The sequence below is a fragment of the Streptosporangium sp. NPDC049376 genome (genome assembly GCF_044466505.1).
In the GTDB taxonomy this organism is placed as follows: Bacteria; Actinomycetota; Actinomycetes; order Streptosporangiales; family Streptosporangiaceae; genus Streptosporangium.
This window is the reverse complement of record NZ_JBITMT010000026.1, coordinates 1-57,309: the sequence shown is the minus strand read 5'-3', so window position 1 is coordinate 57,309 and position 57,309 is coordinate 1. Positions and strand designations below refer to the sequence as shown.

Sequence of the window (57,309 nt, the reverse complement as noted above, 5' to 3'; positions counted from 1 at the left end):
ATGATGGCGCCGTTGAACGCGCCGCCGAAGTCGGTCTGCCCGGTCGCGGCGGCCTGGATGTCCTGCGGCCCCGAGATCGTGTTGCCGATCCACTTGAGCTTCACAGGGGCGAGGTAGCCGAGGTCCTCGGCGAGCTCGGGGAAGGTCACGGCGCCGACGTTGCCCTGGTAGCGCAGCTCCAGGGTCTCCGGTGCACCGGGTTTGGCCGCGGCCTCCGCGCCGCAGCCCGCGAGGCCGAGGGCGAGCAGCACAAGGAACGGGACGTTTCTGAACTTGATCACGAACGTTTCCTGAGGGATGAAGGAAGGGGGGACGGAGGTCGGTTCGTGATCACGGACACAGAGCACTGAACACGCGACAGAAGTCGACATGTGCACACCGGGTCAGATAGAGGCCCATACCGGAGAAGCTACGCACGACTCCACGCTTAGTCAATATTTCCTACTTGTTTTGCATGAAATCGTAGGTGAGAAGTATGTGACAGGGGACGACCTAGACTGAGGTCCGTGATTGAGGACATCCGGGTCGACCCCGCCGTCAGCGCGCTGCGGCCGGACTTCGCCGTCCTGGCCATGGCCGTGTACGGCCTGCGCAACGGCCCGACCGACGACAGGTCGAGGGCCTGGCTGGCGACGGCGGCCCAGGAGGCCGTCTCCGCGGACGACCCGAAGGTCGAGGCCTGGCGGGAGGCCTACCGGGCATTCGGCGCCAAACCCCAGCGGACCAGGCCGTCCGTCGACGCGTTGGTCAGGCGCATGCCGCTGCCGGAGATCAACCTGGTGGTCGACGCCTACAACACGGTCAGCGTCAGGCACGGGCTCCCCATCGGTGGAGAGGACCTCGGCCGTTACGCCGGGGCTGCCAGGCTGGTCAGGGCCGTGGGCGACGAGCCGTTCGAAGTGATCGACAAGGGCGAGACCGTGATCGACACCCCCGAGATCGGCGAGGTGGTCTGGCGCGACGACCTGGGTGTCACCTGCAGGCGGTGGAACTGGCGGCAGTGCGTGCGGACCCGGATCACCGAGGAGACGACCGACGCGCTGTTCCTGCTGGAGCGCCTGGCCCCCATGTCCCTCGACGAACTGCACGCCGCGGGCGAGGAACTGAAGGCCCTGCTTGAGGCCGTGACGCCGGGCGTCAAGATCGAGTCCAGGCTCGTCGAGCATGAATGACCAGACCGGTACCACCCAGATGGACCCCCCGGGGATGACCGTTTTGAGCTGTCCTGAGAGGATCAGGCGGAGAGCTGCGGTCAGACTGGCGCAGGTCCGGGTCAGGGCGAGTAGCCTTGGACAGGTTCTCTATCATCAACGCCGATCTGCGGAAGAGGGCGATTTCCGCCGTGTCGTCTGAGTCGTCGCGGACAAACCCGCTGGCAGCCTTTGGTCAAAACGAATGGCTGGTCGACGAGCTATATCAGAAGTACCTCCAGGATCCCGAGTCCGTGGACCGTGCCTGGTGGAACTTCTTCGCTGATTACAGCCCTGACTCCGGGGCGGGCAGAGCCGCGCCCCCCGGGACGGCCCAGGCCGCTCCCGTTCCCCCGACCTCCGCTGCGGCGCCGGTGACCCCGGCGGCCACTCCGGCACCCCCCGCGCCGAAGCCAACCTCGGCGCCGGCTGCCCGATCCAAGCAGGAGACCCCGTTGCCCGCCGGTACCGAGGAAGTCAGACTCCGTGGCGCGGCCGCCCGTACGGCCGCCAACATGGAGGCCAGCCTCGAAGTGCCGACGGCGACCAGCGTGCGTGCCGTACCGGCGAAGCTGCTGATCGACAACCGCATCGTGATCAACAATCACCTGTCGCGGGGTCGCGGCGGCAAGGTGTCGTTCACGCACCTGATCGGTTACGCGGTCATCAAGGCCCTCAAGGTCCTGCCGGAGATGAACCACTCCTACACGGAGGTGGACGGCAAGCCGGTGCTGGTCAAGCCCGAGCACGTCAACCTGGGCCTGGCCATCGACGTCGCCAAGAGCGACGGCACCCGCCAGCTCCTGGTGCCCTCGATCAAGGCGTCCGAGACCATGGACTTCCGCCAGTTCTGGGTCGCCTACGAGGACATCGTGCGCAAGGCCAGGTCCGGCAAGCTGGGCGTGGAGGACTTCGCGGGCACCACGATCTCGCTGACCAACCCGGGCACGATCGGCACCGTCCACTCGGTGCCGCGCCTGATGCCCGGCCAGGGCACGATCATCGGTGTCGGCGCGATGGAGTACCCCGCCGAGTACCAGGGCGCCTCCCCGGAGACGCTCTCCCGCCTGGCGGTGAGCAAGGTCATGACGCTCACCAGCACCTACGACCACCGGATCATCCAGGGCGCCCAGTCGGGTGACTTCCTGCGCCAGATCCACCGGCTGCTCCTCGGCGAGGACGGCTTCTACGACGAGATCTTCGAGGCCCTGCGGATCCCGTACGAGCCGATCCGCTGGGTCCAGGACATCTCGGCCACCCACGACGACGACGTCGCCAAGTCGGCCCGTGTCATAGAGCTGATCCACGCCTTCCGGGTCCGCGGTCACCTGATGGCCGACACCGACCCGCTTGAGTACAAGCAGCGCAAGCACCCCGACCTCGACATCAAGTCGCACGGGCTGACCCTGTGGGACCTGGAGCGCGAGTTCGCCACCGGCGGCTTCGGCGGCCGTCCCCTGATGAAGCTGCGCGAGATCCTCGGCGTGCTGCGTGACTCCTACTGCCGCACCATCGGCGTGGAGTACATGCACATGCAGAACCCCGAGGAGCGCGCCTGGATCCAGGCGCGGGTCGAGCGTCCGCACGCCAAGCCCGACCGCACCGAGCAGCTGCGCATCCTGGAGCGGCTCAACACCGCCGAGGCGTTCGAGACGTTCCTGCAGACGAAGTTCGTCGGCCAGAAGCGCTTCTCGCTGGAGGGCGGCGAGTCCCTGATCCCGCTGCTCGACTCGGTGCTGTCGGCCGCCGCCGAGGAGGACCTCGACGAGGCCGTCATCGGTATGGCCCACCGCGGCCGGCTGAACGTGCTGGCCAACATCGTCGGCAAGTCCTACGGCCAGATCTTCGGCGAGTTCGAGGGCAACATCGACCCGCGCAGCGCCCACGGCTCCGGCGACGTGAAGTACCACCTGGGCGCCAGCGGTGACTTCGTCTCACCCGACGGCTCCAAGCTCAAGGCCTCCGTCGTGGCCAACCCCTCCCACCTGGAGACGGTCGACCCGGTCCTTGAGGGCGTGGTCCGTGCCAAGCAGGACCTGCTCGAACGCGGCGAGGAGGGCTTCAGCGTCCTGCCCGTGCTCGTCCACGGCGACGCGGCCTTCGCGGGTCAGGGCGTGGTCGCGGAGACGCTGAACCTGTCGCAGCTGCGCGGCTACCGCACCGGCGGCACCGTGCACATCGTGGTCAACAACCAGGTCGGCTTCACCACGAGCCCGGCCAGCTCGCGTTCCAGCGTGTACGCGACCGACGTGGCCCGGATGATCCAGGCGCCGATCTTCCACGTCAACGGCGACGACCCCGAGGCCGTGGTCCGGGTCGGCAACCTGGCCTTCGAGTACCGCAAGGCGTTCCGCAAGGACGTCGTGATCGACCTGATCTGCTACCGCCGTCGCGGCCACAACGAGACCGACAACCCGGGCTTCACCCAGCCGCTGATGTACGACCTGATCGACGCCAAGCGTTCGACCCGAAAGCTCTACACCGAGGCGCTGATCGGCCGGGGCGACATCACGGTCGAGGAGGCCGAGAGCGCGCTGCGCGACTACCAGGCCAAGCTGGAGAACGCCTTCGCCGAGACCCGCGAGGCGGTCAAGCAGCCGACCGGTGAGTTCGCCCGTCCCGACACCATGGAGACCATCCCGTGGTCCCACGAGGACACCCCGACGGGCATCTCCGAGGAGACGGTCAAGCGGATCATCGACACGCAGCTCAACCTGCCGGAGGGCTTCACCGTCCACCCGCGTCTGCTGCCGGTGCTCCAGCGCCGGGGCCAGATGGTCGCCGAGGACCGCATCGACTGGAGCACGGGCGAGACCCTGGCCTTCGGCTCGCTGCTGATCGACGGCCACCCGGTCCGGCTCGTCGGCCAGGACTCCCGGCGTGGCACCTTCACCCAGCGCCACGCCGTGCTGGTCGACCGCATCACCGGTGCCGAGCACACGCCGCTCAAGACGTTCAACCAGGGCACCACGAAGTTCTACGTCTACGACTCGCTGCTCAGCGAGTACGCCGCGCTCGGCTTCGAGTACGGCTACAGCGTGGAGCGCCCCGAGGCCCTGGTCGCCTGGGAGGCCCAGTTCGGTGACTTCGTCAACGGCGCCCAGTCCGTCATCGACGAATACATCACCGCGGGCGAGCAGAAGTGGGGTCAGCGTTCCAGCGTCACCCTGCTGCTGCCGCACGGCTACGAGGGTCAGGGTCCCGACCACTCCTCGGCCCGCATCGAGCGCTTCCTGCTGATGTGCGCCCAGGACAACATGACCGTGGCCCAGCCGACGCTGCCGGCCAACTACTTCCACCTGCTGCGCTGGCAGACGATGTCGAACCGGCGCCGTCCGCTGGTGGTGTTCACGCCCAAGTCGCTGCTGCGCCACAAGGCCGCGGTCTCGGCGGTCAGCGAGTTCACCTCAGGGTCGTTCAGGCCCGTGCTCGGCGACACCACGGTCAACCCGGCGCAGGTCCGCAAGGTCGTCCTGTGCTCCGGCAAGATCTACTACGACCTGGCCGCGGCCAGGGAGAAGCAGGGCAGGAACGACGTGGCGATCGTCCGCCTGGAGCGGCTCTACCCGTTCCCGGCGAACCCGCTCCAGGCCGAGCTGGCCCGCTACGGCGACGACGTCGAGGTGGCCTGGGCGCAGGACGAGCCCGCCAACATGGGCCCGTGGCCGTTCCTGACCATGAAGATGGTCGAGCACCCCGACGCGTTCGGTGGTCGCAGGCTCAGGAGGATCTCCCGCAAGGCGAACTCCTCCCCGGCGACCGGCTCGCACTCCACGCACGAGACGGAGCTGCAGCAGATCCTGGACGAGGTCTTCGGCTAGACCGGGCACGAAGCGCACAGAGGAAGTCCCCCACAGGTGATCCTGTGGGGGACTTTCCCCTTTGAGACCTGCCGAGAGACCTGTTGAGAGAGGACGACGATGTACTTCACCGACCGGGGCATCGAGGAGCTCGTCACCCGCCGCGGCGAGGAGGAGGTCAGTCTGACCTGGCTCGCCGAGCGGCTGCGCGAGTTCGTCGACCTGAACCCCGAGTTCGAGACGCCGGTCGAGCGGCTGGCGACCTGGCTGGCCCGGCTGGACGACGAGGACGAGGAGTAAAACACGATATATCTTGACCATTGCCGATAACGCGACATATCGTGTCTCCATAAGGAGGTCACGAACATGCGGCAGTGGACGATCGAGAAACCCGAGCAGCTCACCTTTGACACCGTGCGCAAGCTCAACGTGCGGATAGTGGCGGGGAGGCTGGCGGTGCTGGCCAGCGAGGGGCCGCCCACCCTTGAGGTCACCGACATCGGCACCCCGCCGTTGATCGTCACCCACGACGACGACGGCACGCTCGTCGTCACCTACAAGGATCTGACGTGGGAGGGTGTGCTCGGCTGGCTGCAGCCGGGGCGCAGGGAGGCCACCCTGACCCTGACCGTGCCGAAGGACTGCCCGGTCAGCGCGGGAGTGGTCTCCGCCTCGGCCGTCGTCGCCGGTTTCGAGAACCGGACCTCGGTCAAGAGCGTGAACGGCGAGATCGTGCTCGACGGGGTGAGCGGCGAGATCACCGCCGACACCGTCTCCGGGACCGTGGAGAGCCGTGGCCTGGTCGGCGACCTGTCCTTCAAGAGTGTCTCGGGTGAGCTGACCGTGGCCCAGGGCACACCCCGCCGGTTGAGCGCGACCACCGTCTCCGGCCGGATCACCGCCGACCTGGAGCTTCCGCCGACCGGTCATGTGACGCTGAACAGCGTCTCCGGCGAGATCGTGCTCAGGCTTCCGTCCACGGTCGAGACCGACGTCACCATCCGTTCGACCTCGGGCAGGATCAACACCGCCTTCGCCGAGCTGCGCCACACCAGCCAGCCGGGTGCGAAGACGCTGAGCGGCCGCATCGGCGGGGGCATGGCCTCGCTGGCCGCGACCACCCTCTCCGCGGACGTCACCCTGCTGAAGGGAGCACTGGCATGAGCCCGGTCTTCGGCCACGGGCGGCTGCGTCTCTACCTCCTCAAGCTGCTCCAGGAGAGCCCGCGCCACGGTTACGAGGTGATCAGGCTGCTCCAGGACCGCTTCCTCGGCGTCTACTCGCCCTCCCCCGGCACGATCTACCCCCGCCTGGCCCGTCTGGAGGAGGAGGGTCTGGTCACTCACGAGGTGGTGAACGGCAAGAAGGTCTTCACCCTCACCGAGCAGGGTCAGGAGGAGCTGAAGGCCAGGGGTGACGAGCTCGCCGACCTTGAGCAGGAGATCTCCGAGTCGGTCCGTGACATCGCCCGCGAGGTCAAGGAGGACGTGCGCGACACGGTCAGGTCACTGCGCGACGAGCTGACCCAGATGGCGCGCGAGGTGCGTCAGGGGGTCAGGCACGAGGAGCAGCAGGTCAGGCAGGAGCAGCGCGAGTCCTGGCGGGAGCAGAAGGCCGAGTGGCGACGGCAGAAGCATGAGTGGAAGCGCCAGGCCCACGAGTGGAAACACGAGTGGAAGCGGCACTGGGCGGAGAGCTTCACCGGCCACGGCCCCGCCGAGGCCGACGACCAGCTCGGGCAGATGCTTGCCGAGTTCGTCCAGGAGGTCCGTCAGGACACGGCGGCGGGACGGGTGACCGAGGAGACACTGGCCACCGCGCAGGACGCGCTCTACGACGCGGCCCGTCGTATCCGCGACGCCCTACGCTGACCCGCGCGGCCCGACCGGGTACGGCTCAGCCGGGCGGGATTCGGTCCAGCGGTCCTCAGCCCGGCGGGCTTCGGCCTGAGCGGGCTTCAGCCCGGCAGGGTGAAGACGATCTTTCCGAAGACGTCCCCGTCCCGCAGGGCCGCGAACCCCGCGCGGGCCTCGGTCATCGGGAGCACCCGGTCGATCGTCGGCCGGACACCGGTCTGCTCCAGGAGGCGGGCCAGCCTGCCCAACTGGTCACGGGTGCCCATGGTGGAACCGACCACGGAAAGCTGCAGGAAGAAGACCCGGTTGAGGTCGGCGGGCGGTACGGCTCCGCTGGTGGCCCCCGAGACGACGATCCGGCCACCCGGGCGCAGCGCCTTGAGCGAGTGCGCCCAGGTGGCCTGGCCGACGGTCTCCATCACCGCGTCCACCCGCTCCGGCAGCCGGGCGCCGCTGTCGAAGACCTGGTCGGCGCCGAGAGCCAGGGCGTGCAGCCGCTTCTTCTCCGACCGGCTGGTGGCCCAGACCCGGTAGCCGCCCGCCCGGCCCAGGACGATCAGTGCGGTCGCGACACCGCCGCCGGCCCCCTGGACCAGCACCGTCGAACCGGGTTCCAGCCCCGCCTTCTCGAACAGCATCCGGTAGGCGGTCAGCCACGCGGTCGGCAGGCAGGCGGCCTCCTCGAAGCTGAGCGCGGCGGGTTTGGGCACCAGGTTCCGCCGGGGTACGGCCACCCGCTCGGCGAAGGTGCCGTCGTGGACCTCGGAGAGCAGCGACCTTCCTGGGTCGAGTGTCTCGTCGGCTCCCTTCCCGATCACCGCGTGCACGATGACCTCGTTGCCGTCCTCGTCGACACCCGCGGCGTCGCAGCCGAGGACGATCGGCAGCCTCTCCTGACGGATTCCCACGCCTTTGAGCGTCCACAGGTCGTGGTGGTTGAGCGCGGCAGCCCGCACCGTGACGACGGTCCAGCCGTCCGGCGTCTCGGGGTCGGGGCGCTGCCCGAGTGTGAGCCCGGCGAGCGGGTCCTCCGGGTCGATCCGGGTGGCGGTTACGGCGAACATGGCCGCACCCTACCGAACCGGTTTACCCCTGACTCCGGCGATCACCCGCTCCACGATGTCGCGTTCCCCGGAGGCCGCGACGTATATCCCGTTCTTACAGACGCTCTCCGAGACGCCCTGCCCCGCTTCGATCGGGCCGATCCCGGCGGTGTCGCAGCCCGGCATGGGCGCGACCACGACCAGTGGCCCGCCGAATCCGCCGAACCACAGCCGCGGCCCGGCGAGTCCGCCTCTGAAGATCTGCCCGGACTTGCCCAGCCGTACGGGGGAGGAGGCCTTCAGCACGAGGTAGCCGTCCTTCGTCACCTCACCGCGCAGGTTCTCGGCCCAGAGCTGCCGCTGTTCGAAGGTCATCCCGTTCCTCTGGTCGCGCAAGGTGACGTACCAGGGAGTGAAGTCGAACAGCATGATCTGCCCCTCGGTGGGGCTCGCCGACTGCCAGAGGGTGCTCTGGCCGGCCAGCTCACGGATCATGGGGCCGCCCTGGGCGATCTCGTCGCGCCCTCCCGGGGGAACGGTCAGCTCCCGGTACAGGCTGAAGTAGCCGTCGAGCCAGCCGCCGAGGGCGGGCCGTACACCCAGTTCGGCCAGGCCGAGCTCCGCGGGATAGCCGATCTCGGCCTTCGTGCCGTCGGGGAAGACGACGTCCAGGATCTCCTTGCCGCCCTTGCGGCGTGGCTTGGGGTGGAGCACGTTGGTGGGGGCCGACGCGGCCACCGGTGCCGAGACGGCGCCCGAGGTGGTGGCCCCCGTGTCGGGGACGGGCGGGAGCCCGGGATCCCTGCTGGCCAGCAGGCTGACGACCGGGACGACCACGAGCGCGGCCAGCACCGCGATCCCGACCCAGCGCCTGGGGCCCGCGGGCCCCTTGGACTCGATGACGTCGTTCGGATCCCCGGCCACGTTCAGACTGCCTTCACGAAATTACGGCTTTCGTCCATCTTCGGCGGCGTTTGACGCCCACGCCTAGATCATCTCGATCACGAATCGGAACCGATGTGTCACCGCTTCATGACACCGGGAGGTCCGTGATTCCGGCGGCCCATTGTTTCCACGGACACCGGAGAAGCAGGGGGAACCGGTGTTGCCGGAGTTTCCCATGATGTGATGGACAGGCCTCTCACCTGCGGATCCACCCACCGCACGGCCGTGCTGAACCGTTCCACGTCAACCGCCGGGTAAGGCCGCCCCTTTTCTTTTCAGGACAGCGGAACGGCCTTTTCCGAGTCAGGACTTTCCGTACGGGACCCGGCCGTGGAGACCGGACCCCGTTCAGGACTTGGAGCGCTCCCCGAAGGAGAAGACCGCACCGGTCGCGGCGTACAGCGAGCAGTCGTTGCCGTAGGTCTTAACGAATCGGACAAACCTTCCATCCCAGGTCCCGGTGGCGGTCACCGTGACCGGGTCGTACCGGGTCGTACAGACCACGCCGGACAGGGGCGTGAGCGCACCCGGGTCCCCCTTGGCCGCGACCAGTGCGCCGCACGCCGCCACCGGATCGGAGTGCGTGCCCTGCGGCGGGTCGCACATGAGCAGAACGTGCCGGAGGACCGGCGTCGGACTCTCGCCACGGGCGAAGGTGAGCAGGAACGTCCTGACCCGGTTCGGCGGCCGGTCCCCGCCCGGCCTGACCGGCCCGGGGACGATCGGCACCACCTCTCCCGGGTACGGCGGGCCGGACCCGACCGGCGCGTTCGCCGCCCGGTCGGACCCATGGGGCGGCGAGGCGGAGGCCGTACCGAACAGGGACCCGGACAAGGGCAGGGCCAGGAACCCGGCAGCTGCCAGGCCGATGAGACGTCGCAAGGATTCCCCCGAATGTCGCGTGACGCCAGGTGCGGCTCAGCCTCCCGCACCCGTCCCGCCCCGGCAACGACCGACTCTCCCGTTTTCGCAGCTCACAGCCCGGCACAGACGCCGGCTTCCGGCACATTCAAAGCGGGAGAGATCAGACGCCGATCTTGCGAATTCGGTTCCATCCGTTTGATAACGAAAACATAACGGTACCCTGTGATGTCCGTTTTGTTGTCTTTTAACCGTTCTTTGCCTAGTACGGTCAGCACTTGTCTCTTTACGCATGCGTGGGTTGCGTCCCGAGTGACCCATGACAAAGAAGGAGCTAGATTGAACTTCCGAGCAAAGCACCTGATCCTCCCCCTTGGCGGTGCCGTCGTGGCCACCTCCATGGTCAGTGCGACTCTCGCGTCCTCAGCTCAGGCCGCTCCGGACCGCAAGACGATCACCTTGGCCGCCTCCGGCAACGCGAAGGCCATCGCGGGCTACTGGACCCCCTCCAAGCTGAAGTCGGCCAAGACGTACACCTCCGAGGGCACCGTCTCCGCCAAGCTCAAGACCGGCGCCTCGCGAGCCTCCGCCGACGGCAAGGCCGGAAACGTCGCCCCCACCGGTGAGAGCGGCAAGAGCGCGGGCAGGTCCAAGAACCTGAACCTTCCCATCACCGTCGGCAAGGTCTTCTTCCTCGACGACAAGGGCCAGGAGCGTTGGTGCTCCGGCACCTCGGTGCAGTCGAAGTACCGCAACCTGGTCGCCACCGCGGGTCACTGTGTCTACGACACCGACACGAACAAGCCTTACAACAACTTCGTGTTCATCCCCGGCTACTACCAGGGCAAGGCTCCCTGGGGCATCTACGTCGGCTCCAAGGTCAACGTCCACTACGACTTCGACGTCTACGAGGACTACGACTACGACTACGCGTTCGTCAACGTCTACAACGGCGTCAAGCAGACCGGCGCCAGGGAAGTCAAGAAGGCGGAGTTCGACAAGTACACCGGCCTCAAGTACACCGAGGACACCAAGGTGTCCAAGGAGACCTACGAGGAGTGGATCGGCCGCTACGGCGGCGTCGGATTCGCCAAGGACGCCGTCGCCGCGCAGATCACCGGCCCCGAGGACAAGCGCGGCCTCTACGCCCCGGAGGAAGTCGACAACGAGGCGTGGAAGGAGGCCGCGAAGATCGGCGGCCCCTCCACCATCAAGATCGGCGCCCAGGCTTACCAGACGATCGAGGTCGTCTCCGAGGCCGAGGCCAAGGAGTACGAGGCCGCTTCGAACACCACCCACCCGGGACGCGTCTTCCGCGACGACAAGACGGGGCAGTGGAAGATCGAGCACTCCTACGTGAAGCGCTGGGTCATCCCCGGCAAGGACGCCGAGTTCTACATCACGAAGTTCTACATCAAGACCTTCGCCGACGCGGGCCGCCTCGGCGACAACGTCGGTGGCCAGGGCTTCAGCTGGAACCAGCGGACCGGCAAGAAGATCTTCACGTTCGGTTACCCGGCCGCGGCCCACCTCGACGGTGACAAGCCCTACAGCGGTCACACCATGAAGTGGTGCTACGGCGCGACCGGCGCGGCTCCGGTCGTGGCACAGTTCAAGGCCGAGGAGCAGCAGGCCATCAAGTGCGCCTTCACCCCCGGCGCCAGCGGCGGCCCGTTCCTGCTGCAGTACAAGAGCAGCAAGCGGACCGGTTACCTCAACGGCGTCGTGAGCCTGACGCTCGACAGTGACAAGAACGGCCGTTACGACCGGGTCACCACCCCGTACTTCAACGGTGAGACCTACGGCATCTACAAGTACGCGGCCAACCTCTGGACCGGGAAGCTTCCCGTCTGAGGACAGACACCGTGAACGGGAAGACCCGCCGATGGCGGGTCTTCCCCCGTCTGACAAGGGGTTTATGTCCGAAGATGCATACTCTTTCAAGGAGGACTACAAAACCTCACGTCTAAGACCTCGAAGTAGATCACCCCACCGAACTGCCCAAAACCAAATCGATCTGGAAAAATCACCCCTTACGACCAACTTTTCCCCTTGATCCCAGAAGGGAACACCCGCCATGTCCCCCCGCGTGAGGCGGTTGACGGCCCCCCTGAGCGCCCTCGTGGCCTCCGGCGTGCTCGTCATGTCCGCGTTCACCGGGAGCGCGGGCGCCGTGAGCGCCCAGGCCGAGAAGGCGACGGCGGGCAGTATCACCTCCATCACGCTGACCAAGACCAACGCGGATGTGAAGCGGATCGCGGAGTACTGGAGCCCGGCCAAGCTCAAGCAGGCCCAGAACAACAACCCCGCCACCCCCGAGGTCAAGCCCAGCGACGGCAGCAAGGCCTCCTCTGCCCCGGTCTCCCCGACCCCCACCGGTACGGCCAGCGGCGGCACGGCGGTGAAGGCCGTCACCTACAGCAACCCCAAGGCCTCCTCTCCGGTCGTCAGCCCCGCCGTGCCGACGAAGAAGCAGTCATCGAACAGCAACCTCCCCCGCACCGTGGGCAAGGTCTTCTTCAAGATCGGCGACAAGGAGTACTGGTGCTCCGCCTCGGCCGTCGCCTCGAAGAACCGCCACCTGGTCGCCACGGCCGGACACTGCGCCTTCGACCCCAAGCGGAACAGGCACGCCGACTACTGGATCTTCATCCCGGGCTACGACCAGGGCAAGACGCCGTACGGCATCTACGTCGGCCACTCGCTCAACCTGCACGAGAACTTCACCGCCCAGGGTGACTACGACTACGACTACGCCTTCGTGACGGTGCACGACGGGTTCGTGTGGAAGCCCGGCAAGGCGGCGAACACCTACCAGATGGAGTCGGTCGGCAGCCTGGAGGACAACGTCGGCGGCCAGGGCCTGATGGTCAACCGCGGTGTCGGGCTGTCCGTCTTCGCCTTCGGCTATCCGGCCGCCCCCAACATCGACGGCAGCAGGCCGTACGACGGGCAACGGATGCTGTGGTGCGACGGGCGCACCTACCAGACCAAGGCGCCGACCCGTCTGGTCGAGATGGGCGTCTCGCTGGGCTGCACGTTCACCGGTGGAGCGAGCGGCGGACCCTGGTTGATCTACTACGATCCTGACCAGGGCGTCGGCTATCTGAACGGCGTCAACAGCTTCGCCTGGGACACCGACACCGACAAGAAGTACGACCGCATCTCCTCTCCGTACTTCATTCAGTCGACCTATGTCGTCTACGAGTACGCCGACCGCCAGCGCGCTTTCTGAACCTTATAGGAACCTTATGGCTACCTTAAAAGGGACTTAAGGCAGCCTTATATCAAGCTTTACTCTTACCTGTCTGCATAGGTTTCTGTCGTCCCCTGATTCCGATGCCTGCACTCAAGCAGCGCAAGGAGCAGTCTTGAAGCGCATCCTCCTTCCCGTCGTCGGCACCGTCGCCTCCGCCGGTCTGCTGGCCGCCGGCCTGGCCGGTACCGCCCAGGCCGCCCCGGACTGGGCCACTGACCCGATGGCTGTCAACAACGCCGCGGCGGTCTCCGTCGTCGATTACTGGACCGCGTCGAACAACGCCGCCCTGAAGAACGCCACGGCTTACTACCACGACAGCACTCCGCCTTCCTGGAAGTCCGGCGGCGGCTACTCTCCCGACGGTAAGCCCGGCTCCGTCCTCCCCATCGGTGAGGAGCGGGCCACCCCCGCCACCGCCAAGAACATCAACCTGCCCAGGACCATCGGCAAGGTGTTCTGGGTCGACGCCAGTGGGCGTCCGAAGTGGGCGTCGGCCACCTCGGTGCAGTCGAAGTACCGCAACCTGGTCGTCACCGCCGCCCACAACGTCTACGACACCGCGGGCAACGGCGATCCCCAGGTCCTCGACAGGTGGGTCTTCGTCCCGGGCTACTACCAGGGCAAGGCTCCCTGGGGCATCTACGTCGGCAAGGTCGCCTGGACGCACTACGACTTCGACGTCTACGAGGACTACGACCGCGACTACGCGTTCGTCACCGTCTACAACGGCGTCCTCGCCAACGGCGAGAAGAAGGTCACCAGGAACGAGTACGACAAGTTCACCGGCCCCAAGTGGACCAAGGGCGGCAACTTCTTCATCGGCCTGTCCAGGGACGCCGGCCGCCTCGGCGACAACGTCGGCGGCCAGGGCTTCACCTGGAACCAGCGGACCGGCCAGGGCGTGTACGTCTTCGGCTACCCCCAGGCCCCGCACCCCGATGGTGACAAGCCCTACACCGGCGTGACGCCGAAGTGGGTGTACGGCAAGACCACCGGCAAGGTCTACGTCTCGCCCGCCGAGAAGGTCGAGGAGCACGTGGGCCTCAAGGCCGCCCTCACCCCCGGCGCCGACGGTGGCCCCTGGCTCGTCAGGTACAGCAACGCCAAGCGTCTCGGCTACGTCAACGGCGTCACCAGCCTCTTCGGCGACCAGGACAAGAACAACCGTTACGACCTGATCACCTCGCCGTACTTCGACGGCGAGACCGCCGACATCTACAAGAAGGCCTCCAACGTCTGGTCCGGCAAGATCGTCGGCCCCAACGGGGAGCTCTACCGCTAGAACCCGAGGTTTTTCTCTCCTCACACGACGCGAGGCCCGGCACCCGCCGGGCCTCGCGTCCTTTTTGTCCATATTTCAGTGAGTGACGATTCCACGACGGATTGACTATGGGCGCGTTAGACGTAGTTCAGGCCGATTTGGTGCCATCGAAAAATGTGATCTGCGTCACACGAGATCGGGGCACCCCAACTTGGGATCGGTCCACCAAGGATCTTCACCACCCACACCGCCATCTCACTGATCTGCAAAAACAGTCCATATGCCTCACAACAGCAACAGGCACCCCACCCCCACCATCCCTCTTTGGAACGATCCCTGACGGGTTGACCGGCGACTTTACTTAGCGGAGCAGCTTCCGCTTACGAAGATCGCCCCTGTATGTTTCTGGCTATCCCTTTACTGACGCTTGGGACGCAAGATGCGTCCCACATCAGACCAAGGAGTTCCCTTGAAGCGCATCCTCCTCCCGGCCGGTGGCGCCGTTCTCGCCTCCGGCATGCTGGCCGCCGGTCTGGCCGGCACCGCCCAGGCCGCCCCGGACTGGGCGACCGACCCGCTGGCCGCCAACAACGCTGCCGCGACTTCTGTCGTCAACTACTGGACCGCGTCCGACAACGAGGCCCTGAAGAAGGCGACCGCCTACTACCACGACGCTTCCGCCAAGGGCTGGAAGTCCGGTGGCGGTTACTCCCCCGACGGCAAGCCGGGCGCCGTGCTGCCGACGGGCGAGGAGAAGGTCGTCCCCACCAAGGTCAAGAACATCAACCTGCCGAAGAACATCGGTAAGGTCTTCTGGACCGACAAGCAGGGCAACAACCGCTGGGCCTCCGGCGCTTCGATCCAGTCGAAGTACCGCAACCTGGTCGTCACCGCCGCCCACAACGTCTACGACACCGCCGGTGTCGGCGACGCCGAGGTGCTGAAGAACTGGGTGTTCGTCCCGGGTTACTACCAGGGCAAGACCCCCTACGGCATCTACGTCGGTAAGACCGCCTGGACGCACTACGACTTCGACGTCTACGAGGACTACGACCGCGACTACGCGTTCGTCACCGTCTACAACGGCGTCTTCTCCGGCGGCATCAAGCGCGTCACCGAGAACGAGTACAAGTCCTTCACCGGTCCGAAGTGGGTCGAGGAGAAGAAGGCCTCGGTCACCAAGGAAGAGTACGAGAAGTGGGTCGGCACCACCGGCAACGCCGGTGAGGTCATCGCCAAGGTCGACCCGCAGATCACCGGCCCGGACGACAAGCGCGGCACCTACGCGCCCAAGGAAGTCAGCAGGAACGCCTACCTGCAGGCTGCTGGCATCGGCGGCCCCGCCGTCGTCAAGCCGGGCGCCCAGGCCTTCACCGAGACCATCGTCGCGTCGAAGGAGGAGGCTGAGAAGTACGCCCAGGAGCACAGCCTCTGCTACGTCGAGAAGAAGGACAACGGGCAGTGGGTCATCACCCGCTACTACGTGAAGCAGTGGGTCATCGCCGGCTCTGACGCCAAGTACATCGTCAAGGACAACCAGTTCTTCATCGAGCTGTCCAAGGACGCCGGTCGCCTCGGTGACAACGTCGGCGGCCAGGGCTTCGCGTGGAACCAGAAGACCGGCCAGGCCGTCTTCATCTTCGGCTACCCCGAGGGCCCGCACCCCGACGGTGACAAGCCCTTCACCGGCATCACGCCGAAGTGGGTGTACGGCAAGACCTCCGGCAAGGTGTACGTCTCGGCCGCGCAGAAGATCGAGGAGCACATCGGCGTCAAGGGTGCTCTCACCCCCGGCGCCGACGGTGGCCCCTGGGTCCTGAAGTACAACAACAACAAGCGTCTTGGCTACGTCAACGGCGTCACCAGCCAGTTCGGCGACCAGGACGGCAACGGCCGCTACGACCTGATCACCTCGGCCTACTTCGACGGCGAGACCGCCGACATCTACAAGAAGGCCGCGAACGTCTGGTCCGGCAGGATCGTTGGCCCGAACGGCGAGCTCTACAAGTAAGCCGTTAGGGACCTGACGGTCTCCGAGTCAGGGGGTCCAAACCCCTGACTCACCCAGCTCCACCACAGAGGGGCCCGGTGTGCGCACACCGGGTCCCTTTGTCATGCCCGGAAAACCTCAGCGGGAACGCTCACGATCATGGTTCCCGCCTCATCTCGAGCCCGAGATGTCGCCGGAGAGCCGTTCCCCGGGCCACCGACCGGAAGTGTTAGACGTGAATTTCCCGGATTCGGTGCCATCAGACTGATGTGATCTGCATCACATCAGTCCGGTAACGGAAAGTATTAGGACGAACACGCCACTTCAGTCACACCGGCAACAAATTCAAGTTGATCTGCAAAAACACCGTAGATCACCTACAGGCGCCATGGGGGCGACATGGCCCCATAAAGGTAACAGAATGATATCGGGAGGTTTGGGCGCTTCGCAGCCTCGCCAACCGGCTTCCGCTCTTCAAGATCGACACTGTATGTTCCTGGCTATCCCTTTACTGACGCATGGGACGCAAGATGCGTTCCACATCAGACCAAGGAGTTCCCTTGAAGCGCATCCTCCTCCCGGCCGGTGGCGCCGTTCTCGCCTCCGGTCTGCTGGCCGCTGGTCTGGCCGGCACCGCCCAGGCCGCCCCGGACTGGGCGACCGACCCGCTGGCCGCCAACAACGCCGACGCGATCTCGGTCGTTGACTACTGGAGCGCGTCGAACAACGCCGCCCTGAAGAGCGCGACCGCGTACTACCACGACGCCGCCCCCACCTCCTGGAAGTCCGGTGGCGGTTACTCCCCCGACGGCAAGCCGGGCGCCGTGCTGCCGACGGGCGAGGAGAAGGTCGTCCCCACCAAGGTCAAGAACATCAACCTGCCGAAGAACATCGGTAAGGTCTTCTGGACTGACAAGCAGGGCAAGAACCGCTGGGCCTCCGGCGCTTCGATCCAGTCGAAGTACCGCAACCTGGTCGTCACCGCCGCCCACAACGTCTACGACACCGCCGGTGTCGGCGACGCTGACGTGCTGAAGAACTGGGTGTTCGTCCCGGGTTACTACCAGGGCAAGACCCCCTACGGCATCTACGTCGGTAAGACCGCCTGGACGCACTACGACTTCGACGTCTACGAGGACTACGACCGCGACTACGCGTTCGTCACCGTCTACAACGGCGTCTTCTCCGGCGGCGTCAAGCGCGTCACCGAGAACGAGTTCAAGTCCTTCGTTGGTTCGAAGTGGACCAAGGAAGAGAAGAAGCAGGTCACCAAGGAAGAGTACGAGAAGTGGATTGGCACCACCGGCAACGCCGGTGAGGTCGTCGACAAGGTTGACCCGCAGACCACCGGTCCGGACGACAAGCGTGGCGCCTACCTCCCCAGGGAGGTCAGCGAGGGCACCTACACCGGGGCTGCTGACGTCACCACCATCAAGCCGGGCGCCAAGGCCTTCACGGAGACCGTTATCGTCTCCAAGGAGGAGTACGACAAGTACGCGGGTCCCGGCAAGAAGGCTCAGGACCCCAAGACCGGCCAGTGGACGATCACCCGCTACTACGTGAAGCAGTGGGTCATCGCCGGCTCTGACGCCAAGTACTTCATCAAGGACTACGGCTACTTCATCGAGCTGTCCAAGGACGCCGGTCGCCTCGGTGACAACGTCGGCGGCCAGGGCTTCGCGTGGAACCAGAAGACCGGCCAGGCCGTCTTCGTCTTCGGCTACCCCGAGGGCCCGCACCCCGACGGCGACAAGCCCTTCACCGGCGTGACGCCGAAGTGGGTGTACGGCAAGACCACCGGCAAGGTGTACGTCTCGGCCGCGCAGAAGATCGAGGAGCACATCGGCGTCAAGGGTGCTCTCACCCCCGGCGCCGACGGTGGCCCCTGGGTCCTGAAGTACAACAACAACAAGCGTCTTGGCTACGTCAACGGCGTCACCAGCCAGTTCGGCGACCAGGACAAGAACGGCCGCTACGACCTGATCACCTCGGCCTACTTCGACGGCGAGACCGCCGACATCTACAAGAAGGCCGCCGCTGTCTGGTCCGGCAAGATCGTTGGCCCGAACGGCGAGATCTACAAGTAAGCCGTTAGGGACCTGACGGTCTCCGAGTCAGGGGGTCCAAACCCCTGACTCACCCAGCTCCACCGCAGAGGGGCCCGGTGTGCGCAACCGGGCCCCTTTGTCATGTCCGCTGTAAAGTCCGCACGAGTTCGCCGGCCGTACCCTGTCAGGGTTCCTGTCAGGTTCGGCTCACGTGACGGAGACGAGATCTCCGGCCCGCACGTCCAGTTCGGCGACCGTCCTGTTCCCGGCGAAGGGGGCCAGCCTGCGGCGCAGGTCGGCCACGTAGGACCGGGTCCGTGCCGACTGCAGCCCCGTAGCGAGGTCCAGCGCCTCGGACGCCGCGACGCAGGCGTGTTCCAGTTCCCCGCGCTGCAGCAGTCCCGCCGCCAGCAACGCCAGGTTGAACATCCGCCCCCTGACATAGCGGCCGTCCATGTCCAGGGACCGCCGCGCGTGCCGTACGGCCGCCGCGCCGTCGCCCAGGTCGCGGAAGCAGTGGGCGAACTTGGCCGACAGGTAGGCCTCGTCGAAGTAGGCGATCCAGTCGGGCCGCTCCCCTGTCTCACGCCTGTCGAAGGCCAGTTCCGCCTCGTGCAGGGCGGCCCCGCACGCCGGGCGGTCCTCAAGGAGTGCGTGGGCGTGGGCCTCGACCACGTGGGCCTCGGCCAGCAGGGCGTAGACCCCGGCGCGGCGGGCCGAGAGCTGGGCGGCCCTGGCCAGGTCGAGGGCGTGGGCGGGCTGGCCGATGTACAGGGCCTGGTGGCTCATTCCCGCGAGGATCTCTCCGCCCAGTCCGTGGTCACCGGCCCCCCTGGCCAGCCGCAGCGCCTGGATCAGGTAGCGCTGGGCCAGGCCGTGCTGCTCCAGGTCGTAGGCCATCCACCCGGCGAGCCTGGTCAGCTCGGCCGCGGCCGACGCCAGCGCCCTGCCGGTCGTCTCGGCGTAGGAGCCCTCACCGAGCAGTGGGGCGACGGCTGTGTCGAGATATTTCACGACCGCCGATCTGACCCTGCCGCCGCCGAACCTGTTGTCGAGTTCGCCGAACGACCGGGTGACCTCCTTGATCGCGGCGATGTCGGCCATGCCGACCCGGCGGGGACCGTTGGCCGTGGGGTGCTCCTCGACGGGCAGGGTCAACCAGCGCAGAGCCCCGGTCGAACCCGCGCCGATCGCGAAGGTTGAGTCGAGCAGGAACCTGCGTCTTTCTACGTCCCCGCGCCACAGTGCTGTCACGGTCGCGATCCCTTCCTGCCACGTGTGAGTGAACTCCTGCCCCAGATCTGTGGGGGTGGAGACGGCGGGCAGGCCGAGATCTTCGACGCCGACCGCCCTGCCAAGCCGGAGGGAGAAGATCTCCGCGAGCAGCATGGGGACGGGGCCTCTGGGTCGTTGGCCACCGATCCAGCGCAGCACGGAGCTGTGGTCGTACTTCAGGCCGGACAGACCGCGGGTCACCCCGAGGTCGTTGAGCCTGCGGGCCAGCCCCTTGTGGGTGAAGCCCGACTCGATGATGAGCCGCTGAAGTGCGCGGTTCGGCTCGCGTTCCATTGCTCTCCTCACCGCGAGAACCGTCTGAGCATGGGAGACACGGCCGTCTGTGACGGCCACCGGCAACCGCCCCGCATGCCTCTCACCTGAGCAGGTAACGGAACGCCATTTTTATAGCACATTCCGTGAACATCGCTCATGGATTCGCAAACCAAAAAACGCCCCTCGCCGATCGGGCGAGAGGCGTCCCCACGAGGGTGTTCCGCCGGTGGATCTGGAAGGGGGTGACCTGTGCAGACCCCGGCCGGCGGACATGGAAGGACTGACCCGGACGAAACGGGCCTGAAACCGGAAAGCGCTACCTGCGGGCCACTCCGTCGAGACGGGCCTGCTCGGAGACAGCGGCGATGACCGCGGGGGCGACCCGCTCGTCGAACGGGCTCGGGATCACGTAGTCGGCGGACAGGTCGTCACCGACGACGGAGGCCAGCGCCTCGGCGGCGGCCACCTTCATGTTCTCGGTGATGGCCGTGGCGCGGACATCGAGTGCCCCGCGGAAGACGCCGGGGAAGGCGAGCACGTTGTTGATCTGGTTGGGGAAGTCGGAGCGGCCGGTCGCCACCACGTGGGCGTGCCTCCTGGCGACCTCCGGGTGGACCTCGGGGGTCGGGTTGGACAGCGCGAAGACGATGGAGTCTTTCGCCATCGAGGCGACGGCCTCCTCGGAGACGGTCGATCCGGAGAGCCCGACGAACACGTCGGCCCCGGCCAGCGCGGACTCGGTCGAGCCGCGCAGGCCCGCCCTGTTGGTGTCCCGCGCCAGGGCCTCCTTGACCGGGTTGAGCCCCTCGCGGCCCTCGTGGATGAGGCCCTTGGAGTCGGCCACCGCGATGTCCCCGATGCCGGCGTTGAGGAGGATGCGGCTCACGGCGATCCCCGAGGCGCCCGCTCCCGCGACCACGGCCCGCAGGTCTCCCAGCGAGCGCCCGGTCAGCCGCGCGGCGTTCTTCAGCGCCGCGAGCACGACGATCGCGGTGCCGTGCTGGTCGTCGTGGAAGACGGGGATGTCCAGCAGTTCGCGCAGCCGGTCCTCGACCTCGAAGCACCTGGGGGCGCTGATGTCCTCCAGGTTGACGCCTCCGAAGGAGGGGGCGAGGCGGGCGACGGTCTCGACGATCTCGTCGACACCGGTGCAGCTGATGCAGATCGGCACCGCGTCGACCCCGGCGAACTGCTTGAACAGCAGGGCCTTGCCCTCCATGACCGGCATGGCGGCCGCGGGGCCGATGTCTCCGAGGCCGAGCACGGCGGTGCCGTCGGAGACGACGGCGACCACGTTGGAGACCCAGGTGTAGTCGTTGACGAGGTCGGGCTCGTCGGCGATCGCGCTGCAGACCTTCGCGACTCCAGGTGTGTAGGCCAGGGCCAGGTCACCGGCGTCGCGGACGGGGACGGTCGAGCGGACCTCCAGCTTGCCCCCGCGGTGCAGGGCGAAGGCCGGATCGAGATCGAGGGATTCTAGAGAGATGGAAGATGGCGTGACAGCCACAGCGACCCCTGTGTTCAGTCAGACTCAGACGGATTGGTCCTTCGTAGACGGCCGCCGCGGGCCTGGCCCGGCTTCGGTAGTCGCTCGGGGCCTGCTCGTGGGGCCGTCGGAGGGGTACGGGGGTCACCCGTTGCTCGATTCTGCCACAGGGAGGCCTCCCACCAGGGGACAGGGGCCACTCACTTTCGTTACATGACGAGGGGCCTCTTTCGTTACATGGTGACGGTCCGGCCACGCCTGTAGGATGCGGCTCCGATCGTCGTCGCTCACCACGACTGTCGTCATCACCCACCACGACGGAACAGTCCGATGGATCTGACCTCCTACGCCGAGCTGGCCGTACTACTGATCAACAACCCGGACCGGCTGGCCGGTCTGGACGGCCTGCGCGCGCTGCTGGAGGAGAGCGGGCGTCACCGGCCCGGCTGCCGCCTCACCCGCGGCGACCTCGACGCCCTGCGGGACCTGCGCGCGGAGCTGACCGCCGTCTTCGAGTCGGCGCAGGCCGGTGACGAGGCCGACGTGGTCGACCGGCTCAACTCCTTGCTGATCCGGCATCCCGTACAGCCGCAGATCTCCGGGCACGACGGCCAGCACTGGCACATGCACCTCACCGAGGGCGGCCGGGCGGCCGACCAGTACGCCGCCGGGGCCGTGATGGGCCTGGCCACCCTGGTGACCGACCTGGGGGTGAGCAGGCTCGGCCTCTGTCAGGCGGCCCCCTGCAGACGGGCCTTCCTGGACACCTCCTCGAACCGGTCGAGGCGTTACTGCTCCGAGCGTTGCGCCAGCAGGGCGAACGTCGCCGCCTACCGGGCCCGCAGGAAGGGCGGCGGCCAGTAACGCAGCGCCACCCGGCCGACCAGTGACGAGGGGGGCACCGCGCCGAAGTCCCAGCTGTCCCTGCGGCCCGAGGCGCGCTGGTTCTCGCTCTCCAGCCACCAGTCCTCCCCCTCACGCCAGGCGGCCCGTTTGACGATGAGCAGCGACGGGTCCGAGGGGAGCCTGGCCACCACCAGATCCCCGGCGCTGACGGGAGCGCCACGCCGTACCCACAGCCAGTCGCCGGGGCGCAGCACGGGCAGCATGGAATCTCCCTCGACACGCACTCTCACGGATCTCAACCCCATCCCATACGGCATTTGAAGGCGAGTAAGGTCGGTAACGGACCATGTTGATCTCAGCATCAAGGAAGGACTTTCCGATGCTTGCACGACTTCTGCGGCCCAGGCTCGTCGCGTCCGCGCACTGCGACCTGCCGTGCGGCGTGTACGACCCGGCACAGGCCCGCATCGAGGCCGAGTCAGTCAAAGCCATCATCGAGAAGTACAACGCGAACGAGGACCCGGTCTTCCGCACTCGCGCACTGATCATCAAGGAGCAGCGGGCCGAGCTGGTCAAGCACCACCTGTGGGTGCTGTGGACCGACTACTTCAAGCCCCCGCACCTGGAGGCCTACCCCCAGCTGCACCAGCTGTTCTGGGAGGCCACCAAGCTCGCGGGCGCCGCGGGCGGCAAGGGCACCGTCGAGGTGGCCCAGGCGGACGAGCTCCTGGCCAAGATCGACGAGATCTCCAAGATCTTCTGGGCGACCAAGGCCGCCTGAGCCAGAAAGCCCGGTGATCGACACGTCCAGGCCTCGTGTGGGGTGCGACCACACGGGGCCTGACCTGTTCTTAGAGCCCATTCGGTGTCTTAAAGTGTTCTTGAGGTGCTAAATCACCCGGATCGCGAGTCCAAGCGGGCCAACCACCGCCGTGGGGCTGTAAGTTGCAGTCAGCGACTCTGCGAGGAGGAACGTGACCGAACACACCGAGACACCCGCGGTCGACATGGGCGGAATCCGTGACGTGGTCAGCGTCCGGCTGCCGGCCGCGAGTGCCTATCTGTCCGTGCTGCGTACGGCAACCGCCGGGCTGGCCGCGCGGCTGGACTTCACGCTTGACGAGATCGAGGACCTTCGGATCGCGGTCGACGAGGCGTGCGCGATGCTGCTGACCCAGGCCGTTCCCGGCACCGACCTGACGGCCGAGTTCGAGCTGACCGGGCAGCTGATGCAGGTCAGCGTCGAGGTCAGCACGGTCGGCAGCGCCGCGCCGAAACGTGATGACTTCGCCTGGATGGTGCTCACCGCGCTTGCCGACGACGTGGATGCCGTGACCGACTCCCCCGACCGTATGGCGATCGTGCTACGTAAGCGCCGGGGCGCGGCGAGGCCGGCGTGACGGAAAGGACTCGTGCCATGGCCGCCAGCGACCACGCGGTGCCCGACCGGGTGCGCGCGCGCCTGCTTTTCGCGGAACTGGCGGAGTTGACCCCCGACGACTCACGGCGCCAGCGCATCCGTGACGAGCTCGTCGAGCTCCACCTGCCTCTCGTGGAGTACCTCGCCCGCCGGTTCCGCAACCGGGGTGAGTGGCTCGACGACCTCACCCAGGTCGCGACCATCGGTCTGATCAAGTCGATCGACCGCTTCGACCTCGCCCGTGGGGTGGAGTTCTCCACCTACGCCACCCCGACGATCGTGGGCGAGATCAAACGTCACTTCCGTGACAAGGGCTGGGCGGTCCGTGTGCCGCGCCGTCTGCAGGAGCTGAAGCTCTCGCTCACCAAGGCGATCAGCGAGCTGTCCCAGCGCGAGGGGCGTGCCCCGACCGTCGGAGAGCTGGCCTCGTTCCTGAAGATGACCGAGGAGGAGGTGCTTGAGGGGCTTGAGTCGGCCAACGCCTACTCCACGGTCTCCCTCGACGCGCCCGACTCCGGTGACGACGACGCGCCCGCGGTCGCCGACTCCCTCGGCATCGTGGACGACTCCCTTGAGGGCGTCGAGTACCGCGAGTCGCTCAAGCCCCTTCTCGAACGGCTGCCGCCCCGCGAGAAGCGCATCCTTCTGCTGCGTTTCTTCGGCAACATGACGCAGTCGCAGATCGCCACCGAGCTGGGCATCTCCCAGATGCACGTGTCCCGGCTGCTGGCCAGGACCCTGGCTCAGCTCCGCGAGGGGCTGACGGCGGAGGACTAGACGCCGTCCCGGTGCTCTCCGTAGAGCGCCTGGGTCGTCGGGGGTGACAGCAGCGCGACCAGTCCGATCACTGCCACGGTGATCAGCGGGATGCCGATCGTCCGCTGGTCGGACTGGATCAGCGTGACGCCCACGACGACGGCGAAGATCTGGGCGAGCACTCCGGGGCTCCTGGACCATCGCTCGGTCCTCAGCATGCCCAGGGCCACCCAGATCAGCGCGGCCCCGAGCAGGATGCCGAAACCGGCGACGAAGGCCGAGCTCACCACGTCAGAGGGCTGCCCGATGACCGTCTCGACTCCGACGTAACCGCCGAGCAGCACGGTGACGACGCCTTCGAGCGCCATGACGACGGCTGCGACGGTGAGAGTGAGCGGACGCTGGTTCGACACGGGGTTCGACACAGCCAAAGCCTATCGCCGGGACATCTCGCCCTTCTCTGCCGCCGTGGCCGTGGTCGCGGCGGATACGCTGGCGTTATGCGAGCGATGCTCCTGGTGAACCCCAAGGCCACCACGACGAACCAGCGGACGCGGGACGTGCTGATCAGGGCGCTGGGCGCGACGGTGGATCTGACCGTCGAGGAGACCCAGTACCGGGGGCACGCGGCCCATCTGTCCCGCGAGGCCCATGGCTCCGGTTTCGACGTGGTCGCCGTGCTCGGCGGCGACGGGACCGTCAACGAGGCCGTCAACGGCCTGCTCGACGCCCCTGGCATCGCCGACATCACCGGGGAAGCCGTGGAGGGTGGCGACGCCGAGACGGCCCGTCGGGAAGATTCGTCCGATGACGGTGCCGTGGACGACGGTGTGAGCGGGGGCGCGGTGAACCGTCCCGCGCTGCTGACGATCCCCGGCGGCAGCGCCAACGTCTTCGCGCGGGCGCTGGGGCTGCCCAACGACCCGGTCGAGGCGGTCGGCGCGATCCTTGAGGCCCTGCGTGACGACAGACGCAGGACCGTCGGACTGGGCCAGGCCATCTGGAACGGCCGGCGCAGATACTTCACCTTCTGCAGCGGGCTCGGGTACGACGCCGAGGTGATCAGGGCCGTCGAGGGGCTGCGGGGCGCGGGGCGCAAGGCCACGCCCGCCCGCTATGTGAACACGGCTCTGCACCACTATCTGTCGACGGACAGGCGGCAGGCGCCCATGAGCGTCGAGGGGCCCGAGGTGCCTCCTGCGGACGACCTCTTCATGGCGATCGTCTCCAACACCTCACCCTGGACCTACGTGGGCTCCCGTCCGGTCTGCCCGACGCCGTGGGCGAGTTTCGAGACCGGCCTGGACCTGCTGGGGTTGCAGCGGCTCGACCCCGTCACGATGTGCCATCTGATGCCCCAGATCATCGGGGTGCGTGAGACCCTCCCCACCGGCCGCCACCTGGTACAACTCCATGACGAACGGGAGTTCACGGTGAGCGCCCTGCGCCCCGTGGCCTTTCAGCTTGATGGTGACTATCTGGGAGAGGTTGAGCGGGTAACGTTCCGCTCCATCCCGAAGGCGTTACAAGTGGTGGTATGACCAGTTACATCCGGTCATCGTGTGACGCATCCGACATGCATATCAGGCAAAACCTTCTCCCAAACCTCTTGCATGTACTGAGCGTGGCTGACAATCTCAACATTGACGTCGGAACGTAGGACCTTTGAGCGGAGACATCGCTCTTGGGCCACCGGCGATCTAGTGAACGCAACCCCGAACCGAACCAGGCTCGGGCGATCGTTCGCGCTGGTTAGTGAAAGTCTTCACAAAGTACACCGCCGGAGCCGAAGCAAGGGCTCCTCATCCGAAGGAGTGGACGCATGGACTGGCGCCACCGAGCCGCCTGCCGTGACGTGGACCCCGAGCTTTTCTTCCCGATCGGCAACACCGGCCCCGCCCTGATGCAGATCGAAGAGGCCAAGCAGGTCTGCCGCACCTGTAACGTCAGCGAGGCCTGCCTGAAGTGGGCGCTGGAGTCCGGTCAGGACGCCGGTGTCTGGGGCGGCATGAGCGAGGACGAACGCCGCGCCCTCAAGCGTCGCACGGCACGCGTCCGCACCCGTGTCAGCGCCTGAATCTCAGCGATCCGACAGAACCTTAGCAAACCAGGCGACGACTCCCGCGCGCCCCTCCCCCCGGGCTCGAACCGTGACCTCATGCCACGGTCTCAGGCCACGGGGAGGGGAATGCTCAGCGTGACCTCGGTGCCACCGCCCTGACGAGGTTCGATCGCCAGCCTGCCCGACAGTTCGCCGACGACGAGCGTCCGTACGATCTGCAGGCCGAGGCTGGTCGACGACTCCAGGTCGAAGTTCTCCGGCAGGCCGTTGCCGTCATCGGAGACGATCACGTCAAGCCGGTCGGCACCTCGCTCGACGATCACCTGAAGCTTCCCGGGACGCTGGGCGAGACCGTGCTGGACCGCGTTCTGCAGCAGCTCGGTGAGAACCATCGCCAGCGGCGTCGCGATCTCCGAGCGCAGTACCCCGAACGTCCCGATCCGGCGCGGCACCACCTGTGCCTCGGGTGCGGCGACCTCCCCTGTCATCGCGATCACCCGGTCGGCGATGTCGTCGAAGTCGACCTGTTCCTCGGGTGTGTGGGACAGCGTCTCGTGCACGATCGCGATCGAGCCGACCCTGCGCACCGCCTCCTCCAGCGCCTCCCGCCCCTCCGGCAGTTGCAACCGCCTGGCCTGCAGCCGCAGCAGCGCGGCCACCGTCTGCAGGTTGTTCTTGACCCGGTGGTGGATCTCCCTGATGGTCGCGTCCTTGGTCATCAGTTCCCGCTCGCGGCGACGCAGCTCCGTCACGTCGCGGATGAGCACCAGCGCGCCGATGCGCCCGCCCCCCACGACCAGCGGGATCGCCCGTAGCTGCACGACCGTCCCGCCCGACTCGACCTCGGTCTCCCTCGGTTCCCGGCCGCTGGCCACGATCATCAGGTTCTCGTTGATGGGCTCGTCGGAGTAGCACAGGTTCGCCGTGGTACGGCCGAGCTCGGCACCGACCAGGTCCGCGTTGAGCCCCAGCCTGCGGTAGGCGGACAGGGCGTTGGGCGAGGCGTAGGTGACCCGCCCCGCACGGTCGAGCCTGAGCAGTCCGTCGCCGACACGCGGGGAGCGGACCAGGATCGGCTCGGCGCCGGAGAAGGGGAAACGTCCCTCGGCGACCATCTGGGCCAGGTCGGAGGCGCTCTGCAGGTAGGTGAGTTCGAGCCGTGACGGGGTGCGCGCGGAGGAGAGGTTCGTCGAGCGCTGGATCACGCCGATGAAGTGGTCGGCGCGCCGTACCGGGATGGTCTCCTCGCGCACCGGCACTCCGCTCGACCAGTCGGGGTCGCCCTCCCGGCAGATGCGCCTCTCGTTCCAGGCGGTGTCGATGAGCGCCCGTTCGCCCTTGGCCGCCGTCATCCCCACGATGTCGTCGTGATAGACGGTCGGGCCCGTGGTCGGCCGCATCTGGGCGACCGCGATCCAGCCGGTGCCCTCCCTGAGGGGGATCCACAGGATGAGGTCGGCGAACGACAGGTCGGCCAGAAGCTGCCAGTCGGAGACCAGTGAGTGCATCCACTCAAGGTCCGCGTCGTCGAGCGCGGTGTGACGAACCGCCAGGTCGCTTAGAGTCGGCACTCGTGCATCATGCGTGGTTTGAGGGGCCGAACGCGAATCGGGCACACCACATTGGGAAAATGCCCCCATGACACATGGGCCCGATCCGCTGGCGCGCTTCCGGACCGCCGCGGTGGCGCGGGAGGCCGCGGGACTCAGACGGGTCCTGCGTGCCCGGGCCTCCGACGACGACCTGGTCGATCTGGCCTCGAACGACTATCTCGGGCTCGCCGGGGACCGGCGGCTCGCCGAGGCCGCCTCCGCGGCGGCCTTCGAATGGGGAACGGGTGCGACCGGCTCCCGCCTCGTGACCGGTTCGACCGTGCTGCACGCCCGCCTTGAGGAACGGCTGGCCGCCTTCGCCCGCGCGGAGGGCGCCCTGGTGTTCTCCTCCGGGTACCTGGCCAACCTGGCGGCCGTCACGGCGCTCGGCCGCGACGCCCTGGTGGTCTCGGACGCGGGTAACCACGCCTCGATCGTGGACGCCTGCCGTCTGTCGCGCTCCCCCGTGACGGTCACCCCGCACCGGGACGTGACGGCCGTGGAGAAGGCGCTCGCCGGCCGGGACACCGAGCACGCGATCGTGGTCACCGACGCGCTCTTCTCCGTCGACGGGGACCTGGCCCCGCTGGCCGAACTGCACGCGGCGGCCGTACGGCAGGGCGCGCTGCTGGTGGTCGACGAGGCGCACTCTTTGGGGATCCTCGGGTTCGGAGGACGGGGGGCGGCACACGCGGCGGGCCTGGCCGGGGAGCGGACCGTTGTGAGAACGGTCACACTCTCCAAATCCCTCGGTTCCCAGGGCGGGGCCGTCCTCGGCGCTCCCGAGGTCATCGAAACCCTGATAAACACGGGCCGTTCCTTCATCTTCGACACCGCTCTCGCGCCGGGGAGCGTGGCCGCCGCACTCGCCGCGCTAGATATCCTTCACAATCAGCCCGAACTGCCCGGACACGTGCTCACCAGAGCGAAGGAGCTGGCCGCCCTGGCCCGCGACCTCGGTCTGGAGACCAACGATCCGGCGGGTGCGGTCGTCCCGATCGTGCTCGGCCAACCCGAGACGGCGCTTCGGGCCGCCGTCATCTGTGCGGAACACGGGGTGCGGGTCGGATGCTTCCGGCCGCCCTCGGTACCGGCCGGCCGCTCTTGCCTGCGGTTGACCGCGCGGGCCAATCTGAGTTCCGACGATCTAGCGGTGATCAAGGGTGCGCTCACCGCCGTGGCCGAGATGAAGGTGACCATGTGAGTGAGCGAAGCGAGCGGACCTGCGGGTGGGACACGGGTCCCGTCGCCCTCGAACCTCCGGACGAGGTGCGGGCGTGACGGAGGAATCCCCCAGAATCCCGAAGTACTACGACGTCAAGCGCAGCCTGCTCGCGCTCACCAAAAGCCTGGCCGCCGGCAGCGCCCTGCCCCCCGAGCGGACGCTCGCGGTGCGTTTCGAGACGTCGCGCACCACCGTGCGCCAGGCCCTGTCCGAACTCGTGGTCGAGGGACGGCTGGTGCGCATCCAGGGCAAGGGGACGTTCGTCGCGCACCCCAAGGTCGCCCAGGTGCTGCAGCTCACCTCCTACACCGGTGACCTCAGGACCGTCGGCCTCGAACCCGACACCAAGATCCTCGACATCAGCTACATCACCGCGGACGAGCCGCTGGCCCGGCGCCTGGCGATCAACCCCGGCGGCCGGGTGCTGCGGATCCACCGGCTCCGTCTGGCCAACGGAGAGCCGATGTCCATCGACACCACCCACCTGTCCGCCCGCCGCTTCCCCCGGCTCAGGCGCGAGCTTGAGGTGCACTCCTCGCTGTACGAGACACTGCACAACGCCTACAACGTACGGCTGACGGACGCCGAGGAGATCATCGAGACCGTGCTGGCCACGCCGTACGACGCCCAGGTGCTGAGCGTGGACGTGGGTCTGCCGATGCTGCTGCTCACCCGGCACGCCTTCGACGCCGACGGCAACCCGGTCGAATGGGCCCAGTCCCTCTACCGGGGAGACCGCTACAAGTTCGTCACCCGCCTTCGCCGCCCCTGACGTCCGTAAGGTGTGGAGGATGAGCATCCTCGTGATCACCGGGACCGACACGGGAGTCGGCAAGACGATCGTCACCGCCGCGGTCGCCGCGCTCGCCAAGGAGCGGGGCGCCTCGGTCGCGGTGGTGAAACCGGCGCAGACCGGGGTCGGCGCGCTCGACCCCGGCGACCTGGACGACGTCATCCGGCTGACCGGGGTGACCACCACCTTCGAGCTGTCCAGGTTCCCCGACCCCCTGGCCCCCGCGGCGGCGGCCAGGGTTGCGGGCCTGCCCCCGGTCTCCCTCGACCACGCCGCCGCCCGCATCGCCGACCTGGCCTCCTCCCACCGCCTGGTGCTCGTCGAGGGCGCGGGCGGGCTCCTGGTCCGCTTCGACGAGGAGGGGGCGACCCTGGCCGACCTGGCCAGGGCGTTGTCCGCTCCGGTGCTGCTGGTGACGCGGGCGTCCCTGGGCACGCTCAACCACACCGCGCTGACGCTGGAGGCCATGGCGGGACGCGGCCTCGACCTGGCGGGCGTGATCATCGGTTCCTGGCCCGCCGAACCCGGCCTCGCCGAACGGTGCAACGTCGCCGATCTGGAGATGCTCGCCGCCAGGCCGCTGGCGGGTGCGCTGCCCGAGGGCGCCGGATCCCTCGGCCGGGAGGCCTTCGCCCGTACGGCCCGCATGGGCCTGGCCCCCGTGCTGGGAGGGGGCTTCGACTCCTCAGCCTTCAGATCCACATTTAGGCTCTAGCCGTAGCCGACGGCCTTCAGAGTGGAGCAGCATGAGCGACATACTCGACATCGCCCGCGTCCAGGTGCTTGAGGAAGGCAGAGGACTCGACGCCGGACAGGCCCTGCGGTGTCTGGAGTTACCCGAAGAGCGAGTTTCCGACCTGCTGGCGCTCGCGCACGAGGTGCGTGTGAAGTGGTGCGGCCCCGAAGTCGAGGTCGAGGGGATCATCTCCCTCAAGACGGGCGGCTGCCCGGAGGACTGCCATTTCTGCTCCCAGTCGGGGCAGTTCAGTTCACCGGTCCGCGCCGCGTGGCTGGACATCCCGTCCCTGGTCCAGGCGGCCAAGGAGACCGCGGCGACGGGGGCGACGGAGTTCTGCATCGTGGCCGCGGTGCGCGGCCCCGACCGGCGGCTGATGGACCAGGTCCGCGAGGGAGTCGAGGCGATCAGGCAGGCCGTCGACATCAACGTCGCCTGCTCCCTGGGCATGCTCACCCAGGAGCAGGTCGACGAGCTGGCCGGGATGGGCGTGCACCGTTACAACCACAACCTGGAGACCGCCAGGTCGCACTTCGACAAGGTCGTCACCACCCACAGCTGGCAGGAACGCTGGGACACCTGTCTGATGGTGCGCGAGGCCGGGATGGAGCTGTGCTGCGGCGGCATCGTCGGCATGGGCGAGACGCTGGAGCAGCGGGCCGAGTTCGCCGGACAGCTCGGCGAACTCCAGCCCGACGAGGTCCCGCTGAACTTCCTCAACCCCCGTCCCGGCACGCCCTTCGAGTCGTTCCCGCTGCTGACGGGTACCGAGGCGCTCAGGACGATCGCGACCTTCAGACTGGCGCTGCCCCGCACGATCCTGCGCTACGCGGGCGGCAGGGAGCTGACGCTGGGCGACCTGGGCACCCGTGACGGCATGCTCGGCGGGATCAACGCGATCATCGTCGGCAACTACCTCACCACGCTCGGCCGTACCCCCGAGGCGGACCTCAACCTGCTGGCCGACCTGCGGATGCCGATCAAGGCGCTCTCCGAGACCCTGTGAGCCGAGGAACCCGCTCCCGGTGCCGTCCGAGGAGCGGGTTCCCCCATGTGACAGGTGGTCAGAGCGTTAGCCGGGGGGAATCTGGGCAGGGTCTCCAATCACTGTCCGGCTAAGTGACTGACTGGTAGGTTGCGCGATATGGAGTCTCCAAAGCACGCGGGCGACATCGCCGTCGCCGTCTCCAAGGCCTACGGGATCGAGACCATGTTCACCCTGTCCGGCGGGCACGTCTTCCCGCTGTACGACGGGGCGGTCCACGAGGGCGTGCCGATCCTCGACGTACGGCACGAGCAGAGCGCGGTCTTCGCGGCCGAGGCGACGGCCAGGCTGACCCGCAGGCCGGGTCTGGCCGTGCTCACCGCAGGCCCCGGCGTCACCAACGGCGTCAGCGGCGTGGCGACCGCGCACGCCAACGGCTCCCCCGTCGTGATCATGGGAGGCAGGGCGCCGAGGTCGCGCTGGGGCTCCGGCGCGCTGCAGGAGATGGACCACCCGCCGTTGCTGGCTCCGATCACCAAACTGGCCTTCACCGGCTCCGGGCCCGACTCCGTCGGCGAGGACGTGGAGATGGCCTTCAGGACCGCCCTCGCCCCGCACCGGGGGCCGGTCTTCCTCGACTTCCACATGGACGACCTGTTCTCCCCGGCTCCCCCGCTCGAACACGCGACCAGGACCCTGACCCCCTCACCGCTCGAACCCGACCCCGACGCGCTCGCCGGTATCGCCGCCCTGCTCGCCGAGGCCGAACGCCCGGTGCTGGTGCTCGGCTCCGACGTGTGGATGGACCGGGCGGAGGAGGTCGCCAGGGGCTTCGCCGAGGAGTTCCGCCTGCCGGTCATCCCCAACGGACAGGGGCGTGGCATCCTTCCCGCGGGCCACGAACTCCTGGTCACCCGCGCCCGCGGCCTGGCCTTCTCCCAGGCCGACCTGGTGATCGTCGCGGGCGCCCCGCTGGACTTCCGGCTCGCCTACGGCTGGTTCGGCGGCAAGAACGGCACCCCGCTCGCCAGGGTCGTGCACCTGGCCGACGCGCCGTCGCAGCTGACCCCCCACATGCAGCCCTCCGGTGCCGCCGCGGGTGACCTGTCGCTGGTCTTCTGGGGTCTTGGTACGGCCTGCGGCGAGGCGGGCGTCTCCCCCAAGGCGTACGCGCCGTGGCTGTCGAGGTTGAGGGAGGCCGCCGACGCCGCGGTCGCCGGGGACGCCGAACTGCTGGCCTCCGACGCCGACCCGATCCACCCGATGCGGATCTACGGTGAGCTGAACAAGATCCTCGCCGACGACGCCGTGGTGATCGGCGACGGCGGCGACTTCGTCTCCTACGCGGGCAAGTACGTCGAGCCGAGGCAGCCGGGCAACTGGCTCGACCCCGGCCCCTACGGCTGTCTGGGCACCGGCCTCGGCTACTCCATCGCCGCCCGCCTGGCCAGGCCGTCCTCCCAGGTGGCGTTGCTGCTCGGCGACGGCGCCGCCGGGTTCTCGCTGATGGATGTGGACACGCTCGTCCGGCACCGCCTGCCGGTTGTGATGATCTGCGGCAACAACGGCATCTGGGGCCTGGAGAAGCACCCCATGCGGCTGCTGTACGGCTACGACGTGGCGGCCGAGTTGCAGCCGCAGTGCCGATACGACGAGGTGGTGACGGCGCTCGGCGGGGGTGGTGAGCTGGTCACCGACCCGGCGGAGATCGGTCCCGCGCTGCGCCGGGCCTTCGACTCCGGCGTGCCGTACATGGTGAACATCGCCACCGATCCGGCGATCGCCTACCCCCGCAACACGACCGGGGTCTGAACGGCCCCGGATCGCCGGGGCCGTTCAGATCAGGAGGTGCTCGGGCTCGGGCTCGGGCTCGACGGGCAGGCGTCGTTGACCAGGGTGATGTCCACCGGCCGCTTCGCGTCCCACATGGTGCCCGCGCCGGGTCGCTGCTCGACCACCTTCATGCACTGGGTGACGTCGACGTCGGGGCCGATGCTTGAGGCCGCCTTGAAACCGGCCTTCTTGAGCACCGCCTTGGCCGCCTCCTCGTCGAGGCCCATCACGCTCGGCACCTTCTTCTTCACCACCGGCGTCGCGGTCGCGCTCGGCGAGTGAGTCGGGGACGAGGACGGTTTCGGGTCGTCAGCCGTCTTCGTCGGCTTTGCCGTTGGCTCCTCCGGCTCGTCGGATTCGGTCTCCGTCGGAGTGGGGGTCCGCGTCGGGGTGGGCTTCGGCTCGTCGTCCTGGGTGGGCCTCACCGTTGGGGCGGTCGTCTTGGACGGCCTGTGGGTGGACGGAGGCTTTGCGGCGGAGGTGCTCACGGTCGGGACCACCATGCCCTGGGCGTCCTTGGTAGGGCCGGTCTCCCCCGCGGCCATCGCGTTGATCGCGATTCCGACGAGCCCGGCGCACGCCACGCCCGCGACGGCGAACACCGCGATCGTCCCGCCCTTACGCCGTGGCTTGCGTAAAGCCCGGCGACCACGTCCGGGGACGGAGACGGCGACCTCGGTGGCCGGGCTCCGTGGCGAACTCTCCTGGGGAGGCGTGGTCGCGGGCCCCGTCATCGGCGGACCCGGCTGCGGCGCGGGCTGCCAGGCGGGCTCCTGCACCGCCGGAGGCGGAGTGCCCGCCATACCACCCTGCTGGCCGGGAGCCGCCGTGGCCTGCCTGGCGGCGGCGCTCATCGCGGCACCGCTCGGGAAACGCCGGGCCGGGTCCTTGGACAGCGCCCGCTCGACCAGTGCCCGCACCCCGGGCGGGATGTGCGGCGGCAGCGCGGGAGGCTCCTCGCGGATGTGCTTGAGCGCGATGGTGACCGGTGTGTCACCGTCGAAGGGCCGCTGCCCGGCCAGGCACTCGTAGGCGACCACCCCGAGCGCGTAGATGTCCACGGCCGGTGTGACGGGTGCGCCCTCCGCCTGCTCAGGGGCGCAGTAGGCGGCGGTGCCCAGCACCATGCCCGCGTCGGTGAGCCTGCTCGCGGCGTCCGACCTGGCGATGCCGAAGTCGGTGAGCACGAGAGTGCCGTCCGAGCGGACCAGCAGGTTTCCCGGCTTGATGTCGCGGTGAACGATGCCCTGCTCGTGTACGGCCTGCAGGGCTGAGGCCGCCTGGGCGATGAGCTCCATCGCCGCCCCCGGCGCGATGCTCCCCAGACGCGCGAGCAGCCGGTCGAGCGGCTCCCCGTCGACGAACTTCATCACCAGGTATGCCGTCGCCCCCGCGCCGGGCACCTCGTGAACCCCGTAGTCATAGACCTCGACCACTCCGGGGTGGTTGATCGTCGCCATCGCCCGGGCCTCGCCCTGGAACCGCACCAGGAAGCCCGGATCGTCGGTACGGCCGGGCAACAGCACCTTGACGGCGACCGTCCTGGCCAGGACGATGTCCTCGCCGCGCCAGACCTCGCCCATACCGCCGGCGCCGATGCGGGTATCCAGGCGATACCGCCCCGCCAGCGTCGTGCCTTGGGCCACCATGAAAATCCCCCGTAACCCTCTCCGCTCCCGCCTCAGGGCTCTCCAACAAAGCGGATTTGTATCGCGGCAACGTCACGGCGAAGTCACGAAACCCTGTGGGCCGGACAGCTTGTTAAAGGCGCGTGCCGTAGCATGGCACAAATCTCAAAATCTTTGCGGTAATTGTACAGATTGTGGCTTTACCCGCCGGGGGACGAAGCCAATTTGGCGGTCACGACCAGAAAACGGCAGGTCAGGACAGTCGCGATCAGCCGCTCAGCGAGCCGTGTTCCGAACAACGCGCCGACCAGCCACGCACAGTCACCTGAACCACCATTCGGCGGCGGCAGCGGGCGCAGTAGCGGGGCGGCTCGAAGGCACGGGCGGCGAGACAGGCCGCGTGGTCTCCCTCATCCGAAGGACGACCGCAGTGATCGCAGTAGGGGGTCACAGGATCAGACCCTATGCTGGCCCGCATGACGCTCGCTCCCGGTATGCACGCCCGGCTGCTCATCATGGTCGAGAGGAGCGACACCGCGACGAAGGTCGGCAGCGGGGACGTCCCCGTGCTGGCCACCCCGCGGCTGCTCGCCTTCGCAGAACGCGCGACCGTCCAGGCGATCGGGGACGCCCTCGGACCCGGTCAGACCTCCGTGGGGACGAAGGTCACGCTGGAACACCTGGCCGCGAGCCCGGTCGGCGCCCACGTCGAGATCAGCGCCGAGCTCACCGCGGTCGAGGGCCGTCGCCTGTCGTTCGTCTTCACCGCCCGCGACCGCGACTCCGTCGTCGCGACGGGCACGGTGGAGCGGGTGATCGTCGACCGCGAGCGTTTCCTCGCCGGTCTCACCCGCTGACCCCCGGCCGCGCCGTCCGCCCCGCGGGTCTACTCGATGACGGCGATGAGGTCGCCCTCCTGGATGACGTCGCCCTCGGCCACCTTGAGCTGGGCGATGACCCCCTCGTCCTCGGCGATGACGGGGATCTCCATCTTCATGGACTCAAGGATGACCAGGGTGTCACCGTCCTCGACGGTGTCGCCCTCGGAGACGAGGACCTTCCAGACGTTGGCCACCATCTCAGCGTGTACTTCAGCCACCGGAAACTCCTATCAATCACTGTGATTCAACTGTGCCAGACGGGATGACTCAGGCCCTCATCCGGGAGACCAGCCCGGTGTCGTAGCTCCCGTCAACGAACTCGGGGTGTTCCAGCAGCTCCGCGCAGAACGGCAGGTTGTTCTTCGGTCCCTCGACCTTGAAGTCCGCCACCGCCCCGCGGGCGCGCTCCAGGGCCTCGGCCCGGGTCTGGCCGTACACGCACAGCTTGGCCATCAGCGGGTCGTAGAACGGGGTGACCGTGTTGCCCTCGGTGTAGCCCGAGTCGACCCTGACACCCTCACCGGACGGCTCCGACCAGACGGCGATCTTGCCGGGGCCGGGGAAGAAACGCTTGGGGTCCTCGGCGTAGACCCGGAACTCGATCGCGTGGCCACGCGGGGTGGCGTCGAGGTCGGTCCGCTCACCCGCGGCGATCCGCAGCTGCTGCTCGACCAGGTCGATCCCGGTGACGAGTTCGGTCACCGGATGCTCGACCTGGAGCCTGGTGTTCATCTCCAGGAACACGAAGTCCTGCTTGTCGGCGTCGACCAGACACTCGACGGTGCCCGCACCGAGGTAACCGACCGCCTCGCCGGCCCTGACCGCGGCGGCCAGCATGCGCTCGCGCAGTTCCTGGGTGATGCCGGGGGACGGGCTCTCCTCGACGACCTTCTGGTGACGGCGCTGCACCGAGCAGTCACGCTCGCCCAGCGCGAGGACGGTGCCGTCGGTCAGGCCGAGGATCTGCACCTCGACGTGGCGGGCCCGTTCGATGTAGTGCTCAAGCAGGATGGCGGGTGTACCGCCGAAGCGGGCCGCCGCCCTCGACGCCTGTTCGAACGCCTTGGCCAGTCCCTCGGCGTCGTGGGCGACGCCCATGCCGATGCCGCCGCCGCCCCCGGCCGTCTTCACCATCAGGGGGTAGCCGATCTCCTCGGCCGCCGCGACCGCCTGCTCCAGGTCGGTGACCGGGGTACGGGTTCCCGCGGCGACGGGCACGCCCGCCTCCTCCATGAGGTTCCTGGCGTTGATCTTGTCGCCCATCCGCTCGATCGCCTCGGGAGATGGGCCGATCCAGGCAATTCCCGCCTCGGCCACGGCCCTGGCGAACGCGGCGTTCTCCGAGAAGAAGCCGTACCCGGGGTGGATCGCCTGCGCGCCCGACTCACGGGCGGCCCGCAGGACCTTCTCCGCGTCGAGGTAGCTCTGCGCCGGGTTCGCGGGCCCCAGGAGGATCGCCTCGTCGGCCTCCCTGACGAACGGCAGATCCGCGTCTGCCTCGGAATACACCGCGATGGCCCGCAGGCCCATGCGCTGGACCGTACGGATGATCCGTCGTGCGATTTCGCCGCGGTTGGCGACCAGAACGGACTCGAACACTGTGGTGGACCCCTTTCGACCGCTCCACCTTATGACCGGCTTCCCCACTCGGCCCTTCGTCTGAGCCACCGATCACGGCAACACGATCTGTAGGAAACCCACAACAGTGCGAGGAAACCGTACGGCTCAAAGTCTGTTGAGGCAGGCCAGCCTGCCGACGACGCGGGTCATGGCCTCGACGACCTCGGGGTCGTACTCCTCCCCCGCACCGAGGTGGAGCCGTTCGAGCGCCGCCCCCGCCCGGTCGCGGTCGACGGACCCGCCGACCAGGTCGTCGTAGGCGTTGGCCGCCTTGATGACACGGCTGGCCACCGGCGGGTTCTCCGCGCAGCCGTCGCACTGACGCCGCACGATCTCGGCGACGCGGTCGAGCACCCCGGTCTGGCGGATCACCTCCGCCCCGAGTTCGGCGATGCGCCTGGCCTGCTCGGGCTCGGTGAGGACCGTGGCTCCGCCGGGGATCGGGTCGCGCAGGGACAACTGCCCGATGTCGTGCATGAGCGCGGCGTACTCCAGGTCGAGCAGCTCGGGCTCGGCCATGCCCAGCTCACGGCCGGTCGCCACGGCCAGGCGGCTGACCCGGTGGGAGTGCCCCGGCTCGACGTAACCGCCGACCTCGGTCACCCGCGCCAGCGCCCTGACCGTCTGCAGGTAGGTCGCCCTGATCCCGGCGTACTTACGGAAGGCCACCTGGGTGACCAGCAGGGGCGCGGCGAAGACCAGCAGCGCGGCCATGTCCATGCTGTGCGAGGCCAGCGCGAGCAGGATGCCCGAGGCCGCAACCGCCGCCCACAGCGGAGCCGCCATCCGCAGCTCGTCCTGTACGGCGACGCCGAAGGCCGCCCGCACCTGCTCGGCCCGCAGCACGGCGGCCAACAGCACGTCGACCAGCACCATCACCAGGACGAGCAGGCCCATCACCCCGAGGGCGGGCCACCAGCCCCCCTCCGGACGTTTGGCCAGTTCGAACAGCGGACCGGCCAGCGGCCGGTAGGCCAGGGCGAGCAGGGCGCCGGTGAACAGCCTGCGCGCCATGGCGTCCGGGCTCGGCGGCCTGCCGACCGCCAGATGCGGCAGCGCACCGGCGATCATGCCGACCGTCAGCACCGCGATGACCTGCAGGGCCGTGTGCCGGGCCGGGACGCCCCCCAGATCCAGCAGCAACGTGTAGCCCAGGGCGGCGGCGGCGCCGATCGGCGCGACCTCCCTGTTGCCCGGCATCGTGAGCCTGGCCAGCTCACCCGCGGCGATCAGCGCGCCGAACCCGACGGCGACGCTGGGGGCGGTCAGGCCGGTCGCGGCCGTGTGCGCGACCCCGGCGACCGCCAGCAGACCGGCCGCGCAGATCAGCAGGAGCTGACCGGAGTCGAGCCGCCGGAACGTCCTGGTGGCCAGGGTTGTCGTGGTGCTGCTCACCGCTCGGGCACCACCTGGATGGGCATCGTCGGATCGTCGTGGTCCTTGGCGGTCGTCTCCGCCGTGTCCTCGGGGGGCGCGACGACCTTGCGCGGCGCCTGCCAGCCGTGACGGTCGACGGCCTTGGTGAAGGCGACGACCATCTCCGGGTCGAACTGAGTGCCCGCCCCCTTGCGCAGTTCGGCCATGGCCACCTCCACGGGCCGGGCGCCCCGGTAGGAGCGGTCGGAGGTCATCGAGTCGAAGGCGTCGGCGACCGCGATGATCCGGGCGAACTCCGGTATCTCCTCCCCGGCCAGCCCCATCGGGTACCCCTTTCCGTCCTGCCGCTCATGGTGGTGCATGATCCCGGCGAACGCCTCGTCGAGGAAGTCGATGCCCCGCACGATCTCCAGCCCGCGCATCGGGTGCAGCTGGATGGCGGCGTACTCCTCCTCGGTGAGCGGCCCGTCCTTCTGCAGCACCTTGGTCGGCACTCCCAGCTTGCCCACGTCGTGCAGCATCCCGGCGTAGCGAATCGCCCGCAACCTCTCGGAGCCCATGCCGATCTCCTGGGCGATCATCCCGGAGGCCAGCGAGACCCGGGTGCAGTGGCCTCGGGTGTAGTAGTCCTTGGTCTCCACCGCCTGGCACAGCGCGGCGATCGTGGCGTCGTAGGAGCGTTGCTGGGCGAGGTACTGGCCGAAGGCCCAGCGGGCGACGAAGAGCGGCAGCAGCACGAGCACCGCGGAGATCGAGTTGACCGTGGCCCACAGCCCGGCGATCAGCAGTCCGAAGGTGGCGTAACCCAGGTAGGAGACCATGAACTGGGCCAGTCCCCGCAGCGGAGGCACCTGGTCGGCCTGCCCGGTGACGACCAGGACGATCGCGATGAGGACGAAGTTGAGCGGCACGAAGACAGCCGCGGCCCCGGCGAACGGCACGATCAGGTCGTCGAACCCGGCGATGTCCGGCAGCCTGGCCCTGCCGCCGAGCCACTCGTAGGCGCAGCCCGCGGCGTAACCGCAGATGGCGAACTGGGCGCCGTTGAACAGGCGCTTGACCAGCGGCAGCCCGGGACGCACGCTGAAGACGGCCGTCATGCCGACCAGCGCGGCGCCCTGCGGCCCGACGAGCACCACGGCGGCGAGCGCGGCCGAGAAGCTGACCGAGACCGCCGCCTGCTTGACGTTGAGCAGGGTCGGCACCGACTCGCACACCAGGAACAGCAGGGCCAGCACCAGGAGGTTCGACCAGTCGAGCCACTCCAGACGATCGCTTCCCGCCACGCTGTATCCGAGCAGCGCGCACGCCACTCCGATCACAGCGACCAAATAGACCTTGGCAAACCACGGCAGTCCACGCAAAGCGGCCACCCTTGGGGTCCTACGCGCGCGTGCTCAGGTCCAGGAGATCCCCAGTCGGATGGGGGTGACCGTTTCCTTCAACATGCGCTGCCTCCATGTCGATTTCCCACTCAGGCTACAGAAGCCGAACAGGCCAAGACCGGCAGACGTGGAATCGCAAGCAAAGCGTAACCAATCCATCACCCCACGCCATCACGGACCATCCCGTACGGCTCGCACCCGGTTACGGCGCCGTACGCCTGGCCCTGGCCCAGTCGACGGTGACCTTCAGCCCGGCGGCCAGGTCCGTTCCCGGCCGCCAGCCGAGGCCCTCGAACGCCGGGGTGGGGTCGACCGCCATCGCCGGCAGGTCGCCGAGCCTGGCCGGCGCGCTGTCCGGCGCGTCGGGGGCCCCCGCCGCGGCGGCGACCAGGGAGTGCAGCGCCCGGTCCGTCGTCTCGACGCCCGTGCCCAGGTTGAACCTGCGGCCGTCGCCCTCCTGCCCGCAGGCCCGCGCGAAGCCGTCCACCACGTCGTCGACGAACACGTAGTCACGGGTCTGGGTGCCGTCGCCGTACACGACCGTGGGGGTGCCGTTGAGCAGGGCGTCGGTGAAGATGGCCACCACCCCCGCCTCCCCCTGCGGAGACTGGCGCGGACCGTAGACGTTGGCGAGCACGAGCGTGGTGTACTCGATGCCGTACAACGCCCTGAAGGTCGCCAGGTAGGTCTCCGCGCTGAGCTTGGACGCCGCGTACGGCGAGCGCGGGTCGGTGGCCGCGTCCCCGGGCACCGGGATGACGGCGGGCCTGCCGTACACGGCGACGGAGGAGGCGAGGACGACCTTCCTGGTGCCGCCTCGGTGGGCGGCGGTCAGCACCGAGGCGGTCCCTTCGACGTTCAGCCTGGCGTCGTGGACGGGGTCGGCCACGCTCTTGCGCACACTGATCTGCGCGGCCAGGTGACAGATCACCTCGGGCCTGACCTCGGCGGCCAGGCCGATCAGGGCCGGGTCGCGGATGTCCATCTCGTGCAGGGAGAAGCGCGGGCTCTCGGCCGCGGCGGCGAGGTTGCCCCGGTCTCCACCGGACAGGTCGTCGACCGCGGTGACCTCGTGGCCGTCGGCCAGCAGCCGGTCGACCAGGGTGGAACCGATGAACCCGGCCCCACCGGTGACGAGTATCCGCATGCCCAACCCCCAGGTCTCTCGTTTGGCACAGCCGTACGAGAGATCCTAAGAGGTCAGCCCCTCAGTTCGGAGCGGACCTGCTCGATCCGGCCGAGCACCTTGGCGCGCAGGTCCTCGGAGGCCTTGTCGCAGCCGCAGTGTTTGGCGATCAGCTGCTTGACCACCTGTTCGAGACCGTACTCCTCCAGGCAGGGACCGCACTCGTCCAGGTGCACGCGGATGTCGGCGCAGTTGCCCTCGTCCAGCTCGCCGTCGAGGTAGGTGTAGACCTTCTCCAGGACGTCCCGGCAGTCGGTGGCGTGGGGCTTTCCACAGCTCATGCGATCACCTCGCCACAGAAGTCGCCGTGCTCGCTCACTTCGCACCCTCCGCGGGGACCAGACCACGCTCACGGGCGTAGTCCTCAAGTTGCGTCCGCAGCTGACGCCTGCCGCGGTGGAGCCTCGACATCACGGTCCCGATGGGCGTGCCCATGATGTCGGCGATTTCCTTGTAGGGGAAGCCCTCCACGTCGGCGAGGTAGACCGCGATGCGGAACTCCTCGGGCAGGGCGGCGAGCGCCTGCTTGACGTCACTGTCGGGGAGGTGTTCGAGCGCCTCGATCTCCGCCGACTTCAGGCCGCCGGAGGTGTGCGACTCGGCCCTGGCGAGCTGCCAGTCCTCGATCTCCTCGGCGCCCGACTGCTTGGGCTCCCGCTGCTTCTTGCGGTAGCTGTTGATGAAGGTGTTGGTCAGGATGCGATACAGCCAGGCCTTGAGGTTCGTGCCTTCCTGGAACTGGTGGAAGGACGCGAAGGCCTTGGCGAAGGTCTCCTGAAGGAGGTCTTCGGCATCCGCCGGGTTCCGGGTCATCCGAAGGGCCGCGGAGTAAAGCTGGTCGAGATAGGGCATGACATCCCGTTCGAACCGCGCGCTCCGCTGCTCCAGAGTCTCCTCGTCTGTCGCAGGGACCGGACCCACCCCCTTAGTATCGCCGGAGTCCTGCTGACGCGGGACGCCGTACTGAGCGGAGAATACCCGCTCATCAGGGAATGACCGATCACCGGGGCGGACGACGGGTTCGATCAAGGCGAGCATTGGCTGGCCAACCTCCCGAAAGGATCTGTGTTGTCCGCTGCAACACCCCCGCCCGGCCATCTGTTCCCACAAGATAGAAGGTGACGAACACCCCGGTGTGGGGAAAACCATACGTACCGGTAGGTACTGGAGACCACCGGAAACCAGACGCCAGGAGCCGCTTGTGCTGCCCATCCCGGCCGAAGAGCTGAACGGCTCAGGAACGCTCGGGCCGTACTGGACCTTTTACCGAGCCGTAGCCGCCGAGCAACTGAGCCGCTGGCTGCCGGAGAGCCCCTCGACCGTCCTCGACCTGTCCGGGGGCAGGGGCCGCTGGTCCGCCCAGGCCGCCAGAGCCGGGCACCGGGTGCTGGAGGTCGTCGACTTCCGCAGGGCCGTCGAGGGACAGGCGCTGCACGACGCCTCGAAGGTCCGCCAGGTACGTGCCGACGACCTGCGCTTCCTGCCCGACGAGAGTATGGACGCCGTGCTCGCCGAGGAACGCGCGATGTCGGTCGAGCTCATGGCCGAGTCCGCGATGGGCGACGTCGCCAGAGTGCTGCGCCCCGGCGGGCGGGCCCTGGTCTGCGTCGACTCCCTGGTGCTGGGGATGGCGATCCTCGCCGAGCAGAACTACTGGGCCCACCTGCGCCAGACGGACGAGGTCATGCTCGTGCCCTGGCCGGACGGCAGCATCACCCGCTGCTTCAGCAGCGGCCAGCTCCGCGAGCTGCTCACCGGCGCGGGGCTGGAGGTCGAGTGGATACGGCCCCGCACGGTGCTGTCCCCCTCGACGGTCGACCACGTCCTGGCCTCCGACTCCAGGGCGCTCACCTGGCTGGTCAACACCGAGCTTGAGGCACACCCGGACGACGACGACACCGTCGGCATCCACCTGGTGGCCAGCGCCAGACGGGTGTGAGGAGCGTTCAGCGGCGGCGTTCGCGCCGCGACTGACACCGGACACAGCGGGCGGCCTCGGGACGCGCCTCAAGCCTGCCCTCCGGTACGGCCTGGCCGCAGTCGGCGCAGCGGCCGTAGACCCCCTCCTCCAGACGTCTGAGCGCGTCGGCGACCGCGCGGCGCTGCACGGTCGCCGCCTCCAGCATGGCCAGCGTCCGGTCGGCGTCGGTCAGGACGGATCCGGCGTCCGCGAGGGAACGTTCCCATCCGGCCAGTGGGTCCCCTCGCAGAACCCCGATGGACCGGTCGAGCTCGGCGAGCATGCTCTCCAGGCGCATGCGCACGGTCGCGGCGTCCACGAATCCGCACCTCCGCAGGGTGGGGGCGGCCTGTGAAGGGATTTCCCCGACTTCTCCCGTCAGGCGGCAAGACGATGAGGTCTGTGGGCGAACGCCCCACCGATGGCGCCATGAGGCATCGCTCCCTCAGCGGATGCCCGCTACGGAGGGTTTCCACACCGTTTACCGAGAGGTTTCCTTTCCCGGCTCTTTCAGAACAGCGCCTGACCGTCTCCTTGGTCCTCGGGGAGCGGCTCCACGAGTTCGGGACCGTTGTTGCGCACCGAGTTCACCGCGCTTGAGACGGGATAGGCCGTCAGCCCCGCCGAGGCGGCGGGCACCAGGAACTCCTCCGCCTCGGGGACGCCGGGGTCGAGCCACTGCGCCCAGCGGTCCCGCTCGATCAGCATCGGCATCCGCTCGTGGATGGCGCCCAGTTCGTCACGGGCCGTGGTGGTGACGACCGCGCAGGTCGTCAGCCAGGCGAGCGGATCGTCCTCGGCCCTGCCCTTGTCGCGCCAGAACTCGTAGATCCCCGCCATCGCCATGACCTCGCCGTCGGCGGGGTGGATGAAATAGGGCTGCTTCTTCGGCCTCTTGGCCGTCCCGCCCTCCTCAAGCACCGCCCACTCGTAGTAGCCGTCCGCGGGCAACAGGCACCTGCGCTGGGCGAACGCCCTGCGGAAGGACGGCTTCTCCGCGATCGTCTCCACCCGCGCGTTGATCATCTTCGAGCCGATCGACGGGTCCTTCGCCCAGGCCGGGACCAGTCCCCATTTGACGATCCGCAGCTGCCGTACCGCCCGGTCGCCCGGACCCTCCTTGGGCACGCGGCTGAGGATCGCGTAGACCGGCTTGGTCGGCGCGACGTTGTAGTCCGGCCCCAGGTCCTCCTCCGCGGCGCCGTCCAGTTCGACCTCGAACTCCTCAAGCAGCTCCTGCTTCGGTCGCGTGGACGCGTATCTCCCGCACATATCCCCCACCTTGCCACGCCTTCGAAGGCGCGGGCCCCTCATCCCGGTAGGCTTTTGCCCATGTCCGCTCCGCTGTGGCCCGCACCTACCGCGACCTCTCCCGTCCACGCGACCGTCTCCCTTCCCGGGTCGAAGTCCGTGACCAACCGCGCGCTGCTGCTCGCCACCCTGGCAGAGGGCCCCGGCACCGTACGGCGGGCGCTGCGCAGCCGTGACTCCGACCTCATGGCCCAGGCCCTGCGGGCGCTCGGCGCCACGATGAACCCGTCCGGCGAGAGCGCCTCAAGCTCCGACTGGACCATCACCCCCGGTCCGGTCGTCGGCGGGGCGCACATCGAGGTGGGGCTGGCGGGCACGGTGATGCGGTTCGTGCCGCCGGTGGCCGCGCTGGCCGACGGTGAGGTCTCCTTCGACGGCGACCCGCACGCGCGCAAACGCCCCATGGGGGTGATCCTGGACGCGCTGCGCGCCCTCGGCGCCCAGGTGCGCGGCGACGCGCTGCCGTTCACCGTACGCGGCCCGCTGTCCGGCGGCGAGGTCACGCTCGACGCCTCCGGCTCCTCGCAGTTCCTCTCCGGCCTGCTGCTGACCGGTGCCCGCTTCGACAAGGGCGTCACCGTACGGCACCAGGGCCCGCCCATCCCCTCACAGCCGCACATCCTGATGACCGTCTCGATGCTGCGCGAGTACGGCGTCCAGGTCGACGACTCCGAGCCCGACGTCTGGCGGGTCGAGCCCGGGCCGATCGCGGCCAGGGACTTCACCGTCGAACCCGACCTGTCGAACGCGGCGCCGTTCCTCGCCGCCGCGATGATCACGGGTGGCTCGGTCACCGTGCCGGACTGGCCGACGAACACGACACAGCCGGGTGACCAGCTCAGAAGCCTGCTGGCGGACATGGGCGCCTCGGTCGAGCACACTCCGCTCGGCCTGACGGTCACCGGCACCGGGAGCGTCCACGGCATCGAGGCCGACCTGCGTGACGTGGCCGAGCTGACCCCGACGATCGCCGCGCTGGCCGCGCTGGCCGACTCGCCCAGCCGCATCGGCGGCGTCGCCCACATCCGCGGACACGAGACCGACCGCCTGGCCGCCCTGGTCGCGGAGATCAACGGACTCGGCGGCGACGCGAACGAGACGGCGGACGGCCTGGAGATCAGGCCGCGTCCGCTCAGAGGCGGCGTCTTCCGCTCCTACGCCGACCACAGGATGGCGACCGCGGGCGCGGTGATCGGCCTGGCGGTGCCCGGTGTCGAGGTCGAGGACATCGCGACCACCGGCAAGACCCTGCCCGAGTTCGCCTCCATGTGGGCGGACATGCTGCGGGAGACGCGTTGAGGACCGGGTTCCGGGTCTTCGGGGTCATGGACGGATCGAGGCGGCGAAACTGAGAAAGCGGGAGTACGACGAGGACGACGTCAGGATCCGGCCGGGGAAGGGCTCCCGGCCCCGGACGCGGATTCGTCCTGCGCACGAGGACGCGGTCGAGGGCTTCGTGGTCGCGGTCGACCGCGGCCGATACACCTGCCTGGTCGAGCCGCCGAAGAAGGACAGCCGGATCGTCGTCGCCATGAAGGCCAGAGAGCTGGGCCGCAAGGGCATCGTGGTCGGTGACCGGGTCGCCCTGGTCGGGGACGTCTCCGGCGACTCCGACACGCTGGCCCGGGTCGTCCGCGTCGAGCCCCGCAGCTCCATGCTCCGCCGTTCCGCGGACGACACCGACAACACCGACGGCATCGAGCGTCCCGTGGTCGCCAACGCCGACCAGCTCGTGATCGTGACGGCCCTGGCGGACCCGCCGCCCCGGCCCCGCATGATCGACCGGATGCTGGTCGCGGCGTTCGACGCCGACATCGAGCCGATGCTGTGCCTCACCAAGGCCGACCTGTCCTCACCGGAGGATCTGGTCTCCCTCTACGCCCCGCTGGGCGTGCCGTACGTGGTGCTGCACAAGGGCGGTCCTCTCGACGAGGTCAGGCATCGCCTCCTCGACCGGGTCAGCGTGCTGGTCGGCCATTCGGGCGTGGGCAAGTCGACCCTGGTCAACGCCCTGGTCCCGGACGCCAACCGGGCCGTCTCCCACGTCAACGCGGTGACCGGCCGGGGCCGCCACACCTCGACCTCGGCCGTCGCCCTTGAGCTCCCCGAGGGCGGGTGGATCATCGACACGCCCGGCGTGCGCAGCTTCGGGCTGGCGCACGTGTCCGTCGAGACCGTCCTGGCGGGCTTCCCCGACCTGGTCGAGGGCACCGTCGAGTGCCCGAAGGGCTGCAGTCACCTGGGCGAGGAGTGCGCCCTCGACGCCTGGGTCGAGGCGGGCCACGCCGACCCCGCCCGGCTCGTCTCGCTGCGCCGCCTGCTCGCCAGCCGCGAGGGCGCCGCCGACGACGACTGATCCCGTACGGCTCAGCGGTTGGGACGCAGGGTCCAGGTGACGGTCACCTCGCAGACCGGCGTGCCGTCGGCCGTGCTGACGGTGACCGCGACCTCGAACTCAGGGCGCTCCCCCGCGTCCAACCTGGCCACGACCTCCTCCCTGGAGGCCGAAAGGCGCGCCTCGGCGACAACCTCGCCCATCGCCAGCTTCACGTAGCGGACCGCGGCGCCGACGGCCAGCGGGGTGGCCCGGGTCAACTGGTCGCCGAAGGCCGACAGCATCGCGGCGCCGGAGGCGGACTCGGCGAGGGTGAACAGCGCTCCCGCGTGCGGGCCGCCCACGTGGTTGCGCAGGTCGGGACGGTCGGGCATCCGCGCGACCGCGATTCCGTGCCCGACCCTGTCGAAGGTGATGTCCAGCGTCCGTGCGAACGGAACGCTCTGCAGCATGAAGGCACCCACGTCGAACGTCATGACCGCATGCTACTCGCGGGTAACACCCGATGTTCCCGACCATTCGCATGACGCGCCGCAATCCCCCCGCATCTTCCTCCACCTCCTATAACCGACCGGCGACGCGATAGCGTGGCCCAACGTGACGGACTACAACGACGACCTACGCCTGGCACACGTCCTGGCCGACGCCGCCGACGACCTGACCATGCGCCGCTTCAAGGCCGTGGACCTGAAGGTCGAGACCAAGCCGGACCTCACGCCGGTGAGCGACGCCGACCGGGCGGTCGAGGAGGTCATCCGCAACACACTCGGCCGGGCCCGCCCGCGTGACGCGGTGATCGGTGAGGAGTTCGGCAGCACCGGGAACGGCTCCCGTTCCTGGATCGTCGACCCGATCGACGGCACCAAGAACTACGTGCGGGGCGTCCCCATCTGGGCCACGCTCATCGCCCTGATGGACCAGGGCAGGGTCGTCGTCGGACTGGTCTCCGCCCCCGCGCTCGGCCGGCGCTGGTGGGCCGCCCACGGCAGCGGCGCCTGGACGGGCAAGAGCCTCACCAAGGCCACCCGTTGCCAGGTCTCCTCGGTCTCCCGTCTCGACGACGCCTCCTTCTCCTACTCCAGCTTCGGCGGGTGGGAGGAGGCGGGCAGACTCCCCGAGTTCCTCGACCTGAACAGGGCGGTCTGGCGCAGCCGCGCCTACGGCGACTTCTGGTCACACATGCTGGTCGCCGAGGGGGCGGTCGACCTGTCCGCCGAGCCGGAACTGTCCCCCTGGGACATCGCGGCGCTGACGGTGATCGTCGAGGAGGCCGGCGGCATCTGGACGGACCTGTCCGGAGCCTCCGGCCTGAACGGCGGCAGCCTGGTGTGCAGCAACGGCCTCCTGCACGCCGAGGCCCTCAAGCGCCTCGGCGGCGGCCCGCTCACCCTGCCCATGTGACGCCGCCTGCGGGGTTTCGGCCCCGCAGGCCAAGCCATTCGAAGAGACCGTTTCCAGGCCCCCGGTGAACCCACCCGGTACGGCCGGGCGCCCCGGCATTCGCTCGATGATCACCGGCCGTTCACCTGATGGGCCGTTCGATCGTTCACGACCTCCCGGGAACCGTTCAATCCGGTTAGGCCCCGTCTGGGCAGTTCAGCACACCCATATCCTGGTGTCCGGCGGGTATGCCACCGGCAACCGCACCCGGAGAGCGCTCCAAGTCCGGCCCAAGGGATCGCCACGACAGCGACCGGATGCATTCATTTTGCGTTCATCTTTCTACCGGTTTTGAGTCACCTTGCCTCCCTACTCTCCTGAACGTTGAAGGACTTAGTGGGAGGAACCCAACCGTGAAGTATGCAGGCCGGCTCGCCGCGGTCACCCTTGTTGGCGCGCTCTCGCTCGCTGCGTGCGGCACCGATAACAACGGCGGCTCCGCCAACAGCTCCACACCGGCCACCGACGCCTCGTCGGCCGGATCGGGCTCCGGTGGCCTCAGCGGCACGATCAACGCCGCCGGCTCCTCGGCCCAGGCCAACGCCATCGACGAGTGGAAGAAGAACTTCCAGCAGGCGAACTCGGGGGTCAGCCTCAACTACCAGCCCAGCGGCTCCGGCGCCGGCATCCAGGCCTTCATCCAGGGCACGGTCTCGTTCGCGGGTTCCGACTCGGCCCTCAAGGACGACAAGGGCGAGCCCGCCCAGGCCGACGCCCGTTGCAAGACCGGCAAGGCGATCAACCTCCCCATGGTGATCGGCCCCGTGGCCGTGGTCTACAACCTGCCCGGTGTGGACAACCTGCAGCTCTCGCCCAAGACCATCGGTGACATCTTCAACAGCAAGATCACCAAGTGGGACGACGCGGCGATCAAGAAGGACAACCCCGACGCCAAGCTCCCCTCGACGGCGATCCAGGCCTTCCACCGCTCGGAGGAGTCGGGCACCAGCGACAACTTCACCAAGTTCCTGTCCAAGACCGCCGACTGGCCGTACGAGCCCGCCAAGGCGTGGCCCGCCGAGGCCAAGGGCCAGGGCGCCAAGGGCTCCGACGGCATCGCGCAGGCGGTCAAGACCGGTGTCGGCGCGATCAGCTACGTCGAGCTCTCCTTCGCCGAGAACTCCGGCCTGTCCAAGGCCAAGGTCGCCAACGGCTCCGGCGAGTTCGTCGAGCTGACCCCGGAGAGCGCGGGCAAGACGGTCGAGGCCGCCGAGATCACCGGCCAGGGCAACGACCTGAAGCTGAGCATCGACTACGCGACCAAGGCCGCAGGCGCCTACCCGATCGTCCTGGTGACCTATGAGATCACCTGCGAGAAGGGTCTCCCCGAGGACCAGTCCAAGCTCGTCAAGGCCTTCCTGACCTACACCGCCAGCGACGAGGGCCAGCAGGCGCTGACCAACCTCGGCTACGCCCCGCTGCCTGCGACGCTGGTCGCCAAGGTCCGCACCGCCGTCGAGGCGATCTCCTAAGTTGATGGCCACGTCACTTCGTACTCGCGACGGCGGGCCGGCCACCGGCCGGCCCGCCTCGCGGCGCAGCCGAGGTGAGACCCCCTTCCGATACGCCTCGACGGGTGCCGGAATCCTCCTGCTGGCGATCATGGCGGCCATCGCCGTCTTCCTGATCGTCGAGGCGGTTCCCGCCCTCCAGGCCAACCAAGGAAGCTTCCTGGGGACCCTCACCTGGACGCCGAACAACACCGAGCCGTCCTTCGGTATCGCGGCCCTGGCGTTCGGCACCCTGCTCAGCTCGCTCCTCGCCCTGGTCATGGCCGTGCCCGTGGCCGTCGGGGTCGCGCTGTTCATCTCCCACTACGCTCCCCGCCGTCTGGCCGGCGTCCTGGGCTACGTCATCGACCTGCTCGCCGCCGTACCCAGCGTCATCTACGGCCTGTGGGGCGTCATCTTCCTCGTCCCGCTCGTCCAGGGGCCCTACGAGTTCATCAACGAGTACCTCGGGTTCATCCCGCTGTTCGGCGGCGAATCGGTCGGCGGCCACTCGATCATGACCGCCTCGATCATCCTTGCGATCATGATTCTGCCGATCATCGCGGCGATCTCCCGGGAGGTCTTCCTCCAGGTGCCGCGGATGCACGAGGAGGCGGCGCTGGCCCTCGGCGCGACCCGCTGGGAGGTCGTCAAGACCGCGGTGCTGCCCTTCGGACGACCCGGCGTCATCAGCGCCTCCATGCTCGGCCTCGGCCGCGCCATGGGCGAGACCATCGCCGTCGCCCTCATCTTCCCCGCGACGTTCGGCATCAACTTCCACATCCTCGCTCCCGAGGGCAACAGCATCGCCGCCAACATCGCCAACGGGTTCGCCGAGGCGGGTCCGGTCGGCCGCGGAGCGCTGATCGCCTCCGGTCTGGTGCTGTTCATCATCACGCTGCTGGTCAACACGGCGGCACGCCTGATCGTCGCCCGCCGCAAGGAGTTCTCCGGAGCAGCCGCATGACCGCGATCCAGCACGCGCCCGCGATCCGGCGCATCTCCGCAGGCAGACGCGCCAAGGACAAGATCGTCCATGGGCTCGTCTACCTGTCGTTCGCCATCGCCGTCGTACCGCTGCTCTCCGTCCTCTGGCTGGTGCTCAGCAACGGCTTCGCCAGGCTCAACATGGAGTTCCTGACCCACTCGATGCGCAACGTCGGGGCCAGGGACGCGGGCGGCGGCGCCTACCACGCCATCATCGGCACCCTTGAGCAGGTCCTGCTGGCGTCGGTCATCTCGATCCCCATCGGCCTGCTCACCGCGATCTACCTCGTCGAGTACGGCAGAGGCGGACGACTGAGCCGGGCGATCAGCTTCTTCGTCGACGTCATGACCGGCATCCCCTCCGTGGTCTCCGGCCTGTTCATCCTGGCCTTCTGGATCCTGGCCCTGGGGATGCCCTTCTCCGGTTTCGCGGGCGCCCTCGCCCTGTCGATCCTGATGATGCCGACCGTGGTGCGCTCCGCCGAGGAGATGCTCCTGCTGGTCCCCAACGACCTGCGCGAGGCCTCGTACGCGCTGGGCGTGCCCAAGTGGCGGACGATCGTCAAGGTCGTCCTGCCGACCGCGTTCACCGGCATCGTGACCGGCGTCATGCTGGCCATCGCCCGTGTCGCGGGTGAGACGGCGCCTCTGCTGCTCACCGTCTTCTTCACCGACTCCATCAACACCGACCCCTTCAACGGGCCGCAGATGGGGTTGCCGCTCTATGTGTTCGACCAATCGGCCCGTCCCACCGACGTCGCCATTGACCGGGCGTGGGCCGGAGCGCTCACGCTCATTCTGATCGTCATGCTGCTCAACCTGGTGGCGCGCCTCATCGGCTGGTGGCGCTCGCCCGCCAGACGATAGGAAGGAGGAACGTCGCAGATGAGCCAGCAGATCCAGGTTTCAAGCCTCGACGCGTACTACGGAAAGCACAAGGCGATCGAGGACATCTCGATGACGATCGAGCCTCAGTCGATCACCGCCTTCATCGGCCCCTCCGGATGTGGCAAGTCCACCTTCCTGCGGACGCTGAACCGCATGCACGAGGTCATCCCCGGCGCCCGCGTCGACGGCAAGGTCCTGCTCGACGGCGAGGACCTCTACGCCCCCGACGTCGAGCCTGTCTCGGTGCGCCGCATGATCGGCATGGTCTTCCAGCGCCCCAACCCGTTCCCCACGATGTCGATCTACGAGAACGTGGCGGCCGGCCTCAAGCTCAACGGCGGATACGCCAAGTCCGAGATGGACGGCATCGTCGAGACCTCGCTGAAGGGATCGAACCTCTGGAACGAGGTCAAGGACCGTCTGAACAAGCCGGGAGCGGGCCTGTCCGGCGGTCAGCAGCAGCGCCTGTGCATCGCCAGGGCCATCGCGGTCAAGCCCGAGGTCCTGCTGATGGACGAGCCCTGCTCCGCCCTCGACCCGATCTCCACCCTGGCGATCGAGGACCTGATGTCCGAGCTGAAGAGCCAGTTCACGATCATCATCGTGACGCACAACATGCAGCAGGCCGCCCGGGTCAGCGACCGTACCGCGTTCTTCAACCTCGCAGGTCAGGGCCAGCCTGGCCGAGTGATCGAGATGGACGACACGTCCCGCATCTTCACCAACCCCAGCCAGAAAGCGACCGAGGACTACATCACCGGCCGCTTCGGATAAACCAACCCCATAAGGAGGACCCGGGTGATCCAGCCGCAGACGGCACCCGAGGTGAGCGGGGACACCCGGACAGCGCCCCTGCTGCTGGTGGCGGATCCGGAATCGGCTCTGGTCCAGGGTCTGGCCAACGCCCTCGAACGCGAGGGAATCGAGGTCATGGGCGTCGCCGACGGCGCCCAGGCCCTGTTGCAGGCCGGGGCGCTCCAACCCGACGTGGTACTCGTCAGCGCCTCACTGCCGGTCATCGGCGCGGTGGAGTTCATCCGCGCGGTACGGCTGACGCGGGCGGTACCCGTCCTGCTGGGCGTGGGAGACAACCACGCCGAACAGGCCGTCCAGGCACTCTCGGCCGGCGCCACCGCCTGTGTGGCCCGGCCGTACCGCGTGCCTGAACTCCTTCCTCTGGTACAGGCCGCCTTCTCCGGAGAGTCTGGCATGCGCCGTACGCTTGTGGTGGGCAACGTGGAACTCGACGTCAACGCCTACCAGGTCAAGGTCAGCGGGCGGACCGTCCATCTGCCCCTGCGGGAGTTCGAACTGCTGCACTACCTGATGCGCAACGCGCATCGCACGGTGACCCGGGAGCAGATAATGCGCCACGTCTGGAACTCCACGGACACCACCTCGACCAACACCATCGCGGTGCACGTCAAACGACTGCGGGCCCGCCTCGGCGACACCGACGACCAGCTGATCCAGACCGTCAGGGGCGTCGGTTACCGGCTGGTCGACAAGGCCGCCTGATCCTCGGCGCCGGTCGGTGGACGACCGGCGCCGTTCGCGCACTCTCCACCGCGGAAGGCCGCCAGCACACGCCTGGCCGTCCCCTCGGCCACCGCGATACCCGCGTCCTTACTCGGCCCGTCCTCGGTGAGTACGGCGACGGCGTAGTCATGACCGGGCTCCCGGATCAGGCCGACGCTGGCGACGGCCCAGAGCCTGTTGGCCACGTGGTGCAGCCAGCCGTTCTTCAACGCGACCCGGCCTCCGTCGCAGACCGCGGCGCTGATCCCCCACGCCTGCCTGGCGACCACCTTCCGCATCAACCCGAGCACCTGTTCACGGTCCCCTTCCGGCAGCAGGTCCCGGTGCCCGGCCAGGATTCCGACAAGCCTGACCTGGTCCTCCGCGACGGTCTGCGTGATGCCCCAGCAGTACAGCCCCGCGCACCGGCCCGGTGGAGCGTAGGTGGCGCCGAGCCCGAACCTCCGGTTCGCCCGCGCCAGACCGTCCTGTAGCCCGATGCGCTCGTAGAGCCGGTCGGCCGCCGCGTTGTCGCTGATGCGGATCATCCTCTCCGCGTCCCGCCTGGTCCGCGCGTCCAGCTCGCGCCAGGGCGTGTCGAGCAGCAGCGCCATCAGGATGTCGACCTTCGAGACGCTGGCGGTCGGCAACCGCAGATCACCGTGGTAGACGTACGAGCGGCCGGTGCTGAGATCGCGCGCCGCGGCGGCGACCCGGACGCCACGCCCCGAGAGGAACCGGTCGAGCCTCCGGGTGAGCCTTGAGGCGACGACCTTCGGCGAGGCCGCCGTCCTCCTCGGCTCCTCCTTTGGCGCCTCCCCCGAAGGCGCCGGTTCCTCCGTCGGAACGGGCGACCGCGACATGGGAAAGGCCTTGGCGGACGTCACGCCCACGGGCGCGCACCCCCATGTCAGCCCGGTTGTCAGCACGGCGACCGTCACGGCGGCTCGGCGTGTCATCCTCGTCGTCAGATCGGGGCTTCCCCAGTCCATGATCGAGGTCTATCCCACCGGACGAGGACGGAAGCCGGCGCGGGCAAACCCAGCCCGAAGAGTGGACAAGTCCTTGATCAGCGAGCGGGCCCGGCCTCCAGCCCTTCCGTCTTCAGATGGCGGCCTACGGTGAGGATCGCCGCTGAGAGGCCGTCCCTCAGCGGGCGTCGGCTACCAGCCTGGCGATGGACTCGTCGTCACATGTGGCCCAGAATTCTCCGACCACGTCCTCAAGGTGGTCCAGAGAGTCAGCCCGGAAGAGAACATCCTGATATTTCGTGATGTCGTACTGAGTGGTGCCCATACGGGCGACGTCCAACGGCCGGATGTCCATCCCGCGGAACTCCTCGATCTCCCCGTAGGAGGACAGGATGCCCGCGCCGTACGCCCGTAGCTCACCCTGGTCGGTCATCACGCCGAACTCCAGGGTGAACCAGAAGACCTTCGAGATGAACTCCAGCGCCGCGTCGCTCTCGACTCGACGCGCCGCGCCACCCGCCAGGCGGTACAGCCTCGCGTAACGGTCGGAGGCCAGCGAGTTGGCGTGTCCGATCACCTCGTGGATCACGTCAGGTTCCGGCGTGTAGAGCGGTGTCGAGTGGTGCCGGATGTACTGCGTCGAGTGGAAGAACCCCTCGGCCAGCACACCGTAGAACTCACGCAGCGGCACCAACCCCGCGGCGGGGATGTAACGGAAGCCGGTGAGCGGATACAGCAGCTCGCTGACCTCCTGGAGCTGCGGAATCCTCTCGCGGGGCAGACCGAGCCTCTCGACGGCGTTCAGATACTCCGCCGTGGCGTACACGCGGTGCTTGGTCGCCAGCTCACGGCTGACCAGCGTCCACACCTCGTGCTCCTGCGGGGTGTACTCGGCCGTCGGAATGGGCGTACCCGGCACGTAGTCGACCGCCAGCGCCGCGATGGCGTTGCGCCGAGCACGATAGACGGGGTCGGCGAACCCGGGGTGACTGGCGGCCAGCTCGACCTCCACCGTGCCGTCGTCACGGGTCGCCACCGGTGCGAAGTACTGTGCTTCTTCGAACATACATAAAATGACAGCAATCCCAAGAAACGTTGGCAAGAGAGAGCAGTTTTGCTACTCGATCCGCGCAAGATCGCATGGCCAGACCTACCTATGACTGGTCATATCGCCTAGTCTGATGCGGTGTCCATAGACGACCTTGACAGTCGCCTCCTGGTGACGATGCGAGCCAACCCCCGGATAGGCCTCACCGAGCTGGCCCGCCTGCTCGGTGTCGCCAGAGGCACGGTCCAAGCCCGCGTCGAGAAACTCCTCAACCGCGGTGTGATCGCCGACTTCGGCCCAACCGTCACCCCCGAGGGAGTCGGCTACCCCATTCTGGCCTTCGTCTCCCTGCAGATCGCCCAGGGACGGCTGGCCGAGGCCGTAGAGGCCCTACGCCCCCTCCCAGAGATCCTTGAGGTGTACGGAACCAGCGGCCAGGCCGACCTGCTCTGCCGCGTCGTCGCGCGGAGCACACCCGACCTCCAGGAGATCATCGCCCGGATTCTGGCCTCGCCGGCAGTGCAACGCACCGACACGACGATCGCCCTGTCCGTCCAGGTCCCCTACCGAATCGAGCCGCTGCTCCACACCGCGCCGAACAACTGATCACCGGACCACTGCCTTTCACGAAGGCCATGATCGCCCGGCTGTTGAGGCCGTCAGGCGAGTATCGCCCCTTCGACCGCACCCAACCCACCGTCACCCACTGTCCCCAAAACCTTGACTCCCTTCGCACCCAACCCTTCCCCCAAGGCCTTGGCTCCCCTCCCCCTGCCCCACGGCCCTGTGCGTCCCTTCACCACGCCTTCAGAGAAGGTACGGCTCGCTCCCGACACGATGCCGCGACCGTAGGGGCCGTCGGGCACCGGTCGCCGGAGGAGCGGCCCTTCGGCCTTCTCCGGCCCCCGACCCGGGACCTCACCGTCCACAACCAGGGCCGTCCACGACCAGGGCCAACAGGATCGACCTGACCACCCCGTGGACCCCCACCGGCAGACAACACCACCCCCAAGGCCACTGCCGAAGGCCGCTGCCGAACCAGAAAAGCAACAGCCCCGACCGCGAAGCCACCCCGCACCAGAGAAAGGGACGGCCCCCGCCTCCCTCAAACACCCACACCCCGGGGCCAGACACCAACAAAAAGGGGCAGCCGCCAGCCACCCCCAACCCCAAACGCGCCCAACACCCCGCCTGGAACGCAACCCCGCCCACCACAACACCCCTGGAAGACCGGATGAAGCCGACCGGACGAGCGGTAACCGTCCTGTCCGGCGAACTCCACGCCCTCCCACCCCGCTCCTGAAACAAAAAAAGGGGCGGCTTTCGCCACCCCTAACCCCCAGACACCCCCGCCCGGAACACAACCCCACCCACACCAAACACCCCCGGAACCCCCGGGCACGCCCCGGAGCCAGGGGCAAAAGGGGGCAACCCCCGCTACCCCTCAAACACCCCCGTACTTCCAGGCCGGGCACAAACTCCCGGGCCGGGCACAAACAAAAAAAGGGGCAGCCGCCGGCCACCCCGCACCCCAGACACCCCCACCCAGGGGACACCCCCAACAGCCAAACACAAACAAAAAAAGGGGGGGCGGCCCACCCCCACCCCCACACACCCACCCCACAACAACAAAAAAAAGGGGGGCCACCCCAAAAGGATGACCCCCCACAAAGATTGTCCGGCGGCGACCTACTCTCCCACACCGTCCCCGGTGCAGTACCATCGGCGCTGAAGAGCTTAACTTCC

General features: G+C 68.2%; 55 protein-coding genes (1 of these 55 only partly in view). 32 read left to right on the top strand and 23 right to left on the bottom strand.

Going from position 1 to position 57,309, the window contains the following annotated elements; genetic code table 11:
- Positions 1-281: the 5' end (the start) of an ABC transporter substrate-binding protein gene (locus tag ACIBVQ_RS36635; RefSeq protein ID WP_399183246.1), read on the bottom strand. 730 nt of this gene lie to the left of the window's left edge; the window shows 281 of its 1,011 coding nt (coding positions 1-281); it begins with the start codon at positions 279-281; its stop codon lies off the left edge, out of view.
- A gap of 225 nt (positions 282-506) precedes the next feature.
- On the opposite strand from ACIBVQ_RS36635, the gene ACIBVQ_RS36630 reads away from it, so the two are divergent.
- The 5 genes from ACIBVQ_RS36630 to ACIBVQ_RS36610 all read left to right on the top strand — a co-directional run bounded on the left by ACIBVQ_RS36630 (position 507) and on the right by ACIBVQ_RS36610 (position 6,861).
- Positions 507-1,172, top strand: a complete 666-nt coding sequence (locus ACIBVQ_RS36630; RefSeq protein ID WP_352015126.1) for a phenylalanine--tRNA ligase beta subunit-related protein — start codon at positions 507-509, stop codon at positions 1,170-1,172.
- A 170-nt stretch (positions 1,173-1,342) separates the two neighbouring features.
- Entirely contained in the window at positions 1,343-5,011 is a 3,669-nt protein-coding gene (locus ACIBVQ_RS36625) for a multifunctional oxoglutarate decarboxylase/oxoglutarate dehydrogenase thiamine pyrophosphate-binding subunit/dihydrolipoyllysine-residue succinyltransferase subunit (protein WP_386187619.1), read from the top strand.
- Positions 5,012-5,110: 99 nt separating this feature from the next.
- Positions 5,111-5,290, top strand: coding sequence for a DUF6104 family protein (locus ACIBVQ_RS36620; RefSeq protein WP_352015124.1), 180 nt, complete (start codon positions 5,111-5,113; stop codon positions 5,288-5,290).
- Between the two features lie 66 nt (positions 5,291-5,356).
- Positions 5,357-6,154: a DUF4097 family beta strand repeat-containing protein gene (locus ACIBVQ_RS36615; protein ID WP_352015123.1), complete on the top strand. Its 798-nt coding sequence runs from the start codon at positions 5,357-5,359 to the stop codon at positions 6,152-6,154.
- Positions 6,151-6,861 (top strand): helix-turn-helix transcriptional regulator, encoded by a 711-nt coding sequence (locus ACIBVQ_RS36610; RefSeq protein WP_362909600.1) that lies wholly within the window; start codon positions 6,151-6,153, stop codon positions 6,859-6,861. Before ACIBVQ_RS36615 ends, ACIBVQ_RS36610 begins: the two co-directional genes overlap by 4 nt.
- Positions 6,862-6,947: 86 nt before the next feature.
- Here the strand turns inward: ACIBVQ_RS36610 and ACIBVQ_RS36605 are convergent, their stop codons facing one another.
- From ACIBVQ_RS36605 to ACIBVQ_RS36590, 4 genes are all read right to left on the bottom strand, one after another.
- Positions 6,948-7,910: a zinc-binding dehydrogenase gene (locus tag ACIBVQ_RS36605; protein WP_352015121.1), complete on the bottom strand. Its 963-nt coding sequence runs from the start codon at positions 7,908-7,910 to the stop codon at positions 6,948-6,950.
- 9 nt (positions 7,911-7,919) lie between these two features.
- A complete protein-coding gene (locus ACIBVQ_RS36600; RefSeq protein ID WP_399183242.1) occupies positions 7,920-8,813 on the bottom strand; it encodes a hypothetical protein in 894 nt (297 codons plus the stop codon).
- Positions 8,814-9,182: 369 nt separating this feature from the next.
- Positions 9,183-9,716 (bottom strand): SSI family serine proteinase inhibitor, encoded by a 534-nt coding sequence (locus ACIBVQ_RS36595; RefSeq protein ID WP_399183240.1) that lies wholly within the window; start codon positions 9,714-9,716, stop codon positions 9,183-9,185.
- A gap of 92 nt (positions 9,717-9,808) precedes the next feature.
- On the bottom strand, positions 9,809-9,973 hold the full coding sequence (locus ACIBVQ_RS36590) for a hypothetical protein (RefSeq protein ID WP_399183238.1): 165 nt from the start codon (positions 9,971-9,973) through the stop codon (positions 9,809-9,811).
- A 61-nt stretch (positions 9,974-10,034) separates the two neighbouring features.
- On the opposite strand from ACIBVQ_RS36590, the gene ACIBVQ_RS36585 reads away from it, so the two are divergent.
- From ACIBVQ_RS36585 to ACIBVQ_RS36565, 5 genes are all read left to right on the top strand, one after another.
- Entirely contained in the window at positions 10,035-11,549 is a 1,515-nt protein-coding gene (locus ACIBVQ_RS36585; RefSeq protein ID WP_352015117.1) for a hypothetical protein, read from the top strand.
- Between the two features lie 223 nt (positions 11,550-11,772).
- Positions 11,773-12,930 (top strand): serine protease, encoded by a 1,158-nt coding sequence (locus ACIBVQ_RS36580; RefSeq protein ID WP_352015116.1) that lies wholly within the window; start codon positions 11,773-11,775, stop codon positions 12,928-12,930.
- Positions 12,931-13,066: 136 nt separating this feature from the next.
- Positions 13,067-14,236 (top strand): hypothetical protein, encoded by a 1,170-nt coding sequence (locus ACIBVQ_RS36575; protein ID WP_352015115.1) that lies wholly within the window; start codon positions 13,067-13,069, stop codon positions 14,234-14,236.
- 448 nt (positions 14,237-14,684) lie between these two features.
- Positions 14,685-16,226 (top strand): trypsin-like serine peptidase, encoded by a 1,542-nt coding sequence (locus ACIBVQ_RS36570; RefSeq protein ID WP_399183235.1) that lies wholly within the window; start codon positions 14,685-14,687, stop codon positions 16,224-16,226.
- A 539-nt stretch (positions 16,227-16,765) separates the two neighbouring features.
- A complete protein-coding gene (locus ACIBVQ_RS36565) occupies positions 16,766-18,292 on the top strand; it encodes a trypsin-like serine peptidase (protein WP_399183233.1) in 1,527 nt (508 codons plus the stop codon).
- 168 nt (positions 18,293-18,460) lie between these two features.
- On the opposite strand, the gene ACIBVQ_RS36560 is transcribed toward ACIBVQ_RS36565, so the two are convergent.
- Positions 18,461-19,822 carry a hypothetical protein gene (locus tag ACIBVQ_RS36560; RefSeq protein ID WP_399183231.1) on the bottom strand — a complete coding sequence of 454 codons (1,362 nt, stop codon included), beginning with the start codon at positions 19,820-19,822 and terminating at the stop codon, positions 18,461-18,463.
- Positions 19,823-20,120: 298 nt separating this feature from the next.
- Positions 20,121-21,311 (bottom strand): NADP-dependent malic enzyme, encoded by a 1,191-nt coding sequence (locus ACIBVQ_RS36555; RefSeq protein ID WP_352015111.1) that lies wholly within the window; start codon positions 21,309-21,311, stop codon positions 20,121-20,123.
- A 309-nt stretch (positions 21,312-21,620) separates the two neighbouring features.
- Here ACIBVQ_RS36555 and ACIBVQ_RS36550 point away from each other — a divergent pair, with 309 nt between their 5' ends.
- Complete coding sequence (locus ACIBVQ_RS36550; protein WP_362909615.1) at positions 21,621-22,154, top strand: CGNR zinc finger domain-containing protein; 534 nt, start codon at positions 21,621-21,623, stop codon at positions 22,152-22,154.
- Here ACIBVQ_RS36550 and ACIBVQ_RS36545 read toward each other — a convergent pair.
- Positions 22,121-22,441 (bottom strand): S24 family peptidase, encoded by a 321-nt coding sequence (locus ACIBVQ_RS36545; RefSeq protein ID WP_399183229.1) that lies wholly within the window; start codon positions 22,439-22,441, stop codon positions 22,121-22,123. The genes ACIBVQ_RS36550 and ACIBVQ_RS36545 overlap by 34 nt on opposite strands.
- A 74-nt stretch (positions 22,442-22,515) precedes the next feature.
- Here ACIBVQ_RS36545 and sodN point away from each other — a divergent pair, with 74 nt between their 5' ends.
- The 3 genes from sodN to ACIBVQ_RS36530 all read left to right on the top strand — a co-directional run bounded on the left by sodN (position 22,516) and on the right by ACIBVQ_RS36530 (position 24,333).
- Positions 22,516-22,917 (top strand): superoxide dismutase, Ni, encoded by a 402-nt coding sequence (sodN, locus tag ACIBVQ_RS36540; RefSeq protein WP_352015108.1) that lies wholly within the window; start codon positions 22,516-22,518, stop codon positions 22,915-22,917.
- Between the two features lie 193 nt (positions 22,918-23,110).
- Positions 23,111-23,536 (top strand): anti-sigma factor, encoded by a 426-nt coding sequence (locus ACIBVQ_RS36535; RefSeq protein ID WP_386192473.1) that lies wholly within the window; start codon positions 23,111-23,113, stop codon positions 23,534-23,536.
- A gap of 17 nt (positions 23,537-23,553) precedes the next feature.
- Positions 23,554-24,333, top strand: coding sequence for an RNA polymerase sigma factor SigF (locus tag ACIBVQ_RS36530; RefSeq protein ID WP_352015107.1), 780 nt, complete (start codon positions 23,554-23,556; stop codon positions 24,331-24,333).
- Here ACIBVQ_RS36530 and ACIBVQ_RS36525 read toward each other — a convergent pair.
- Entirely contained in the window at positions 24,330-24,737 is a 408-nt protein-coding gene (locus ACIBVQ_RS36525; protein ID WP_362909619.1) for a hypothetical protein, read from the bottom strand. The two genes, ACIBVQ_RS36530 and ACIBVQ_RS36525, sit on opposite strands and share 4 nt — an antisense overlap.
- Positions 24,738-24,812: 75 nt before the next feature.
- Between ACIBVQ_RS36525 and ACIBVQ_RS36520 the strand changes: the two genes are divergently transcribed.
- The gene (locus ACIBVQ_RS36520) at positions 24,813-25,853 is read left to right on the top strand and encodes a diacylglycerol kinase family protein (protein ID WP_352015105.1); all 1,041 of its coding nucleotides are present in this window, start codon (positions 24,813-24,815) and stop codon (positions 25,851-25,853) included.
- A gap of 281 nt (positions 25,854-26,134) precedes the next feature.
- Entirely contained in the window at positions 26,135-26,389 is a 255-nt protein-coding gene (locus tag ACIBVQ_RS36515; RefSeq protein WP_352015104.1) for a WhiB family transcriptional regulator, read from the top strand.
- 92 nt (positions 26,390-26,481) lie between these two features.
- Here the strand turns inward: ACIBVQ_RS36515 and ACIBVQ_RS36510 are convergent, their stop codons facing one another.
- A complete protein-coding gene (locus tag ACIBVQ_RS36510) occupies positions 26,482-27,945 on the bottom strand; it encodes a PAS domain-containing sensor histidine kinase (RefSeq protein ID WP_352015103.1) in 1,464 nt (487 codons plus the stop codon).
- Positions 27,946-28,012: 67 nt separating this feature from the next.
- Here ACIBVQ_RS36510 and ACIBVQ_RS36505 point away from each other — a divergent pair, with 67 nt between their 5' ends.
- The 5 genes from ACIBVQ_RS36505 to ACIBVQ_RS36485 all read left to right on the top strand — a co-directional run bounded on the left by ACIBVQ_RS36505 (position 28,013) and on the right by ACIBVQ_RS36485 (position 33,517).
- Positions 28,013-29,170, top strand: coding sequence for an 8-amino-7-oxononanoate synthase (locus ACIBVQ_RS36505; RefSeq protein ID WP_352015102.1), 1,158 nt, complete (start codon positions 28,013-28,015; stop codon positions 29,168-29,170).
- Positions 29,171-29,243: 73 nt separating this feature from the next.
- Positions 29,244-29,963, top strand: a complete 720-nt coding sequence (locus ACIBVQ_RS36500; protein ID WP_352015101.1) for a GntR family transcriptional regulator — start codon at positions 29,244-29,246, stop codon at positions 29,961-29,963.
- 19 nt (positions 29,964-29,982) lie between these two features.
- Complete coding sequence (bioD, locus tag ACIBVQ_RS36495) at positions 29,983-30,699, top strand: dethiobiotin synthase (protein WP_399183224.1); 717 nt, start codon at positions 29,983-29,985, stop codon at positions 30,697-30,699.
- 31 nt (positions 30,700-30,730) lie between these two features.
- Positions 30,731-31,726: a biotin synthase BioB gene (bioB, locus tag ACIBVQ_RS36490; RefSeq protein WP_352015099.1), complete on the top strand. Its 996-nt coding sequence runs from the start codon at positions 30,731-30,733 to the stop codon at positions 31,724-31,726.
- Between the two features lie 138 nt (positions 31,727-31,864).
- Positions 31,865-33,517: an acetolactate synthase gene (locus ACIBVQ_RS36485; RefSeq protein WP_352015098.1), complete on the top strand. Its 1,653-nt coding sequence runs from the start codon at positions 31,865-31,867 to the stop codon at positions 33,515-33,517.
- A 29-nt stretch (positions 33,518-33,546) separates the two neighbouring features.
- On the opposite strand, the gene ACIBVQ_RS36480 is transcribed toward ACIBVQ_RS36485, so the two are convergent.
- The gene (locus tag ACIBVQ_RS36480; protein ID WP_399183222.1) at positions 33,547-35,187 is read right to left on the bottom strand and encodes a protein kinase; all 1,641 of its coding nucleotides are present in this window, start codon (positions 35,185-35,187) and stop codon (positions 33,547-33,549) included.
- A 455-nt stretch (positions 35,188-35,642) separates the two neighbouring features.
- Here ACIBVQ_RS36480 and ACIBVQ_RS36475 point away from each other — a divergent pair, with 455 nt between their 5' ends.
- Positions 35,643-36,023, top strand: coding sequence for a hotdog domain-containing protein (locus ACIBVQ_RS36475; protein ID WP_352015096.1), 381 nt, complete (start codon positions 35,643-35,645; stop codon positions 36,021-36,023).
- Between the two features lie 29 nt (positions 36,024-36,052).
- On the opposite strand, the gene ACIBVQ_RS36470 is transcribed toward ACIBVQ_RS36475, so the two are convergent.
- The 7 genes from ACIBVQ_RS36470 to ACIBVQ_RS36440 form a co-directional block, all read right to left on the bottom strand.
- Entirely contained in the window at positions 36,053-36,265 is a 213-nt protein-coding gene (locus ACIBVQ_RS36470; protein WP_352015095.1) for a biotin/lipoyl-binding carrier protein, read from the bottom strand.
- A 49-nt stretch (positions 36,266-36,314) separates the two neighbouring features.
- A complete protein-coding gene (locus ACIBVQ_RS36465; protein ID WP_399183219.1) occupies positions 36,315-37,646 on the bottom strand; it encodes an acetyl/propionyl/methylcrotonyl-CoA carboxylase subunit alpha in 1,332 nt (443 codons plus the stop codon).
- A gap of 126 nt (positions 37,647-37,772) precedes the next feature.
- Complete coding sequence (locus ACIBVQ_RS36460) at positions 37,773-39,062, bottom strand: HD-GYP domain-containing protein (protein WP_399183217.1); 1,290 nt, start codon at positions 39,060-39,062, stop codon at positions 37,773-37,775.
- Positions 39,059-40,366: an HD-GYP domain-containing protein gene (locus tag ACIBVQ_RS36455; RefSeq protein ID WP_399183215.1), complete on the bottom strand. Its 1,308-nt coding sequence runs from the start codon at positions 40,364-40,366 to the stop codon at positions 39,059-39,061. The genes ACIBVQ_RS36460 and ACIBVQ_RS36455 overlap by 4 nt, the downstream gene beginning before the upstream one ends.
- Positions 40,367-40,631: 265 nt before the next feature.
- Positions 40,632-41,576 (bottom strand): NAD-dependent epimerase/dehydratase family protein, encoded by a 945-nt coding sequence (locus ACIBVQ_RS36450; RefSeq protein WP_352015091.1) that lies wholly within the window; start codon positions 41,574-41,576, stop codon positions 40,632-40,634.
- A 53-nt stretch (positions 41,577-41,629) separates the two neighbouring features.
- Positions 41,630-41,896, bottom strand: a complete 267-nt coding sequence (gene rsrA, locus ACIBVQ_RS36445) for a mycothiol system anti-sigma-R factor (RefSeq protein WP_362780414.1) — start codon at positions 41,894-41,896, stop codon at positions 41,630-41,632.
- A 34-nt stretch (positions 41,897-41,930) separates the two neighbouring features.
- Positions 41,931-42,536 carry a sigma-70 family RNA polymerase sigma factor gene (locus tag ACIBVQ_RS36440; protein WP_184720417.1) on the bottom strand — a complete coding sequence of 202 codons (606 nt, stop codon included), beginning with the start codon at positions 42,534-42,536 and terminating at the stop codon, positions 41,931-41,933.
- A gap of 280 nt (positions 42,537-42,816) precedes the next feature.
- On the opposite strand from ACIBVQ_RS36440, the gene ACIBVQ_RS36435 reads away from it, so the two are divergent.
- A complete protein-coding gene (locus ACIBVQ_RS36435; RefSeq protein WP_352015089.1) occupies positions 42,817-43,554 on the top strand; it encodes a methyltransferase domain-containing protein in 738 nt (245 codons plus the stop codon).
- 7 nt (positions 43,555-43,561) lie between these two features.
- On the opposite strand, the gene ACIBVQ_RS36430 is transcribed toward ACIBVQ_RS36435, so the two are convergent.
- A complete protein-coding gene (locus tag ACIBVQ_RS36430; protein ID WP_352015088.1) occupies positions 43,562-43,894 on the bottom strand; it encodes a TraR/DksA C4-type zinc finger protein in 333 nt (110 codons plus the stop codon).
- Between the two features lie 191 nt (positions 43,895-44,085).
- Positions 44,086-44,847, bottom strand: a complete 762-nt coding sequence (locus ACIBVQ_RS36425) for an SOS response-associated peptidase (protein ID WP_362780411.1) — start codon at positions 44,845-44,847, stop codon at positions 44,086-44,088.
- Between the two features lie 60 nt (positions 44,848-44,907).
- Here ACIBVQ_RS36425 and aroA point away from each other — a divergent pair, with 60 nt between their 5' ends.
- Positions 44,908-46,185: a 3-phosphoshikimate 1-carboxyvinyltransferase gene (gene aroA / locus ACIBVQ_RS36420; RefSeq protein WP_399183211.1), complete on the top strand. Its 1,278-nt coding sequence runs from the start codon at positions 44,908-44,910 to the stop codon at positions 46,183-46,185.
- Positions 46,186-46,234: 49 nt separating this feature from the next.
- Positions 46,235-47,242: a ribosome small subunit-dependent GTPase A gene (rsgA, locus tag ACIBVQ_RS36415; RefSeq protein WP_399183280.1), complete on the top strand. Its 1,008-nt coding sequence runs from the start codon at positions 46,235-46,237 to the stop codon at positions 47,240-47,242.
- Between the two features lie 11 nt (positions 47,243-47,253).
- On the opposite strand, the gene ACIBVQ_RS36410 is transcribed toward rsgA, so the two are convergent.
- On the bottom strand, positions 47,254-47,697 hold the full coding sequence (locus ACIBVQ_RS36410) for a DUF4442 domain-containing protein (RefSeq protein ID WP_399183209.1): 444 nt from the start codon (positions 47,695-47,697) through the stop codon (positions 47,254-47,256).
- A gap of 121 nt (positions 47,698-47,818) precedes the next feature.
- Between ACIBVQ_RS36410 and hisN the strand changes: the two genes are divergently transcribed.
- From hisN to ACIBVQ_RS36380, 6 genes are all read left to right on the top strand, one after another.
- A complete protein-coding gene (hisN, locus tag ACIBVQ_RS36405; RefSeq protein WP_399183207.1) occupies positions 47,819-48,622 on the top strand; it encodes a histidinol-phosphatase in 804 nt (267 codons plus the stop codon).
- Between the two features lie 392 nt (positions 48,623-49,014).
- Positions 49,015-50,133, top strand: a complete 1,119-nt coding sequence (gene pstS, locus ACIBVQ_RS36400) for a phosphate ABC transporter substrate-binding protein PstS (RefSeq protein WP_399183205.1) — start codon at positions 49,015-49,017, stop codon at positions 50,131-50,133.
- 4 nt (positions 50,134-50,137) lie between these two features.
- Complete coding sequence (pstC, locus tag ACIBVQ_RS36395) at positions 50,138-51,118, top strand: phosphate ABC transporter permease subunit PstC (RefSeq protein ID WP_352015082.1); 981 nt, start codon at positions 50,138-50,140, stop codon at positions 51,116-51,118.
- A complete protein-coding gene (gene pstA / locus ACIBVQ_RS36390) occupies positions 51,115-52,005 on the top strand; it encodes a phosphate ABC transporter permease PstA (protein ID WP_352015081.1) in 891 nt (296 codons plus the stop codon). The genes pstC and pstA overlap by 4 nt, the downstream gene beginning before the upstream one ends.
- Before the next feature lie 18 nt (positions 52,006-52,023).
- Positions 52,024-52,800: a phosphate ABC transporter ATP-binding protein PstB gene (gene pstB / locus ACIBVQ_RS36385; protein WP_352015080.1), complete on the top strand. Its 777-nt coding sequence runs from the start codon at positions 52,024-52,026 to the stop codon at positions 52,798-52,800.
- A 24-nt stretch (positions 52,801-52,824) separates the two neighbouring features.
- Complete coding sequence (locus ACIBVQ_RS36380; protein ID WP_352015079.1) at positions 52,825-53,544, top strand: response regulator transcription factor; 720 nt, start codon at positions 52,825-52,827, stop codon at positions 53,542-53,544.
- Here ACIBVQ_RS36380 and ACIBVQ_RS36375 read toward each other — a convergent pair.
- A complete protein-coding gene (locus ACIBVQ_RS36375) occupies positions 53,517-54,437 on the bottom strand; it encodes a serine hydrolase (RefSeq protein WP_399183202.1) in 921 nt (306 codons plus the stop codon). The two genes, ACIBVQ_RS36380 and ACIBVQ_RS36375, sit on opposite strands and share 28 nt — an antisense overlap.
- A gap of 256 nt (positions 54,438-54,693) precedes the next feature.
- A complete protein-coding gene (locus ACIBVQ_RS36370) occupies positions 54,694-55,581 on the bottom strand; it encodes a phenylalanine 4-monooxygenase (RefSeq protein ID WP_352015077.1) in 888 nt (295 codons plus the stop codon).
- Positions 55,582-55,701: 120 nt separating this feature from the next.
- On the opposite strand from ACIBVQ_RS36370, the gene ACIBVQ_RS36365 reads away from it, so the two are divergent.
- Entirely contained in the window at positions 55,702-56,169 is a 468-nt protein-coding gene (locus ACIBVQ_RS36365; RefSeq protein WP_399183198.1) for an Lrp/AsnC family transcriptional regulator, read from the top strand.
- The last annotated feature ends 1,140 nt before the right edge of the window (positions 56,170-57,309 follow it).

Excerpts from the sequence above, each read along its gene's own strand:
- ACIBVQ_RS36610 (WP_362909600.1), top strand. The coding sequence starts at position 6,151 with ATGAGCCCGGTCTTCGGCCACGGGCGGCTGCGTCTCTACCTCCTCAAG.
- ACIBVQ_RS36615 (WP_352015123.1), top strand. The coding sequence starts at position 5,357 with ATGCGGCAGTGGACGATCGAGAAACCCGAGCAGCTCACCTTTGACACC.
- ACIBVQ_RS36605 (WP_352015121.1), bottom strand. The coding sequence starts at position 7,910 with ATGTTCGCCGTAACCGCCACCCGGATCGACCCGGAGGACCCGCTCGCC.
- ACIBVQ_RS36485 (WP_352015098.1), top strand. The coding sequence starts at position 31,865 with ATGGAGTCTCCAAAGCACGCGGGCGACATCGCCGTCGCCGTCTCCAAG.
- ACIBVQ_RS36550 (WP_362909615.1), top strand. The coding sequence starts at position 21,621 with ATGGATCTGACCTCCTACGCCGAGCTGGCCGTACTACTGATCAACAAC.
- ACIBVQ_RS36425 (WP_362780411.1), bottom strand. The coding sequence starts at position 44,847 with ATGTGCGGGAGATACGCGTCCACGCGACCGAAGCAGGAGCTGCTTGAG.
- aroA (WP_399183211.1), top strand. The coding sequence starts at position 44,908 with ATGTCCGCTCCGCTGTGGCCCGCACCTACCGCGACCTCTCCCGTCCAC.
- ACIBVQ_RS36520 (WP_352015105.1), top strand. The coding sequence starts at position 24,813 with ATGCGAGCGATGCTCCTGGTGAACCCCAAGGCCACCACGACGAACCAG.
- bioB (WP_352015099.1), top strand. The coding sequence starts at position 30,731 with ATGAGCGACATACTCGACATCGCCCGCGTCCAGGTGCTTGAGGAAGGC.
- ACIBVQ_RS36475 (WP_352015096.1), top strand. The coding sequence starts at position 35,643 with ATGACGCTCGCTCCCGGTATGCACGCCCGGCTGCTCATCATGGTCGAG.
- ACIBVQ_RS36505 (WP_352015102.1), top strand. The coding sequence starts at position 28,013 with ATGACACATGGGCCCGATCCGCTGGCGCGCTTCCGGACCGCCGCGGTG.
- ACIBVQ_RS36580 (WP_352015116.1), top strand. The coding sequence starts at position 11,773 with ATGTCCCCCCGCGTGAGGCGGTTGACGGCCCCCCTGAGCGCCCTCGTG.
- ACIBVQ_RS36515 (WP_352015104.1), top strand. The coding sequence starts at position 26,135 with ATGGACTGGCGCCACCGAGCCGCCTGCCGTGACGTGGACCCCGAGCTT.
- ACIBVQ_RS36410 (WP_399183209.1), bottom strand. The coding sequence starts at position 47,697 with ATGACGTTCGACGTGGGTGCCTTCATGCTGCAGAGCGTTCCGTTCGCA.
- ACIBVQ_RS36480 (WP_399183222.1), bottom strand. The coding sequence starts at position 35,187 with ATGGTGGCCCAAGGCACGACGCTGGCGGGGCGGTATCGCCTGGATACC.
- rsrA (WP_362780414.1), bottom strand. The coding sequence starts at position 41,896 with ATGAGCTGTGGAAAGCCCCACGCCACCGACTGCCGGGACGTCCTGGAG.
- sodN (WP_352015108.1), top strand. The coding sequence starts at position 22,516 with ATGCTTGCACGACTTCTGCGGCCCAGGCTCGTCGCGTCCGCGCACTGC.
- pstA (WP_352015081.1), top strand. The coding sequence starts at position 51,115 with ATGACCGCGATCCAGCACGCGCCCGCGATCCGGCGCATCTCCGCAGGC.
- bioD (WP_399183224.1), top strand. The coding sequence starts at position 29,983 with ATGAGCATCCTCGTGATCACCGGGACCGACACGGGAGTCGGCAAGACG.
- ACIBVQ_RS36530 (WP_352015107.1), top strand. The coding sequence starts at position 23,554 with ATGGCCGCCAGCGACCACGCGGTGCCCGACCGGGTGCGCGCGCGCCTG.
- ACIBVQ_RS36545 (WP_399183229.1), bottom strand. The coding sequence starts at position 22,441 with ATGGGGTTGAGATCCGTGAGAGTGCGTGTCGAGGGAGATTCCATGCTG.
- ACIBVQ_RS36370 (WP_352015077.1), bottom strand. The coding sequence starts at position 55,581 with ATGTTCGAAGAAGCACAGTACTTCGCACCGGTGGCGACCCGTGACGAC.
- pstC (WP_352015082.1), top strand. The coding sequence starts at position 50,138 with ATGGCCACGTCACTTCGTACTCGCGACGGCGGGCCGGCCACCGGCCGG.
- ACIBVQ_RS36620 (WP_352015124.1), top strand. The coding sequence starts at position 5,111 with ATGTACTTCACCGACCGGGGCATCGAGGAGCTCGTCACCCGCCGCGGC.
- pstB (WP_352015080.1), top strand. The coding sequence starts at position 52,024 with ATGAGCCAGCAGATCCAGGTTTCAAGCCTCGACGCGTACTACGGAAAG.
- ACIBVQ_RS36450 (WP_352015091.1), bottom strand. The coding sequence starts at position 41,576 with ATGCGGATACTCGTCACCGGTGGGGCCGGGTTCATCGGTTCCACCCTG.
- ACIBVQ_RS36560 (WP_399183231.1), bottom strand. The coding sequence starts at position 19,822 with ATGGAACGCGAGCCGAACCGCGCACTTCAGCGGCTCATCATCGAGTCG.